General features: G+C 67.7%; 60 protein-coding genes (1 of these 60 cut by a window edge). 30 read left to right on the plus strand and 30 right to left on the minus strand.

The features are described 5' to 3' along the window. The first annotated feature begins 60 nt into the window (after positions 1-60). The 5 genes from NK1_RS05375 to NK1_RS05395 all read left to right on the plus strand — a co-directional run bounded on the left by NK1_RS05375 (position 61) and on the right by NK1_RS05395 (position 5303). Positions 61-1272, plus strand: coding sequence for an MFS transporter (locus NK1_RS05375; protein ID WP_063007444.1), 1212 nt, complete (start codon positions 61-63; stop codon positions 1270-1272). Between the two features lie 215 nt (positions 1273-1487). Further along, a complete protein-coding gene (locus NK1_RS05380; protein WP_063007546.1) occupies positions 1488-3932 on the plus strand; it encodes a sensor histidine kinase in 2445 nt (814 codons plus the stop codon). Further along, positions 3910-4335 (plus strand): roadblock/LC7 domain-containing protein, encoded by a 426-nt coding sequence (locus NK1_RS05385; protein ID WP_030514365.1) that lies wholly within the window; start codon positions 3910-3912, stop codon positions 4333-4335. The genes NK1_RS05380 and NK1_RS05385 overlap by 23 nt, the downstream gene beginning before the upstream one ends. Next, positions 4332-4715 carry a DUF742 domain-containing protein gene (locus tag NK1_RS05390; protein ID WP_030514366.1) on the plus strand — a complete coding sequence of 128 codons (384 nt, stop codon included), beginning with the start codon at positions 4332-4334 and terminating at the stop codon, positions 4713-4715. Before NK1_RS05385 ends, NK1_RS05390 begins: the two co-directional genes overlap by 4 nt. 6 nt (positions 4716-4721) lie before the next feature. Further along, positions 4722-5303 (plus strand): GTP-binding protein, encoded by a 582-nt coding sequence (locus tag NK1_RS05395; RefSeq protein ID WP_036501302.1) that lies wholly within the window; start codon positions 4722-4724, stop codon positions 5301-5303. Positions 5304-5339: 36 nt separating this feature from the next. Here NK1_RS05395 and mtnC read toward each other — a convergent pair whose 3' ends face one another. From mtnC to NK1_RS05415, 4 genes are all read right to left on the minus strand, one after another. After that, entirely contained in the window at positions 5340-6068 is a 729-nt protein-coding gene (gene mtnC, locus NK1_RS05400) for an acireductone synthase (RefSeq protein WP_084460605.1), read from the minus strand. Then, positions 6065-6637: a 1,2-dihydroxy-3-keto-5-methylthiopentene dioxygenase gene (locus tag NK1_RS05405; RefSeq protein WP_063007445.1), complete on the minus strand. Its 573-nt coding sequence runs from the start codon at positions 6635-6637 to the stop codon at positions 6065-6067. Before NK1_RS05405 ends, mtnC begins: the two co-directional genes overlap by 4 nt. After that, a complete protein-coding gene (locus NK1_RS05410; protein WP_063007446.1) occupies positions 6634-8355 on the minus strand; it encodes a bifunctional S-methyl-5-thioribose-1-phosphate isomerase/methylthioribulose 1-phosphate dehydratase in 1722 nt (573 codons plus the stop codon). Before NK1_RS05410 ends, NK1_RS05405 begins: the two co-directional genes overlap by 4 nt. Positions 8356-8742: 387 nt before the next feature. Beyond that, positions 8743-9987 (minus strand): KasA/KasB family beta-ketoacyl-ACP synthase, encoded by a 1245-nt coding sequence (locus NK1_RS05415; RefSeq protein ID WP_063007447.1) that lies wholly within the window; start codon positions 9985-9987, stop codon positions 8743-8745. 39 nt (positions 9988-10026) lie between these two features. Between NK1_RS05415 and NK1_RS05420 the strand changes: the two genes are divergently transcribed. Next, positions 10027-10611 carry a TetR/AcrR family transcriptional regulator gene (locus tag NK1_RS05420; RefSeq protein WP_063007548.1) on the plus strand — a complete coding sequence of 195 codons (585 nt, stop codon included), beginning with the start codon at positions 10027-10029 and terminating at the stop codon, positions 10609-10611. Between the two features lie 50 nt (positions 10612-10661). Next, positions 10662-11102, plus strand: a complete 441-nt coding sequence (locus NK1_RS05425) for an SRPBCC domain-containing protein (protein ID WP_062996509.1) — start codon at positions 10662-10664, stop codon at positions 11100-11102. Between the two features lie 34 nt (positions 11103-11136). Here the strand turns inward: NK1_RS05425 and NK1_RS05430 are convergent, their stop codons facing one another. From NK1_RS05430 to NK1_RS05445, 4 genes are all read right to left on the minus strand, one after another. Next, entirely contained in the window at positions 11137-11361 is a 225-nt protein-coding gene (locus NK1_RS05430; RefSeq protein WP_083903777.1) for a hypothetical protein, read from the minus strand. 35 nt (positions 11362-11396) lie between these two features. After that, a complete protein-coding gene (locus NK1_RS05435; protein ID WP_063007448.1) occupies positions 11397-12152 on the minus strand; it encodes an HNH endonuclease family protein in 756 nt (251 codons plus the stop codon). A gap of 304 nt (positions 12153-12456) precedes the next feature. Continuing rightward, positions 12457-13575, minus strand: a complete 1119-nt coding sequence (locus NK1_RS05440) for an NAD(P)H-dependent flavin oxidoreductase (RefSeq protein ID WP_063007449.1) — start codon at positions 13573-13575, stop codon at positions 12457-12459. 238 nt (positions 13576-13813) lie between these two features. Then, positions 13814-14197 carry a thioesterase family protein gene (locus NK1_RS05445; protein ID WP_063007450.1) on the minus strand — a complete coding sequence of 128 codons (384 nt, stop codon included), beginning with the start codon at positions 14195-14197 and terminating at the stop codon, positions 13814-13816. A 222-nt stretch (positions 14198-14419) separates the two neighbouring features. Here NK1_RS05445 and NK1_RS05450 point away from each other — a divergent pair, with 222 nt between their 5' ends. Then, positions 14420-14869, plus strand: coding sequence for an SRPBCC family protein (locus NK1_RS05450; RefSeq protein ID WP_063007549.1), 450 nt, complete (start codon positions 14420-14422; stop codon positions 14867-14869). A 22-nt stretch (positions 14870-14891) separates the two neighbouring features. Here NK1_RS05450 and NK1_RS05455 read toward each other — a convergent pair whose 3' ends face one another. The 4 genes from NK1_RS05455 to NK1_RS05470 form a co-directional block, all read right to left on the minus strand. Then, positions 14892-16235 (minus strand): aldehyde dehydrogenase family protein, encoded by a 1344-nt coding sequence (locus NK1_RS05455; RefSeq protein WP_063007451.1) that lies wholly within the window; start codon positions 16233-16235, stop codon positions 14892-14894. 83 nt (positions 16236-16318) lie between these two features. Continuing rightward, entirely contained in the window at positions 16319-16807 is a 489-nt protein-coding gene (locus NK1_RS05460; RefSeq protein WP_084460608.1) for a DNA topoisomerase IB-related protein, read from the minus strand. Between the two features lie 51 nt (positions 16808-16858). Then, positions 16859-17890 (minus strand): MerR family transcriptional regulator, encoded by a 1032-nt coding sequence (locus NK1_RS05465; protein ID WP_063007453.1) that lies wholly within the window; start codon positions 17888-17890, stop codon positions 16859-16861. Further along, entirely contained in the window at positions 17884-18561 is a 678-nt protein-coding gene (locus NK1_RS05470; RefSeq protein WP_174552693.1) for a HEAT repeat domain-containing protein, read from the minus strand. The genes NK1_RS05465 and NK1_RS05470 overlap by 7 nt, the downstream gene beginning before the upstream one ends. Positions 18562-18647: 86 nt before the next feature. Here NK1_RS05470 and NK1_RS05475 point away from each other — a divergent pair, with 86 nt between their 5' ends. Both NK1_RS05475 and NK1_RS05480 read left to right on the plus strand, forming a co-directional pair. Further along, on the plus strand, positions 18648-19262 hold the full coding sequence (locus NK1_RS05475) for a class I SAM-dependent methyltransferase (RefSeq protein WP_063007455.1): 615 nt from the start codon (positions 18648-18650) through the stop codon (positions 19260-19262). A 70-nt stretch (positions 19263-19332) separates the two neighbouring features. Next, the gene (locus NK1_RS05480; RefSeq protein ID WP_063007456.1) at positions 19333-19794 is read left to right on the plus strand and encodes a DUF8821 family protein; all 462 of its coding nucleotides are present in this window, start codon (positions 19333-19335) and stop codon (positions 19792-19794) included. 24 nt (positions 19795-19818) lie between these two features. Here the strand turns inward: NK1_RS05480 and NK1_RS05485 are convergent, their stop codons facing one another. The 6 genes from NK1_RS05485 to NK1_RS05510 form a co-directional block, all read right to left on the minus strand. Then, positions 19819-20859: a fused (3R)-hydroxyacyl-ACP dehydratase subunits HadA/HadB gene (locus tag NK1_RS05485; RefSeq protein WP_063007457.1), complete on the minus strand. Its 1041-nt coding sequence runs from the start codon at positions 20857-20859 to the stop codon at positions 19819-19821. Positions 20860-20935: 76 nt separating this feature from the next. Further along, a complete protein-coding gene (locus NK1_RS05490; RefSeq protein ID WP_063007458.1) occupies positions 20936-22111 on the minus strand; it encodes an RNA polymerase sigma factor in 1176 nt (391 codons plus the stop codon). Continuing rightward, a complete protein-coding gene (locus tag NK1_RS05495) occupies positions 22108-22515 on the minus strand; it encodes a YciI family protein (protein ID WP_063007550.1) in 408 nt (135 codons plus the stop codon). Before NK1_RS05495 ends, NK1_RS05490 begins: the two co-directional genes overlap by 4 nt. 43 nt (positions 22516-22558) lie before the next feature. Continuing rightward, positions 22559-23056: a pyridoxamine 5'-phosphate oxidase family protein gene (locus tag NK1_RS05500; RefSeq protein WP_063007459.1), complete on the minus strand. Its 498-nt coding sequence runs from the start codon at positions 23054-23056 to the stop codon at positions 22559-22561. A gap of 244 nt (positions 23057-23300) precedes the next feature. After that, positions 23301-23813: a nitroreductase/quinone reductase family protein gene (locus tag NK1_RS05505; protein ID WP_063007460.1), complete on the minus strand. Its 513-nt coding sequence runs from the start codon at positions 23811-23813 to the stop codon at positions 23301-23303. A 100-nt stretch (positions 23814-23913) separates the two neighbouring features. Further along, positions 23914-24585: a TetR/AcrR family transcriptional regulator gene (locus NK1_RS05510; protein WP_063007461.1), complete on the minus strand. Its 672-nt coding sequence runs from the start codon at positions 24583-24585 to the stop codon at positions 23914-23916. A gap of 132 nt (positions 24586-24717) precedes the next feature. On the opposite strand from NK1_RS05510, the gene NK1_RS05515 reads away from it, so the two are divergent. The 5 genes from NK1_RS05515 to dinB all read left to right on the plus strand — a co-directional run bounded on the left by NK1_RS05515 (position 24718) and on the right by dinB (position 30475). Next, complete coding sequence (locus NK1_RS05515; protein WP_063007462.1) at positions 24718-25845, plus strand: VOC family protein; 1128 nt, start codon at positions 24718-24720, stop codon at positions 25843-25845. Further along, positions 25842-26780 (plus strand): fumarylacetoacetate hydrolase family protein, encoded by a 939-nt coding sequence (locus NK1_RS05520; protein ID WP_063007463.1) that lies wholly within the window; start codon positions 25842-25844, stop codon positions 26778-26780. Before NK1_RS05515 ends, NK1_RS05520 begins: the two co-directional genes overlap by 4 nt. After that, positions 26777-28294, plus strand: a complete 1518-nt coding sequence (gene mhpA / locus NK1_RS05525; protein WP_063007464.1) for a bifunctional 3-(3-hydroxy-phenyl)propionate/3-hydroxycinnamic acid hydroxylase MhpA — start codon at positions 26777-26779, stop codon at positions 28292-28294. Before NK1_RS05520 ends, mhpA begins: the two co-directional genes overlap by 4 nt. A gap of 8 nt (positions 28295-28302) precedes the next feature. Further along, on the plus strand, positions 28303-29112 hold the full coding sequence (locus NK1_RS05530; RefSeq protein WP_063007465.1) for an SDR family oxidoreductase: 810 nt from the start codon (positions 28303-28305) through the stop codon (positions 29110-29112). Positions 29113-29251: 139 nt separating this feature from the next. After that, the gene (dinB, locus tag NK1_RS05535; protein ID WP_063007466.1) at positions 29252-30475 is read left to right on the plus strand and encodes a DNA polymerase IV; all 1224 of its coding nucleotides are present in this window, start codon (positions 29252-29254) and stop codon (positions 30473-30475) included. An 18-nt stretch (positions 30476-30493) separates the two neighbouring features. On the opposite strand, the gene NK1_RS05540 is transcribed toward dinB, so the two are convergent. Next, the gene (locus NK1_RS05540; protein WP_036501273.1) at positions 30494-30913 is read right to left on the minus strand and encodes an NUDIX hydrolase; all 420 of its coding nucleotides are present in this window, start codon (positions 30911-30913) and stop codon (positions 30494-30496) included. 105 nt (positions 30914-31018) lie between these two features. Between NK1_RS05540 and NK1_RS05545 the strand changes: the two genes are divergently transcribed. Beyond that, positions 31019-31978, plus strand: a complete 960-nt coding sequence (locus tag NK1_RS05545; protein ID WP_218023058.1) for a patatin-like phospholipase family protein — start codon at positions 31019-31021, stop codon at positions 31976-31978. A 59-nt stretch (positions 31979-32037) separates the two neighbouring features. Here the strand turns inward: NK1_RS05545 and NK1_RS05550 are convergent, their stop codons facing one another. Next, positions 32038-33141 carry a winged helix DNA-binding domain-containing protein gene (locus NK1_RS05550; protein ID WP_063007468.1) on the minus strand — a complete coding sequence of 368 codons (1104 nt, stop codon included), beginning with the start codon at positions 33139-33141 and terminating at the stop codon, positions 32038-32040. Between the two features lie 143 nt (positions 33142-33284). Between NK1_RS05550 and NK1_RS05555 the strand changes: the two genes are divergently transcribed. After that, positions 33285-33995 carry a YoaK family protein gene (locus NK1_RS05555; protein ID WP_084460609.1) on the plus strand — a complete coding sequence of 237 codons (711 nt, stop codon included), beginning with the start codon at positions 33285-33287 and terminating at the stop codon, positions 33993-33995. A gap of 9 nt (positions 33996-34004) precedes the next feature. On the opposite strand, the gene NK1_RS05560 is transcribed toward NK1_RS05555, so the two are convergent. Beyond that, the gene (locus tag NK1_RS05560) at positions 34005-35384 is read right to left on the minus strand and encodes an MFS transporter (RefSeq protein ID WP_063007469.1); all 1380 of its coding nucleotides are present in this window, start codon (positions 35382-35384) and stop codon (positions 34005-34007) included. Next, positions 35381-37222: a glycoside hydrolase family 15 protein gene (locus NK1_RS05565; protein WP_063007552.1), complete on the minus strand. Its 1842-nt coding sequence runs from the start codon at positions 37220-37222 to the stop codon at positions 35381-35383. Before NK1_RS05565 ends, NK1_RS05560 begins: the two co-directional genes overlap by 4 nt. A gap of 318 nt (positions 37223-37540) precedes the next feature. On the opposite strand from NK1_RS05565, the gene NK1_RS05570 reads away from it, so the two are divergent. Genes NK1_RS05570 through NK1_RS05580 form a run of 3 tightly spaced genes read left to right on the plus strand, consistent with a single transcriptional unit; the run spans position 37541 to position 38819 of the window. Beyond that, positions 37541-37966: a DUF6325 family protein gene (locus tag NK1_RS05570; protein WP_063007553.1), complete on the plus strand. Its 426-nt coding sequence runs from the start codon at positions 37541-37543 to the stop codon at positions 37964-37966. Positions 37967-37977: 11 nt separating this feature from the next. Further along, positions 37978-38244 (plus strand): SHOCT domain-containing protein, encoded by a 267-nt coding sequence (locus tag NK1_RS05575; protein ID WP_063007470.1) that lies wholly within the window; start codon positions 37978-37980, stop codon positions 38242-38244. 38 nt (positions 38245-38282) lie between these two features. Further along, positions 38283-38819 carry an OmpA family protein gene (locus NK1_RS05580; protein ID WP_063905912.1) on the plus strand — a complete coding sequence of 179 codons (537 nt, stop codon included), beginning with the start codon at positions 38283-38285 and terminating at the stop codon, positions 38817-38819. A 25-nt stretch (positions 38820-38844) separates the two neighbouring features. On the opposite strand, the gene NK1_RS05585 is transcribed toward NK1_RS05580, so the two are convergent. From NK1_RS05585 to NK1_RS05610, 6 genes are all read right to left on the minus strand, one after another. Next, the gene (locus NK1_RS05585) at positions 38845-39675 is read right to left on the minus strand and encodes a hypothetical protein (protein WP_063007554.1); all 831 of its coding nucleotides are present in this window, start codon (positions 39673-39675) and stop codon (positions 38845-38847) included. A gap of 79 nt (positions 39676-39754) precedes the next feature. Next, complete coding sequence (locus NK1_RS05590; protein ID WP_063007472.1) at positions 39755-40633, minus strand: phosphoribulokinase; 879 nt, start codon at positions 40631-40633, stop codon at positions 39755-39757. A gap of 26 nt (positions 40634-40659) precedes the next feature. Next, positions 40660-41736 carry a class 1 fructose-bisphosphatase gene (locus NK1_RS05595; protein WP_063007473.1) on the minus strand — a complete coding sequence of 359 codons (1077 nt, stop codon included), beginning with the start codon at positions 41734-41736 and terminating at the stop codon, positions 40660-40662. Then, positions 41721-42761, minus strand: a complete 1041-nt coding sequence (locus NK1_RS05600) for an AAA family ATPase (protein ID WP_063007555.1) — start codon at positions 42759-42761, stop codon at positions 41721-41723. Before NK1_RS05600 ends, NK1_RS05595 begins: the two co-directional genes overlap by 16 nt. Positions 42762-42786: 25 nt before the next feature. Further along, positions 42787-43209, minus strand: a complete 423-nt coding sequence (locus NK1_RS05605) for a ribulose bisphosphate carboxylase small subunit (protein WP_039782033.1) — start codon at positions 43207-43209, stop codon at positions 42787-42789. A 32-nt stretch (positions 43210-43241) separates the two neighbouring features. After that, entirely contained in the window at positions 43242-44684 is a 1443-nt protein-coding gene (locus tag NK1_RS05610) for a form I ribulose bisphosphate carboxylase large subunit (protein ID WP_063007474.1), read from the minus strand. 192 nt (positions 44685-44876) lie between these two features. Here NK1_RS05610 and NK1_RS05615 point away from each other — a divergent pair, with 192 nt between their 5' ends. The 3 genes from NK1_RS05615 to NK1_RS05625 all read left to right on the plus strand — a co-directional run bounded on the left by NK1_RS05615 (position 44877) and on the right by NK1_RS05625 (position 47577). After that, positions 44877-45833: a LysR family transcriptional regulator gene (locus NK1_RS05615; RefSeq protein ID WP_245660358.1), complete on the plus strand. Its 957-nt coding sequence runs from the start codon at positions 44877-44879 to the stop codon at positions 45831-45833. 203 nt (positions 45834-46036) lie between these two features. Further along, entirely contained in the window at positions 46037-46495 is a 459-nt protein-coding gene (locus NK1_RS05620) for a MarR family winged helix-turn-helix transcriptional regulator (protein WP_063007475.1), read from the plus strand. 98 nt (positions 46496-46593) lie between these two features. Continuing rightward, the gene (locus NK1_RS05625; RefSeq protein ID WP_063007476.1) at positions 46594-47577 is read left to right on the plus strand and encodes an aldo/keto reductase; all 984 of its coding nucleotides are present in this window, start codon (positions 46594-46596) and stop codon (positions 47575-47577) included. 3 nt (positions 47578-47580) lie between these two features. Here the strand turns inward: NK1_RS05625 and NK1_RS05630 are convergent, their stop codons facing one another. Continuing rightward, the gene (locus NK1_RS05630; RefSeq protein WP_063007477.1) at positions 47581-47973 is read right to left on the minus strand and encodes a PASTA domain-containing protein; all 393 of its coding nucleotides are present in this window, start codon (positions 47971-47973) and stop codon (positions 47581-47583) included. 443 nt (positions 47974-48416) lie between these two features. Then, positions 48417-48845 (minus strand): CBS domain-containing protein, encoded by a 429-nt coding sequence (locus NK1_RS05635; RefSeq protein WP_063007478.1) that lies wholly within the window; start codon positions 48843-48845, stop codon positions 48417-48419. A gap of 231 nt (positions 48846-49076) precedes the next feature. Between NK1_RS05635 and NK1_RS05640 the strand changes: the two genes are divergently transcribed. The 7 genes from NK1_RS05640 to nuoF form a co-directional block, all read left to right on the plus strand. Then, positions 49077-49484, plus strand: coding sequence for an Rv3143 family two-component system response regulator (locus tag NK1_RS05640; RefSeq protein WP_157104089.1), 408 nt, complete (start codon positions 49077-49079; stop codon positions 49482-49484). A gap of 344 nt (positions 49485-49828) precedes the next feature. Beyond that, positions 49829-50209, plus strand: a complete 381-nt coding sequence (locus tag NK1_RS05645; protein ID WP_036501258.1) for an NADH-quinone oxidoreductase subunit A — start codon at positions 49829-49831, stop codon at positions 50207-50209. A 103-nt stretch (positions 50210-50312) separates the two neighbouring features. Further along, the gene (locus NK1_RS05650) at positions 50313-50867 is read left to right on the plus strand and encodes a NuoB/complex I 20 kDa subunit family protein (protein WP_036501257.1); all 555 of its coding nucleotides are present in this window, start codon (positions 50313-50315) and stop codon (positions 50865-50867) included. Between the two features lie 170 nt (positions 50868-51037). Then, positions 51038-51664, plus strand: coding sequence for an NADH-quinone oxidoreductase subunit C (locus NK1_RS05655; RefSeq protein WP_063007557.1), 627 nt, complete (start codon positions 51038-51040; stop codon positions 51662-51664). Continuing rightward, complete coding sequence (gene nuoD, locus NK1_RS05660) at positions 51664-52995, plus strand: NADH dehydrogenase (quinone) subunit D (protein WP_063007479.1); 1332 nt, start codon at positions 51664-51666, stop codon at positions 52993-52995. Before NK1_RS05655 ends, nuoD begins: the two co-directional genes overlap by 1 nt. After that, complete coding sequence (gene nuoE / locus NK1_RS05665; protein ID WP_063007480.1) at positions 52992-53753, plus strand: NADH-quinone oxidoreductase subunit NuoE; 762 nt, start codon at positions 52992-52994, stop codon at positions 53751-53753. The genes nuoD and nuoE overlap by 4 nt, the downstream gene beginning before the upstream one ends. Then, positions 53753-55070: the 5' portion of an NADH-quinone oxidoreductase subunit NuoF gene (nuoF, locus tag NK1_RS05670; protein WP_063007481.1), read on the plus strand. The gene runs 29 nt beyond the window's last position; the window shows 1318 of its 1347 coding nt (coding positions 1-1318); its start codon is at positions 53753-53755; its stop codon lies beyond the right edge, outside the window. Before nuoE ends, nuoF begins: the two co-directional genes overlap by 1 nt.

Here is a 55070-nt window from a genome sequence, read left to right on the forward strand (position 1 = left end):
CCGATGCGATCATGGACCCGATCGGGGCGGCGGCAGATCGGTGACGACCGGAGGCGGTTCATGGCGGCTCGGCGGGCGGCACGCGACGCGCCTGCGCCGCTGAGCGCCTGGGGTTTCGTCGTCCGGTTCGGCATCGTCAGCTTGCTGGCGGATTTCGTGTACGAAGGGGCGCGGTCGATCACCGGGCCGCTCCTCGGGTCGCTGGGGGCGTCCGGATTCGTCGTGGGCGTGGTGACCGGGGTGGGTGAGGCGGCCGCGCTGGTGCTGCGTCTGGTGTCCGGCCCGCTCACCGACCGGACCCGGCGGTTCTGGGCGTGGACCATCTCGGGGTATGTGCTCACCGTGGTCAGCGTCCCGCTGCTGGGTGTGGCAGGGGTGTTGTGGGTGGCGGCCGCCTTGGTGATCGCCGAACGGGTCGGCAAGGCGGTACGCAGCCCCGCCAAGGACACGTTGCTCTCGCATGCCACCGCGGTCACCGGCCGTGGTCGCGGCTTCGCCGTCCACGAGGCGCTCGATCAGGTCGGTGCGGTCGCCGGGCCGCTCACCGTCGCGGCGGTTCTCGCCGCGACCGGCGACGATTTCACTCCCGCCCTCACCATGCTCGCGATACCGGGTGCGGCGACGCTGCTGTTGTTGGTGCGCATCCGCATTCGCGTCCCCGATCCGGCGCGATACGAACCGGCCGCTACGCCCCGCCCCAGCATCGCGAGAGTGCCACTGCCCCGGCGGTTCTGGCTGTATTGCCTGTTCACCGCCGTCTCGATGGTCGGCGCGACCACCTACGGCGTGCTGTCGCTGCACATGGTGGCGGCCGGGGTGTTCACGACGGCGGCGGTGCCGGTGGTCTATGCCGCGGCCATGGCCGCCGACGCCCTGGCCGCGCTCGCGTCTGGTTGGCTGTACGACCGCGTGGGCGCGAAAACGCTCCTCGTTCTGCCGGTTTCGACGGCACTGGTGCCGGTCTTCGGTTTCGCCGACGGCATGCGCGCGGTACTGGCGGGGGCGCTGCTGTGGGGTGCGACGGTCGGTGTGCAGGAGTCGACGCTGCGCGCCGTGGTGGCCGATCTGGTGCCGGGCGATCGCCGCGCCACCGCCTACGGCATCTACGCCGCCGTTCTCGGCGCCGCGACGGCCGCCGGGGGCGCGATCACCGGATTCCTGTCCGACACATCGTATTCGGCGCTGGTCGCCACGGTGGTCGCGGCCGAATGTGCGGCCGTGGTCGTCCTGTTCATCCTCGCCGCACGTGGGCGTCCATCGGGCGGCCAGTGACCGAACTCGCTGCCTCGCACCAGTATTCGAACCCGGCTATACCTAACAGTGTTCAAACGTGTGACTTGCCACAATCGTTGGACGGCCGTCACCTTCACCACATCCACCGATCGCGCCCTGACCTGCAAACTCATATCGGACAACGAAAGTCAATATGAGTCTCGCTCAGTGGTATCAGACCTGAAGTTTGAAACATAGCCCGTTATGTTGTGCCGATGTTGAGAGCGAGGCTCGGTATCCGGACCCGCATCCTGGCCATCGCAGTGATTCCAAGTTTGACGTTGCTCGGAATCGGTGTGGGCACAGCGGGTTATCTGGTACGGGAGGGGCAACACGCCAAGGACTGGGCATCGATCCTGGGCAATGCCAATGTGCACACTCGCGAGATGATCGCCGCGGTGGAACAGGAGCGGATGCTGTCGCTGTGGCATCTGGCCGGTGAGCACGGCGACCCGGCCGCTCTCGGCGCGGCCCGCACGCGAGTGGACAATGCCCTGCAGGCCCTGGCCGCCACCGAGAACAAACTGATGACCAGCGGTTCGAATCCGATGGGTGACGACACCGGCGGATTCGAAACCCTCAAGAAGCAACTTCCGGCCATTCGCGGCGGCATCGATGCGGGCGCGCTGCCGATTCCCGAAACCTACGCCATCTACAACCGCATTCTGGATGCGGTCGTCGTCGGCACCAATCTCACCATTCCGACCGCGCCCGACGCGGCGGTCGCCCAGCAGCTGGCCGGTGGTCTGCGCACACTGCACGCGATGGAGGGCATGTCGCGCAGCGCCGCCCTGACCGCCGCCGAACTCAACGGCCAGATCCTGGCCGGGCAGATGCGTGACGACTACCGCAACCTGGTCGGCTACTACCGCACCGAACTCCCCCAGCTCGCCGCCGATCTCACCGGTCCCCCGGCGGACAAGATCAAGACCGTTCTCGCCTCCCCCGCCTGGCAGCAGCTGGCCGCGATGGAGGACTACCTCATCCATCCGCCCGCGCCGGGCAAGAACGGCGAATTGCCGCCGCCCCCGATGAGTTTCGCCGACTGGCGCACCTCGGCCGAACAGCTCGGCGATCAGCTCCTCGCCGCCTGGCAGTACCAGAACGACCACGCCAACCAGACCGCCGTCGACGACGGCGACCGCACCGCGACCAATTCGCTGTGGGCCGGCGCCGGCGTGCTGGCGATCGCGATCATCGCCTTCCTGCTCTCGCTGTGGCTGGCCAACCGGTTGATCGGGCGGCTCAAGCGGCTGCGCACCGAAACCCTCGCACTGGCCGAGGTCCGCCTGCCCGAGACGATGCGCCGCCTGAGCGAGGGCGAGAACATCGATGCCGAGACCGAGGCGGCCCGGCTGGACTTCGGTCACGACGAGATCGGTTCGGTGGCGAACGCCTTCAACCGCGCCCATACCGCGGCCGTCTCCGCCGCGGTCACCGAGGCACGCACCCGCGAGGGTGTGCGCGCGGTATTCCTCAACATCGCGCACCGCAGCCAGATCGTGGTGCACCGCCAGCTCGAGATTCTCGACGAAGCCGAACAGCGCCAAGAGGATCCGGCCCTGCTCGAGACCTTCTTCCGGCTCGACCACCTGGCCACCCGCGAACGCCGCAACGCCGAGAACCTGATCATCCTCGGCGGCGGCGAACCGGGCCGGCAGTGGCGGCGCCCGGTGCCGCTGGTCGAACTGGTGCGCAGCGCGATCGGTGAAACCCTCGACTACGCGCGGGTTCGCGCGCATCGCATGCCGCAGGTGTTCATCGTCGGTAACGTCGTCGCCGACCTCATCCACCTGCTCGCCGAACTGGTCGACAACGCCACCTCCTTCTCTCCGCCGCAGTCGCGGGTCGAGGTGACCAGCAACGTGGTCGGCAAGGGTGTGGCGATCGAGATCAGCGATCAGGGCATGGGCATGCCCGCCGACGAACTCGAACGCGCCAACGAGATGCTGCGCAACCCACCGGATTTCGGTGTCGCCACCCTGTCGGCCAATTCGCGTCTGGGCCTGTTCGTGGTCGCCCAGCTGGGCGCCCGCCACGGCATCTCGGTGCGCCTGTCGGAATCCGACTACGGCGGCATCCGCGCCATCGTGCTGGTGCCGACCGCCGTCGTCGCCGCCGATGCGCCACTGGCCGACCACCTGCCCGAACGGTTCGGCGGGCGCCGCCCCGAGCCCGCGATGACCGGTGAGATGCCGGCCATCCCGGCGGCCGAGACGACCTCGGCGGCAACGTCGCTGGCGACCCTGACCTCGCCGCAACCGCAGGCCTGGTCCGACTACCCGCGCACCGACAGCGCGCCGCGCACCGACGAGCGAAGCTGGGCCGACGCCCCGGCCCGGGGCGAAGCGCCGCCGCGCCACGAGCTGCCCGTGACACCCACCGACCAACCGGCGCGTCGAAGCCCGCAGCGTCCGTCCTACACTGGCAGCGATGCTCGCCCACCGTTGCCCCGCCGTCGCCGACAGGCCAGTCTGGCACCGGAATTGGCGCACGACCCCCAACCCGACGCTGCGTCCCCGCAGCGGCCGCGCTCGGCGGAACAGGCACGAGACCTGATGTCCGCCATCGAGAACGGAACCAGGCAGGGGCGGCGATCGCAGCCCGGCCACACCCCGGACGAACAGGAAGGCGAAGGTGACTTCTTCCAACGCAGGTGATCTGAACTGGCTGCTCGACGATCTGGTCGATCGCCTGGCCGGGGTGCGCTACGCGGTGGTGCATTCCACCGACGGGCTGCTGCTGGGCCGCTCCACATCGATGAGCCGCGAGGACGCCGAACACTTCGGCGCCATGTCGGCCACCCTCTACGGGCTGGCGCGCAGCGCCGGGAACCGATTCGACGGTGGTGGCGTGCGCCAGGCGGTCATCGAACTCGACCGTGCGGTATTGTTCGTCACCGCGGCCGGTGACAACGCATGTATCGCATTGCAGGCCAACGAGAACGCGAATCTGGGTATGGTGGCCTACGAAATGAACCTGACCGTGCAGCGAGTCGGCGGTTACCTGTCCACCGATCCGCGTAACGGTCTGGCCGAGCACGTGGAGCACAGATTGTCATGACGCGCTTCGGTCAACCGTGGTTCGACGATGCGGCCGGTCCCCTGGTCCGTCCGTACGCCGTAACTCGGGGCCGCACGATGGGGGCGGGACACGATCTGGACATGCTCACCCTGGTGGTGACCGTGTCACCGGGTCCGCCGCTGCGGCGTGTCGAACCCGAATACGCGGAAATCGTTCGGCTGTGCCGGACCCCGCAATCGGTGGCCGAGGTCTCGGCGAGACTCAAGCTACCGTTGGCGGTGACCAAGATCCTCGTCGGTGATCTGATCGGCGAGGGTCTGCTGAACTTCCGGGCCCCCGCCCGGACCGACACCGATACCGGCGGGACCGGCGAACTGAACATTTTGCGAGCAGTACTCGATGGAATCCGAAAGCTGTAGAACACCGTGCCTGATATTTCGTCCTCGGCCGACCTGGCTGCCTCGGTCAAAATCCTCGTAGCCGGCGGTTTCGGCGTGGGGAAGACCACGATGGTGTCCTCGATCAGCGAGATCACGCCGCTGCGCACCGAGGAACTGATCACCGAATTGTCCACCGGCATCGACGATCTGTCGGGCGTGGAGGGCAAGACCACCACCACCGTGGCGCTGGACTTCGGTCGCATCACCATCGACCAGAACCTGGTGCTGTACCTGTTCGGTACGCCCGGCCAGGACAGATTCTGGTTCCTGTGGGACGAATTGGCGCGCGGCGCCCTCGGAGCGGTGGTCATCGCCGACACCCGCCGGCTGGAGAACTCCTTCGCCGCCATCGACTTCTTCGAACGGCGCGGACTCTCGTTCGCGGTCGCGGTGAACTGCTTCGACAACGCCCCGGTCTACACCACCGAGGAAGTGCGCGAGGCGCTCGACCTCGACGCCCACATCCCGGTGGTCCTCTGCGATGCGCGCGACCGCAGCTCCTGCAAGACGGTGCTGATGACCCTGGTCGAACATCTCATCGCCCGCGCCACCAGCTCGGTGGCCTGACCGCCGATGTCCTGAGCAGGGATCCGGCGCGGCCGCTCAGCGGGCGGCCGCGACCGGATCCAGCTCGGCGAAGCTGCCGATCCATCGGTGCGGTGGGCGCGGCGAATTCGGCTCACCGGCGCGAGTGACGCCGACGGCCTGCCAGCCCGCGGCCACCGCGGCGTCCAGTTCGTCGGGATGGTCGGACAGGAACAGGATCTCTCCCGCCGGCACGCCGATCTCCGCCGCGATGCGGCGATACGACTGCTCCTCGCGCTTGGGTCCGGCATTGACCAGGTCGAACCAGCCCCCGATCAGCGATGCCAGCTCGCCCCCACGCGCGTGGGCGAACCAATCCTGTTGATTGCGAACCGAACCCGACGAATACACCCACAGGGTGAGTCCGGCGGCGTGCCAGGCACGCAGAGCCGCGGGCGCGTCGGGGAAGAATTCGCCGAACAGGGCGCCCTCACGGAACCCCTCAGCGCAGATCACGCCCTGCGCGGTCTTCAGCGGTGCCGCCTTGACGTCGGAATCCAGCCAGCCACGCAGGATCTCGGCGATCTCGTCGACGTCGGCGTCGGGCCGCCCGGCCAGTTCGCGCGTCTGCTCGATCACGGTCTTCGCCGCGCCGTCGGGCTCGGCGGCCAGCCATTGCGGCAGCCGTCGGCGGGTGTAGCCGTAGAGATCTTCGCGAACCGAGCTGGTGGGGCTGGTGGTGCCCTCGATATCCACGACCACCGCGCGGACCGTCAGGGCTTCGCTCTCTCGCTGCCGGTCGCTCATGCGGCGACGAGTTCGTCCAGCGTCGGGAAACCCTGCGCGATGGGGTCGCCGGTGAAATCGCCGATCCAGCCGTCGGCCTCTTCGAAGAACCGGATCGCCACGAAGTCCGGGCGGGTGCCCATATCGAACCAGTGCCGCGTCCCCGCGGGCACCGACACCAGATCGCCGCCCTCGCAGACCACCGCGACGACCTCCGGTTCCAGGTGCAGGTAGAAGCAGCCGCGGCCGGAGACGAAGAAACGCACCTCGTCCTCGGCGTGGCGGTGTTCGGACAGGAACTTCTGCCGCGCCGCGCTCGCCTGCTCGGGCCAGTTGGGATCGTTGTCGTCGGGATGCAGCCGGGCCAGATCGATATGGCGGTAGCGGCCGTCGGCGTTCAGGTCGCCGATCCGGTCCCGGTATCGGCCGAGGATGTCCTCGGACGCGACGTCCGCGGTCACCGCCTCGGCGGGCCAGCGGTCGAATACGATGCCGCGCGTGGCCAGTTCGGCCGCGATGCGCTGCGGATCGGTGGTGTGCAGACGCACGTCGGCCGGATCGGTATCGGCCGCGATATGCAACAGGGTCACTGCGGTTGCTCCTCGAGAATGTGGTCGGTGGAGATGTCGCGGCGTCCGGTGAGCGACACCAGTTCACACAGGGCCTCCAGGCATTCCGCGCGGTCGCGGGCCTGCGCCAGGTCGGCGCCCCAGGCGGTGATGCCGTGGCCGGCGATGAACAGCGCCGGCGGGGCCGCCGGATGCGCGCGCAGATACTGTTCGATCTCCGCGCCGATCAGCGACACATCGGCGTGATTGGGAAAGACCGGAATGTCGATGGTATCGCCGGAGCGCAGACCTTTGATCAGTTCGAAACCGGTGAACCGCAGCGGATTCGGGGCGCCGACGGAGGCCGCGGTGGCCCGCGGCGAATGCACGTGCACCACCGCCGCCGCCTCGGTGGTGCGGTAGATCGCGGTATGGATCGCGGTCTCCGCGGAGGGCCGCCGGTCTCCGGCAACGGGTTCGGAGTTCTCGATCCGCACCCGGACCATATCGGCGGCGGTCAGCTCACCCTTGGACAGTCCGCTGCCGGTGACCACGGCGGTGGGCCCCTCGGCGCCCGAGCCGTTGTCCGATGCCGCCCGGAAGGCGCCGTCACGCACGGAGATGTTGCCGGCGGTCCCCGGCATCCAGCCGCGACCGTAGAGGTCTCGGGCCAGGAACGCGATCGCGGCGGCGTTCGGGGAGTCGGTGGGGTCTTGTGCGCCGGAACCGGTGGCGCGCGGATCGGCGACGGCGATCGGCTGCGCCGCAAGCGGATTCGCCTCGTCGACCAATCCGTTCTCGGTCACCACGGCCGTCACCAGTTCCGGCGGCGTGACATCGAAGGCCGGGTTGAAGACCGCCGTGCCCTCGGGGGCGGCCGCATAGTCACCGAAGTGAGTGATCTCGGCCGACCCGCGCTGTTCGACGACGATATCGGCACCGGTCGCGGTCGCCGCATCGCGCGTGGATTCGGGCGCCACCACGATGAACGGGATGCCGTGGTGGCGGGCGGCCAGTGCCAGACCGTACGTGCCGATCTTGTTGGCCACCGAACCGTCGGCGGTGATGCGGTCCGCGCCGACGATCACGCAGTCCACCTGCCCGGTCGCCATAGCCCAGGCGGCGGCGGAGTCGACGGTGAGCCGGTGCGGAATGCCGGCCTCGGCCAGTTCCCACGTCGTCAGGCGCGCGCCCTGCAGCAGCGGGCGGGTTTCGTCGACCAGGACGCTGTCGATGACCCCGCGCGCGTGCAGGACTCGCAGCGCCCCGATCGCCGTGCCGAAGGCGGTGGTGGCCAAGCGGCCGGTATTGCAGTGGGTGAGCATCCGCAACGGACGCCCCGGACACAGCCGCTGAACCAGGTCGGCCGCGTGTTCGGCGGCGGCCCGGTTGACCCGGCCGTCGTCGGCGAGCAGTGCCTGGGCCTCGGCCAGCACCCCCGGCGCACCGCCGTCGGCGAATTTCGCCAGGGCTCGCCGCACGCCCCAGGACAGATTCACCGCCGTGGGCCGGGCGGCCTCGATGCGGGCGGCCTCGGCCTCGACCCGCGCGGGTTCGCCGGGATGGGCGAGCGCGGCCAGCGCGACCCCGAAGGCCCCGGTCACCCCGATCGCGGGGGCGCCGCGCACGGCCAGGGTCGCGATCGCGTCGATCACCTGATCGACCGTCGTCAGCCGCAGCGTGCGCACCTCGTGCGGCAGCGCGCGCTGATCGATCGTCACCACGGCGCCGTCGACCCACGTGATCGAACTTTCACCCATTGCGCGCACAACCCTCACCACTCGACCCTGCTGACCCCTCATCTCAAACGGTAGCGAATCAGAGGTCACCGGCTCGCACCAGGTTTACCTTCGCCGGGATCCGATCCCGCACCCGCGGGCACCGGTCGCCGACGCCTCCCGAAACGGCAGTGTCTGCATTCGTGCACCGCGTGCAGCCCTGCGTGGACCTGGCCCGGCGCTGCGCGGTGAGGTACCCGCTCGAAGTCACTGCCGGTCAGAGTTTTCCGTCGCCGTATGGGTGAAATGTCCTGTCATTACCGCAGTTCCACGATGTTTTCCACAGTCGGCGTGTCATCCACAGCGACCGGTGGACAAGCGTGAACAGCGATTGTTCCACATCCCCGGAGACAGCTGAGGAAGGCGACCTCAGGCCCGCCCGAATGCGAGTGTGACGTTGTGTCCTCCGAAGCCGAAGGAATTGCTCAGCGCCTGTGAGATTCGCTGTGGACGTGCGATCCCGTGCACGATGTCGAGCTCGACACCCGGGTCCGGATTGTCGAAATTCAGTGTGGGAGGCACGGTCTGGTCGCGCAGTGTGCACAGGGTGAGGATGGCCTCGAGCGCACCCACCGCACCGATGGAATGGCCGAGCGCGGATTTCGGCGCGTACACCGAAGCGTGCTTCGCCACGGCCGCAATGGCATTGGCCTCCGAGGCGTCACCGATCGGGGTCGAGGTGGCATGCGCGTCGATGTGGTCGATGTCGGCGGCGGTCAGATCGGCGGCGTCGATGGCCTTGCGCATCGCCCGGGCGGCGCCCGCGCCGTCGGGATCGGTACCGGTGATGTGGTAGCCGTCGGAAGTGATTCCCGCGCCGAGGATCCGGCCGTGCACGGCGGCCCCGCGGGCGCGGGCGAAGTCCTCCGATTCCAGCACCAGCAGCGCACCCGCCTCGCCGAAGACGAACCCGTCGCGGTCGCGGTCGAAAGGCCGTGAGGCCAGCCCGGGTTCGTCGTTGCGGGTGCTCATCGCCCGCATCATGGCGAAGCTGGCGATCGGGATGGCTTCGATATATCCCTCCACGCCACCGGCGATCACGACATCGGCCTCCCCCGTGCGAATCAGCCGCCACGCGTGCGCGATCGCTTCGGCGCCCGAGGAACACGCCGAGGTCGGCGCGTAAACGCCTGCCTTCGCGCCGAATTCGAGTCCGACCCGTGCGGCCGGTCCGTTCGGCATCACCATCGGCACCGTCAGCGGCGGCACCTTGCGATACCCGCCCTCGCGCATCGCGTCGACCGCGGTGAGGAAGGCGTCGCCGCCGCCGAGTCCGGTGCCGATCGCTACGGCGAGCCGTTCGGGGTCGATCTCCGGCGTTCCCGCCTGCGACCACACCCGGCGGCCCAGCACCAGCGCCAATTGCTGCACATAGGAGTGCCGGCGCTGTTCGATGCGGGTCAGCCGAGCACCCGGATGTTCGGTCAGCCGCCCGCCGATCCGCACGGGCAGGTCGTAGCGAGTCACGAACTCGTCGGTGAGCGGCCCGATCCCGCTCTTGCCCGCCAGCAGCGCCGACCAGGTGCTGTCGAGGTCGGGGCCGAGGCAGGTGGTGGCTGCCATGGCGGTGACGACGACGTTCCGCGACGTTTGTGTAGCAGTCGTTACACTCATGCGGATATGGATACCCGTAGCGACCGCTACAGTCAACACGTGCCTCGACCACTCGACCAGGCCCGGCGCGCGGAACTACTCGCCGGGGTGATCGCCTACATCGGCGAATACGGATTGACCGAACTGTCGCTGCGTCCGCTGGCGGAGTATCTCGGAACCAGCTCGCGCATGTTGATCCACTATTTCGGAACCAAGGAGCAGATGCTGATCGCGGCGCTCGAGACCCAGCGCCCCGACATCCCGGGCATGTTCGCCGACGTTCCCGACCTTCCGGCCCTGCGCCGCCGTCTCATCGAGTCCTTCAGCGTCAACATCACCACGGAGTGGGTGTCGAGCACGCGCGTGCTGTTGCAGGTGATGGGGGTGGCCGCGGTGCCCGAAAGTCCGTTCCGTTCCTACGGCGAGGACGCCGTGCACGTCCTGGTCACCGCCCTCACCGATGTGCTGGAGAGCTTCGATCCCACCGTCGCCGATCCGGAATCGACCGCCACCCTGCTCGTTTCGGGTGTGCGCGGTTTGCTGCAGGATCGGTTCGTCACCGGCGACACCGCCCGCGTCTCGCGCGCGGCGCGGTTGCTGATCACGCAATCGCTCACGCTGCCCGAGCCCGGCGCCGGCCGATGAGCAGGGCCCGCGGTATCGCTGATGGAACAAGTTTCAGTATTGTTGCCGCCATGGCTTTCGTGATCGATGACACGGTAGAGATCGACGCACCCGCCGAGGTGGTGTGGAAGGTACTGACCGACCTGGGCAGCTACGGTGAGTGGAATCCGTTCGTCGCCGAATGCCGCAGCACGCTCGAGCCCGGCGATCCGATCGAGATGCAGGTGCGGCTGGGTTCGCCGAAACCGCGCAAGCAGGTCGAATACATCCGGACCCACACGCCCGGAACCGAATTCAGCTACAGCATGAAGCCGGTGCCACTGGGGATCCTGCACAGCCTGCGCTCGCACACCGTGACGCCCCTCGACAACGGGCGCACCCGGTACCGGTCGCATTTCGAACTGGGCGGACTGCTCCGGCCGGTCGTGACGCTGGCGCTCGGCAAAGCACTGCATTCCGGCTTCGGCGGTATGACCGCGGCGGTCAAGGAGCGCGCGGAATCGCTGCGCTGAGCACCGCGGCGTCCGCATGCCCGCGCCGGGGCGCTCAGGCCTCGAACGGGATCACGTTCCCCGCGGCGTCGCGGTTGCCGCGACCGGCGTCGATCGCGCTGACGAGTTCGGCGACGTCGGTCCAGGTGCGGGCGGGTTCGCCATCGAGATTGCCGATGTGATACCAGGTTTCGGTATCCCGATAGCGAACCAGTCCCCTGCCCTGCTCGTCGACGGTGACATCGAGTTCGCCGGACACCGTCCCTTCCTCGTCGGTCATGACGGCGGCCTTACCGGTGATTTCGATGATGTCGCCTATGTGAACTCTCCTCTGTGGAGGCAGTCGTCGACCGCGGTGCGCAATGCGGTCTGTTCCGCCGTGTCGATGGTCAAAGCGTATTTTACCTTGATGCGAATGTAGCGCTGAACGTACTCGCAGCGGAACACGCCGGGCGGCAGATAATTCGCCGCATCCTGGTCACCCTTGGACCGATTGGCCGACGGATCGGAGGCGACCAGATTGATCGCGTCGTTGGCGATATTGCGGCGCGTATCGGTGTCGGCGGATTGCGCGCCGGAACGCCAGGCCTCGGCCAGCGGGACGATATGTTCGGCGTCGACCCCGGCGGGATCGGTGATCCATTTGTAGGGCTTGAGTTTTCCGGTCTTGGCGTCGAGGACGCCGTAGCGGTCGCGCCAGCCGCCGTCCTTACCGAGATTCAGTTTGCAGGTCGCGGCATCGAGGGTCACCGAGCCGGTGGCGTCGCGCAGCATCATCACATCGCGGGTGGTGCATTTCGCGTACTGGGCGTATTTGTCGCCGAATCCGTGGTCGGGAGTGTTCTGATCCCAGTGCGGGAATTGTTCGCGGCTGTACCCGGTCATCGGCGCTTCCGGTGCGACCACGAGTTTCCCCAGCAGCGCGTTGACTTCTTTACCGGAAAAGGTCGCGGCGGCAGCGGAATCGGGTTTCGGATCGTTCTTCTTGCCCCCCTCGTCGATGAAGCTGTACACCACCGCGAGCACGACGGCGAGCAGGACGGGCGCCGCGATCGCGACCAACCGGCGCATGCCGGGAGAGGATATCTTCACCGCCGCGCCCCGATCGTGTCGTAGGGTGCGCACCGGGGACCGCGGAATGCCCGAGACCGGAATCCGGTGCCTTCGAGCGCAATCCGAGCAAACAGCCGGACGGTGGGGTACTGATCAACTTGCCGGCCGCATTCGGGCCGTTCACCATATGTACTTCTCATCGCGAATACAGAGTGTCAACCGGCACCGGCAAACCGCAAGTGCATCAGCCGCTTCCGTATCCGCTTCGATACCCGGACAGAACTGTCCGGCAGGGCGCGGCGGCCCTGCCGGACAGGCGTTCTCAGCTGTTGAGCTTGTTCAGCCGCTCGCAGGCCTCGAGGTACTCCTCCATCAGGCGCTGCATGACGTCGGAGGTCCGCTCGACCTTGTTCATCATGCCGACGACCTGGCCGACCGGGTTGAAGTTGACATCCTTGGCCGCCTCCGGATAGCGGTGGCCGCGCTTGACGCCGTCGAGGGCGACCATCATCTGCAGCGGCATCCCCAGCGGATCCGGGGTGTCCGGACGCTCCCACGCCTCGGTCCAGTCGTTGCGCAGCATGCGGGCGGGCTTACCCGTCCACGCCCGCGAGCGCACGGTGTCGTGGCTGGTGGCATCGATGTAGGTCTGCATCTGCGCGGGCGGCACATTGGCCTCCTCGACGGTCAGCCAGATCGAGCCGGTCCACGCGCCCGCGGCGCCCATCGACATGGCGGCGGCGATCTGGCGGCCGTTGCCGATACCACCGGCGGCGAGCACCGGCAGATCGCCCACCGCGTCGATCACCTGCGGCCACAGCACCAGCGAGGAGATCTCACCGCAGTGGCCGCCACCCTCGGTGCCCTGGCAGACCACGAAGTCCAGGCCGGCCCGCTTGTGGTTGAGCGCATGCTTCACCGAACCGCACAGTGCGCCGATCAGACGACCGGAATCCTGGACCTTCTTGATGATGTCGTCGGGCGGGGTGCCGAGCGCATTGGCGACCAGCTTCGCCTTGGGGTGCTTCAGGATGACGTCGACCTGCGGACCGGCCGTGGTGGCGGTCCAGCCCAGCAGCTGCTCGTGATGTTCGTCCTCGGGCAGTTTCGGCACGCCGTGGTCGGCGAGGATCTTCTCGGCGAAATCGCGGTGACCCTGCGGAACCAGTTTGGCCAGTTCGGCTTCCAGTTGCGCGGGGCTCAGGCCGTCGATGCCCTTGCCCTCGTACTTGGACGGGATGACGAGGTCGACACCGTACACGCCGTGCACATGGTCATCGAGCCAGGCCAGTTCGACCTCCAGCTCCTCGGCGGTGAAACCGACCGCACCCAGGACGCCGAGCCCGCCGGCGTTGCTCACCGCGGCGGCCACGTCGCGGCAATGGGTGAAAGCGAAGATGGGGACATCGATGCCCAGTCGTTCGCAGATCTCGGTATGCATGGCGGGGTGACTCCTCTGGTCTTCCGGCGCTGGAACTTCGCCACAACACTAGAACACGTTTCATATTCAGACTAGTGACTGATCGGTCAGGAAGCGAGAGAAGCATCGAATTTGCCGGTCGATGCGGGTAACACGCCATCACCGCCTACGGCGGCGTCGACCCATTTTCGCCATTCAGTGTGGGCAACATGTTCTAGTTGGCATGGGCGATCCGGTGGCAGATCGTGCCCGCGACGAGTCAGCGTGCACCGGCGCGGTCGAGAAACGACGCGCGGTCGACGATCGTGCGCCGGATGGTGCCGTCGGCCACGAGCACATCGCCGTCGTGCACGACGACACGGAACGCCAGCCGCGGACCGTCGACCTCGGCCAGCCGCGCCGCGACGGTCAGCACCGTTCCCGGCGGGCTCGGCCGTCGGTGCCGCACCGATACCTCGATCCCCACCGATGTCTGCCCCGACGACAGCTTGCCCCGCAACGCCAGCACGGTCGCCTGTTCGGTCAGTGCCACCACCCGCGGCGTGGCGAGCACCTCCACGTCACCACTACCGACGGCGACCGCGGTATCGGCGGCACCGACCTCGACGCTGAATTCCGCCGACAGACCCGGCTGTACCTTCACGATCGCTACGGTAACGCCGCACGCGTCACCGCGCCGCGAAAGCCGATGCGCGACGCTCGTGTCGTCGATGGCCGCCCCGGACTCCAGCGGCCGGAATGGCGCGCGGCCCCGACGCCCACCGTGCGGCCTCCGGGCTGAACGCTGGGAGGCCGGTTCTGCCTCCGCCGCCCGGTGACGTGGAATGCTCGTCGGCATGGACGTGTTCGGGCCGGGGGTGTGCCGGTGACCTACGAATCGGAATTGGATCCGGCCGCGGTGGAGATCGGCGAATTCTTCCCGCACCCGCCGGCGCTGCTGTGGCGGGCGCTGACCGAACCGGATCTGGTCGAACGCTGGCTGATGCGGTCGATCGGGCTCGAGCCCGTGGTGGGCACGCATTTCATCTTCGCCGTCCCGACCGAGCCGAGCGCGGAGATCGCATGTGAGGTGCTGGCGGCCCGCACAGGCGAACAACTGACGTATACGTGGATCGACCTGCGGGCGAAGTTCCCGGCTCGGTGGGTGGTCGACTGGGTGCTCGAGGCGCAGGGACGCGGGACGCGGGTGTTGTTGACCCAGACCGGCTTCGACATCGGCGATCGGCGGCAGAAGATGGCCCGCAATGCGATGGAGCGGGGATGGCGGGGCACCTTGAACCGCTTGCGCGAGGTGCTCGACGAGGCGGGATCCTGACCCCGCGGGTGCTGGTAAACGATCAGCGCCGCGGCGGCGCGGGCTCCATATGCACCACCTTGGTGGTGGTCATCTCGTCGAGAAGTTCGGGGCCGTAACCGAATCCGGTGCCCGATGTGCCGCGCGGCTGGGCCGCACCGCCGGGCGCGCCGCCGAAGACCGAGTTGATCTTCACCGTGCCCACCGGAAGTGTGCGCCACGCCTGCTGCATATGGTCCATCGAGCCGGTGAGTACCGTCGCCGCCAAGCCGTACTCGTCACGGCACGCGGCATCGAGACCCGTCGCGAAATCCGAGACCACCTGAACGGGGGCGATCGGCCCGAAGGTCTCCTCGCGGACGACGCGCATTCCCGGCCGGCAGTCGGTGAGCACCGTGGCCGGATACATCGTGCCGGGGCCCTCCGGAATCCGCCCGCCCACCAGTGCTTTCGCGCCGGACGAGATCGCCTCCCGTACCTGGGCGTGCACCTGCGTGCGCAGCCGCTCGTCCACCAGCGGTTGCGGATCGAGATTCCACCGCTGCGCCTGGTCGCACAGCGCCGACACGAACGTGTCCGCGACCTCGCGGTGCACGTAGATCCGTTCCACGGACACGCAGATCTGCCCGGCATTGGCGAAGGCGCCCAGCGCGGCCTGCTCGGCGGCCCATACCGGGTCCACGTCGGCGTCGACGATCAGCGGATCGTTCCCGCCGTTCTCCAACAGCACCTTGGCGCCGGTGCGCGCGCCGGCCGCGGCGATGGTGCGCCCGGTGGCAGTGCCGCCGACGTGCGCCACCACGTCCACGCCGGGCAGTCCGGCCAGTGCCGCGCCCACCCGGCCGTCGCCGCGCACGGTCTGCAGCACACCCTCGGGGCAGTGCTGTTCGAGGAGCTGCCCGAACAGCGCACCGGTGCGCGGGCAACGCTCACTGGGCTTGTGCACCACCGCATTTCCGGTCGCCAGTGCGGCGCCGACCAGTCCCGCCGCGATGGCGACCGGATCGTTCCACGGCGTCAGCGCGACCACTACGCCGCGTGGCTGGGCGATCATGAAATCCGTTGCGTCCCAACTACCCTGCAGGGTGTGGCCGCGATGGACCGGCCCCAGCTCGGCGTACTGGTCGAGGGTGCCGGCGCCGGCGAGCACCCCTTCTCGCCCGGAGTCGGCGGGGCGGCCGGTCTCCGCTTCGAGTGTGGCGGCGAGTTCGTCGGCGTGCTCCCGCAATGCTGCCGCACCGGCACGCAACGCGGCGGCTCGGCTCGCCGCGGGCGTGCGCGCCCAGCTCGACTGCGCGGTGTGCGCCGCGCCCACGATGGTCATGAGGTCCAGATTTCCCGTCACCGAGTCGGCCTCGATGCGGGTCGCGTTGTCGATCTCGGTCATGGGCTCCGAGTACCCCGGCGATCTCGGGCAAACTTCTCCGGCCGACATTGTTCTCGGTCCGGGATTACGGTGCGACGCGCGGATCACTTCCCGTTCGCGGTCGAGCGCAGCAGGCGCAGCACGGCTCGCTCGACGACGGCTCGGCGCTCGTCCTCGCTGGGCGCGCGCCGCGCCCGCCGCGAGGCCGCCGCGATGGTCCGGCCCCGCTCCCACGCCTCGATCACGCGCGGGTCGACGTAGGAGTTGCGGGCCACGGTCGGGGTGTTGCCGAGCGCCTCGGCCACCTCGGTCATGCGGTCGGACTTCTCTTCGTCGCGTTCTCGCCGCCACTGTTCGTGATACAGATACTGCCGCCGCCCGGCCGCATCCACCCCCACCGCTTGAATGTGCCCCTGGGCATGCGGGCAGATCCACACCTTCCGCCAGGCCGGCGGGATCACCAATGCGTCGATGCGTTGTGTCACTTCGGGATCCGTGACCGGGACGCCGTTCTCGTCGGCATAGGAAAAGCCTCTGCCTCGTCTCACCCGGCGTATTCCGGCACCGTAGGGCGTGCTGCGCCGCAACCGCATCACGTCACTCCTCTCGCCCCGCGCATCGGGTGATACCCGCGCGGGACGCGATCATGCGGATTCGGTGGATCCCGGAACCGCCGGTGGCCCGTGTTCGAGCGTGCGGACGAGCGCCGCGGCGAGCAGCGCGACGGCCCGATCGTCGTCATGTATCAAGGGCCGCAACGTATTCAGCGCGAGGGAGCCGGGCAGCTCCGCCAACGCCTGGGTCAGCCGGAGCCGCACCGGTGACCCCGGCGGATGGGCGCCCAGCTCACCGGCCAGTGCGCCCAGAATGCGATCCGCCCACTGCGTGTCCCGGGCCAGCGCCCCCAAGAGTTCGGCCGCCTCGACATCGTTCGGGCCCTCGATCACGGTGGCGACGAGTTCCGGAACCGCGCGGGTCTCTCCGCGGGCGCCGAGGGCGAGCGCGGAGATTCTGCGGACGGTCGCGTCCGCGTCGGTGAGGGCGTCCAGCAGCACCGCATTCGACTCCGTCCCGGCTATGTCGGCGAGCGCCGACGCCGCCCGCCGCCGGACCTCGACATCGGCGGAGTCCAGGCCGGAGGCCACGTTCAGCACGCCGTCCGCACCGGCCCGGGCCAGCGCCCAGCGCAGCGCCCCCGCCACATACGGATCGGATTCGGCGAGCACCGCCTCGGCGAGCAGTTCGACCGGCATCTCCTCCGCCGGAGCGAGGACGGCCTGCTGCCGCCGGGCGGCATCGGACGAACCGAGTCCGCGCAAGAGTTCCACGATCCGCAGCGCGTCCTGCCAACCGGAGGGTTCGGCCGCCTCGACCGCACGCAGCCGTTCGAGCAGCTCACGGTCCCGGCTCAGCCGTTCCTCGGTCGCTCGCACGAGGTCACCCACCAGCGCGGACGGCGTGAAGCCCGGATCGTCGAGAGCGCGCCCGATCTGGGTCAGCGACAGGCCCAGCGATCGCAGACCCTCGACGTGGAAGATCCGCCGGATGTCCTGGACGGAATACTCCCGATAGCCGCCGTTGGTGCGGCCGGTCGGCCGCACCAACCCCAGGGAGTCGTAGTGCCGGAGCATCCGGGCGCTCACTCCCGAGTAGCGGGCCACCTCGCCGATCAGCACGCGGTCGACTCCTCTCGATCCGGTCCGAGAGCGCGAACCCGTCTGGCTTCGCCGATCGCGAGATCGAAACCGGCATCGGGGTCGCGCAGCAGCACGTCCGTGGCGCGCGCGTGGGCGCGCACCACCGGGTCCGGGTTCGTCATCGCCGTCCGCAGGACCGGCTCGACGATCTCACCCAGGGCGACCAGAGCGCGGCTCAAACTCAACCGCACCTCGCGGTCGCCGCGGCCGAATTGGGTGGCCAGCGCGTCGGCGAGGGCCTCCTTCTCGCCCTCGGGCACCAGGACGACGGCGGCACGCCACGCACTGCGCGCGACGTCGTCGTCGGCATCGTGCAACAACGACCGGGTGATCGCGGGCCACGCGCTGCGATCTCCGATCTTGGACAGGGTGTGCAGCGCCTGGCTGCGCGCCTGCGGACGGTCCGAACCCAGTTGCGCACGCAGTTTCGGCACCGTGACCTGCGCCGGAAGCCGGGTGAGCGCCCAGGTCAGCATGTCGCGCACGAAGAAATCGGGCTCGATCCCGCACCGCTCGATCAGCGCCTCGGCGAAGTCGGGCTCGGGACGGGTGCCGAGCGCCAACGCCGCCTCGAGCCGTGTCGACGAGTTGTTCGCCGCCAGCGCGTCGAGCAGTCGCATGTTCTGTGGGTTCCTGTGTGTCGAGTTCATCGGGACCACCTCCGGCAGTCAGTGAAGACCTTGTCACGATGGCAAGGTCAAGTACACGCACCGGACCGAGAGAAGAGGAACAGGCCATGAGCGGACGCACGCCCAGCCAGTGGGAAGAGATCACCGCCGCCGATCCCGCCCATTCGACGTGGTACGTCGAGCGCTTCCGGACGATGGCGGCCGAAGGGGCGGACATCGTCGGCGAGGCGCGACTGATCGATGCGATGGTCGGGCGCGGCAGCCGAATCCTGGACGCCGGATGCGGTCCGGGGCGGCTGGGTGGCTACCTGTACCGGGCCGGTCATGTCGTCGTCGGCGTCGATGTCGATCCGGTGTTGATCGCCGCGGCGGAGCAGGACCATCCCGGCCCGACCTGGCTGGTCGGCGACCTGGCCGAACTGGATCTGCCGAGCCGCGGGATCGCCGGTGACTTCGATGTGATCGTGTGCGCGGGCAATGTGATGACATTCCTGGCGCCCGCCACCCGCGGCGCGGTGCTGGCCGGTTTCGCCCGCCATCTGGCTCCGGCCGGCCGGGTGGTGGTCGGGTTCGGCGCCGACCGGGGTTACGAGTTCCCGCAGTTCCTGGCCGACGCCGAACACGCCGGTCTCAGGGTGGATCTGCGGCTTTCGACGTGGGATCTGCGCCCGTTCACCGACGAGTCGGACTTTCTGGTGGCGGTGTTCTCGCGCGCGGAGTGAGACCGAGCCTGCCCGATTCGCGACGCACGACGTTGTACAGTTCGACCACCCAGTCGCAGAGGAGTTCGCCATGACCTACGCCGTGGACTTCACTACGGTTTCGACCGAAGGCCTCGAATCGTCGCCTGTCGCGGAGGCTTTGGCCGGGCTGCGGGCGAACGAGGCCCGGTACTTCAAGAACAAGTACGACCACGTCTTCACCGTGGAGCCCGCGAAGGAGGCCCAGTCGACGGTCGACTGGGTCAGCCGGATCCTCGAGGACGAGCGTGGCATCGTCATCTCCTCCCGCCCACTCGAGGCCACGGCCTTCGAAGCGGACGGGATTCGCTTCGCCTACGTCTTCTACGAGAGTGGCCTGTCGATCAACGTGATGTATGCGATCGACGATTCCGGTAAGCGCGCCGTGGGGTTCAAACTGTCCGACGGGATGGAAATCCCCACCGAACTCTCGTCGTTCAAGTTCGCGCGGCAGAAGTCGAAGCTGGCGGGAACGATTCGCGGCTCCTACTTCGTCATCAAGAACCGGTACTGATTCGCCCGGTCGTCCTGGCGGAGGTCAAGCCAGCCGGACATCCGCCGTGGCGAGGCCGAAAACCTTGCGGCCGGCCGACTTCGCGACGATGACGACGACGGCGGTCCTGGTATCGGGGTCGACCGACTTGATGCGCCCGGTGAACTCCACCGTTCCCGCCGAGGCGGCTTCGATGACCGTGTAGTTCGACAGCCGCACGCTGTATCTGATCATCGCGCCCGGGTCCCCGAGCCATCCGGTGACGAAGCCGGCTCCCAAACCCATCGTGAGCATGCCGTGAGCGATCACATCGGGAAGTCCTGCGAGTGTGGCGATCTCGGCGTGCCAGTGGATGGGATTCACGTCCCCGGACACCCCGGCATAGTTGACCAGATCGCCGCGCGTCAGGTTCACCGACCGGGCGGGAAGTTCGGCACCGACGGTCACGTCGTCGAATCGGAGCGCGGTCTGCGGGGAGCGCGTGCGTGAGATCGGCGAAAGACGCGCAGTGGCAACGGATTCCGCATCTGTTGACGGCCCGTTCACCTCGGCGGCAGATGCCGTGGTCCGGGGAGAGGTATCGAGGCCGCTCATGACGACGCGCTCGATCGTGTCGCTGATCTCGGCGTCGACGTCCGCGCCGGTGAGGCCGAGGACGGTGGTGTGCATGATCTGCACGACGTCACCGGTCCGGTCGGTGAACGTGTTGGTGATGGTGAGCAGGTCCCTGCCGCCGATACTACGCACCGACGACAGCTCCACATCGCTGACCAACCGGTCGCCGGTGAGCACCGGCTTGTACATCTCGAAGACCTGATCGGTCTGCACGACGACGTCGTAACCGGTCATGACGGTTTCCAACAGCTTGCGGTTGGCCAGCATCGCGACGGTGGAGATGAAGGTCGTCGGCGCGACCAGACCGGCGTACCCGAGCTCACCGGCAGCGTCCTCACTCCAGTGCGCCGGGTGGAAGTCCTGTACCGCGCGTGCGTACTCGCGGATCTTCTCCCGCCCCACCTCGTAGAAGTCGTCCGTGCGATAGCGATGTCCCACCAGCCCGGTCACATCGAACGTCGCCTCCACCAAGGCCTCTCCTTTGTCCTATTCCACGAGTGAGACTTCACCTTCTCACAAGACGCCGGTTTCGGCGCCGATCGAAAATTCACTCGGTGTATGTCGTCGGCTGCTCGGTGCGCCGGCGCAGCAACTCCCGCACCCGTGCGGCCTCGCGGGTGAGGTGATCGCGCTCCGGCACGCTGGTGGCGGTGCGGGATGCCGCGGTGTATCGGTCGGCGGCCTGTTCGAGGTCGCCGGCGCGTTCGAGGAGGTAGGCGTGGACCGCGGCGTACCGGGGCAGATCGGGGTCCACCGCGTTCAATTCCGCCAGGCCGGCCCGGGGACCGTCGGCTTCGCCGACCGCGACCGCGCGATTGAGCCGCACCACCGGGCTGCCCGTGAGACGCAGCAGTTCGTCGTACCACTCCACGATCTGTACCCAGTCCGTTTCGGCGGCGGTCCGGGCGTCGGCGTGCAGCGCGGCGATCGCCGCCTGCGCCTGGTATTCGCCCAGGCGGTCACGAGCCAATGCCGCTTGCAGGATCGTGACACCTTCGGAGATAAGTGTTGTGTCCCAACGGGTTCGGTCCTGTTCGGCCAGTGGCACGAGGCGCCGGTCCGGGCCCGTGCGGGAGCTGCGGCGGGCATGGTGCAGCAGCATGAGGGCCAACAGTCCCGCGACCTCCGGCTCGTCGCTCGCCGCGGCCAGCTGGCGGGTGAGGCGGATCGCCTCGGCCGCCAGATCGATATCGCCGCTGTAGCCCTCGTTGAATACCAGGTAGAGAACTCGCAACACGGTCGCCGGATCGCCGGGCCGGTCCAACGGCAGCCCGGCCAGACGCCGCTTGGCCCGGCTGATCCGTTGCGCCATGGTCGCTTCCGGGACGAGATAGGCGGTCGCGATCTGCCGCGTCGTCAGGCCGCCGACCGCGCGCAGCGTCAACGCGACGGCGGAACCGGGCGACAGCGACGGATGCGCGCACAGGAAATACAGCCACAACGAGTCGTCGGCTCCCGGGACCGGGCCGGTCGCACGCTCGTGCTCGATCGCGAGTTCTCGCTCCCGCCTCGATGTTTCGGCTCGTGTGGCATCGAGGAACTTTCGCCACGCGGCCGCGACGAGCCAGCCTTTCGGATCGCGCGGTGGGTCGTCCGGCCAGGTTTGCAGCGCCCGGATCACAGCCTCCTGCACCGCATCCTCGGCCGACGCGAAGTCCGCACCGCGCCGGACGAGAACACCGATCACCGCGGGCACCAACTCCCGCAGCAGCGATTCGTTCACTCGGTCACCGTGGGCATCGCGGTGAGCAGCGGGCGCAGCTCGAGCCACTCCCGGATCGGTTTCCCGCCCGCACCGGGCGCCTCGGACAGCTCACCGGCCAATTCGAGCGCCCGCTCGTAGGTCTCGACATCGATGAGCATCCAGCCCGCGATCAGATCCTTGGTCTCCGCGAACGGACCGTCGGTGATCGGCGGGCGGCCCTCCCCGTCGGACCGGACGAACGTGCCCTGCGGCGAGAGCGCCCGATGGTCGACGTATTCGCCGCTGGTCTGCAGCCGCGCGGCGAAGTCCTCCATGTACCGCACATGGGCGGTGATCTCCTCCGGTGTCCACTGATCCATCGGCACGTCGTTGACCGACGCGGGCGCGCCCCGATAGTGCTTGAGCAACAGGTATTTCGGCATCATCGTCTCCTCGATGTCGGCGGCACGGAACCGGCCGTGGTGATCAGGCCTGCTGACGTTCGGCCCGCTGCCGGACCAGCTCCTCGACCGCGGTGGGCAGGGTGGTGTCGAAGTCGATGAGCTTCGCCCAGGTCGGGGTGATGACGATCCGGACCATGCCGTCGTAGAGCGAGCGGACTTCCGCCTCCCACTCCACGCGCTGTTCGGGCGTCATCTCGTAGCTACCGTTCATCTGCAGGTATTCCTCCGGGATGCCGTCGACGACGTCCAGCTCGGCACGCCCGCGCAGGAGCAGGATCTTCGGCGGATGGACCTCGGTGTCGATTGTCAGCGCGACCTGAGGATTGTGCCGCAGGGAGTGCAGTTTCGGGGCGTTCTTCGTGGTGCAGAGCACGATCTGCGAGCCGTTCCAGGTGAACGCGATCGGGATGTTGCGCGGCGTGCCGTCCTTGGCGACGTAGGCCAGCCGCAGCAGGTCGCGCGCCAGCAGTTCCCGGCTGATGGAACGGTTGAGGATTTCGGTGATCGTGTGCTGTTCCATTGCTGTCGCTCCTGTGTCGATGTCCGTGAGCGGACCGTTCTCGGTTGCTCGTACCCCTGGGACGGAGCCGGTTCGCCGTTCTCGACATCGGTGGAGATTTTTTTTCGAACCTTTCCACCGCAGCCGCTCAACCCGCCGGACCTTCCTTGAATTTTGCTTCCATTCCCGCCACCAGCTGCGGCTGCTCGGCCTGCACCTTCTGGGGCCGACTCCACCGATCTCGGCGACTGATCAGCGGGAACGCTCAGCTCTCGTCGTCGAGGGTCAGCACGACCAGGGGAATCGGCCGGTCGACCTTGGACTGGAAATCCGCCAGCAGCGGGTTGTTCGCCAGCACCCAGGCCGCGAACTCGGCGTAGGGCTCGGCTTCGAGCGCCTTGCCGGTCGCCTGGTGGGTCTTGTCTCGGAACTCGATGGTGACCTGCGGGTTTGCCTTGATGTTGTACCACCAGGCCGGGTACTTGTCCTCGATGAACGAACTCACGTACATGATGTCGTCCCGGTAGAGGGGTCCCAGCGGAGTCGTATGCCGCTTGCCGCTCTTGGCTCCGGTGGTGGTGAGCAGGATGAGGTCCCCGCCCGCGTAAGCGCCGCCCACCTTGCCCGAGTTCTCCCGGAACTCCTTGATCACACCGTCGTTCCAATCGGCGATGCCGCCCTGGTGGTCCCCCGCCTGGTTCCACGGCGCGTTCGGATCGTTGTAGTCGGTGATGTCGGCCTGAACCCGCTGTCCCGCAGTCGATTCGATATCGCTCATGATTCGAGTATGTCGGCGAAGTAGGACAATCTCCGTCCCAGTTCAGCACGCCACGGATGACAAGGTCGACCGAGAAGCCGTGCTGCTGCAGCGGGCTGGTTCAGCCGATGCCGTGGTCGGGTAGCAATGTGTCGATGTCGGGCAGCGGGCGACGGCAGATGGCCGCGGCTTCGTCGTCGGGCACGCCGAACATCCGCAGCAGATCCTCGGCGATGCGGTCGCTGGCGTCGGCGTCGTCGCGGTCGAGCTGGTCGTGGAGCAGCCGGCCCAGACATAGGGTCGCGCCCGCCGCGGTCGTCAGAGCCAGTTGCGGGTCGCGGACCGCGCCGAACCTGCCGCTCCGGGCGCCGGCCTCGATGTCGCGTAGCGCACGTGGCGCCAGTCCTTTGGCCGAGCTCATGAGTTCCAATCCGTTGTGCAGCAGGACCTTGGACAACTCGGGGAGGCGTCGGTGCAGGCGGCCGGTGATGCGGAAGCTTCGGGCGAAGACTTCGGCGGGGTCTTCGAGGTCTGCGGTCAGCCGGTCGAGGACCGCGCCGTGCAGGTCGAGCGCGTCCTCGAGGGCGGCCTGGAACAGTTCGTCACGGCTGCGGAAGTGGTTGTAGAACGAGCCCATGCCGACGTCGGCGGCTTGCGTGATCTCCACAATCGGCGCGTTCGTTCGCCCGTCCGCGAGGAATGATTGCGCCGCACCGACCAACGCGGCGCGGGTCCGCGCCTTGCGCCGCTCCAACCGGTTGGACCGCGGTGTAGCGGAGGTGCTGTCGGCCATGTCGTTGTCACCTTTCCGGGAGATCGACCCACCCTAACGACTTCTGTCAATTCTGACGATATCTTCACTAGTCCTTGACTGACGATATCGTCTTGAGTGACGATATCGTCAGTCAAGTGGAGGGACTTCGCCATGACCGACCATTCCCACGCTGGTTTGCACAGCGATGCGGGCGCGCGACCGGGCGAGCATCCGGGCCGGGCGTGCAACCCGATCGTGAAGGTGCTCGATCTTGCGTGGCTGCGGTTCGAGAAGCCGGATCTCGAGCGCGCCGAAACCTTCGCGCACGCTTTCGGTTTCAGCACCGCGGCCCGTACCGCCGAGGAACTGTGGCTGCGGGGGGTCGACGCGGGGCCGCCGTGTGTGCTCATCCGGCGCGGGTGCCGGTCGCGATTCGTCGGCCCGGCCTTCCGGGCGGACGGTGCGGCCGATCTGCTGCGCCTGGCCGAGGCAGTGGGAAGCCGGGTCGAGCCATTGCCCGACAGGCTGGGCGGGCAGCGGGTCGGCTTGACCGACCCCAGCGGTCTGCAGGTGGACGTAGTGGCGGATACGACCGTGTCGACCGCCCTGACCGGACAGCCGGGCCGAGCCTTCAACTTCGGCCACCCGGTGCAGCGAATCAATCGCGCGCAGCGCCCGATCCGGGAGCCGGCGCGAGTGCAACGGCTCGGGCACGTGGTGGTGCAGACCACCCGGTACCGCAGGACACTGGACTGGTATCTGCGGCACCTGGGCATGATCGTCAGCGATTTCCTCTATTACCCGGGGCAGCGCGACCGCGGCCCGGTATTGAGTTTCCTGCGCTGTGATCGCGGCTCGGAACCGGCGGATCATCACACGCTGGCGCTGACCCTGGGCCCCTCGAACCGATACGTGCATTCGGCCTACCAGGTGACCGATCTCGACGCGCTGGCCGCCGGGGGCGAGTATCTGCGCGACCACGGGTATCGGCGGTCGTGGGGCATCGGCCGGCATATCCAGGGCAGCCAGATCTTCGACTACTGGCGCGACCCCGACGGGTTCCTGGTCGAGCACTTCAGCGACGGCGACATGTTCGACAACACCCTGGAACCGGGCTGGGCGCCGATGACCGCATCCGGGCTGGCCCAGTGGGGACCACCGGCGAGCCGGGACTTCCTCGGCACAGCACCCGGCCGCGACGCGGTGCGCGAACTGCGCGCGATCGCCGCGGCGCTGCGTGCCGACAACGAATTCGATCTCCACCGCCTGCGCGGTCTGCTGAAAGTAGCGAACTCATGACCCTGTCCGTACTGCGCACCGACGACGCCTGGTGGCTGTGGACTCCCGGCGGTGCGGCCCGCATCGACACCGCCGCCACGACCACCGCCGAACTGCTCGCCGACCGGCGAGCCGTCACGGCCGCGGCCGCGAGCACCGGCCTGGTCGCCGTGGACAGCCTGAGACTGGTCTCACCGGTGACCGCGCCGTGCCGGGTGGTCGCGCAGATGACGAATTTCGCCTCCCACGTGCGGGATTCGGGCGGTGACCCGGCGACCGTGCCGTTGACGTTCTTCCGCAAATCGTCCGGATCGCTCAGCGGCCCCTACGACGACATCGTCCGCCCCGACCATGTGCGGCTGCTGGACTACGAGGTGGAGATCGGACTGGTCTTCGGCCGCACGATGCCGGTCGGATCGGAGATCACCGCCGAGACCCTCGCCGACTACATCGCCGGGCTGGTCGTCACCAACGACATCTCCGCCCGCGACGTCCAACTGCCGAAAACACAGTTCTACGAAGGAAAGTCGTATCCGACCTTCACACCGGCAGGCCCCGCGCTGGTACTGCTCGACCCAGAGGAGCTGGACCGTTTCACCGAATTGCGGCTGCGATTGTGGGTCGACGGCGCGTTGCGCCAGGACATGACCGTATCCGACATGATCTACCCGCCGCAGCAGGCCCTGCGCGCACTGACCCGATTCCAGCGCATGGACGCCGGAGATCTGCTGCTCACCGGCACACCAGTGGGCACCGCGCTCAGCGCTCCATCGAAACCGGTCCAACTGTTGTGGTCACTGCTACCCGAGCACACGAAATGGCGCGTGTTCTCCCGCGCCCAGTCCCGGAACCCGAAGTATCTGCATGATGGTGCTGTCGTGGAAGCGGCGATCGGTACCGAAGACGGCCGCATCGATCTGGGGCGCCAGCGCACCGTCGTCAGGCACACGCGGTGACCGCACACATCATTCCCGTCGTGATCGTGGGCGCGGGGCCGGCCGGGCTCACGGCGGCCACACTGCTGGCACAGTACGGCGTCGAGTCCGTGGTGCTGGAGCGGTGGGATGGGGTATATCCACGGCCGCGCGCGGTCCACCTCGACGGCGAGGTCCGCCGAGTGCTGGCCCGGCTCGGCGTCGACACAGAATTCGCCGCACACAGCCGACCCGCACTCGGATTGCGCCTGCTCGACCGAGACATGCGTCTACTCGCTCAGTTCGATCGCGACCCCACCGGCGGACGCAACGGTTACCCCGAAGCCAACCTGTTCGACCAACCCCGACTCGAAACGATACTGCGTGACAATCTCGACCGATATCCCGCGATCACCCTGCGCGAGAACGCCGACGTTTCCGCGGTCGTCGTCGAGAACGACTGTGTGCGCGTCGATTTCGCCGATCGGTTGACCGGATCGGCAGGCTCGTTACGTGCCCGGTACGTGCTGGGGTGCGACGGCGCCAACAGCACCGTCCGGGCCGCGATCGGCTCCTCGATGCGCGATCTCGGATACTCACAACGCTGGCTGGTGCTCGATATCGCCACCACCGCGGATCTCGGGCAGTGGGACGGTGTGCATCAGGTGTGCGATCCGGTGCGGGCGGCCACCTACATGCGCATCGGCGCGACTCGCTACCGCTGGGAATTCCGGCTGCTGCCCGGCGAGTCCTCCGCCGACTTCACCGATACGCACCGCCTGGGCCCGCTGCTGCGGCCCTGGACCGGAAACCTCGCGCCCGAGGAGCTGACACTGCTGCGGGTCGCCGAATACACCTTTCGTGCCCGGCTGGCCGAACGATGGCGCCGCGGCCCTGTGTTCATTCTCGGCGACGCCGCGCACCTCACCCCGCCGTTCATCGGCCAAGGCCTCGGCGCGGGACTGCGCGACGCGGCCAACCTCACCTGGAAACTGGCAGGCGTGCTGCACGGCGAACTACCCGAAAGCGCGCTCGACACCTACGAGAAAGAGCGTAAACCCCACGCGCACACCATGATCCGGCTCGCCAAACTGACCGGCGCAACCATGACCGAGGGCGGTCGCCTGGGCGCTCGGCTGCGCCGCCTGCTGGCACCGCACCTGCACCGCGCACCCGGTTTCACACACCTGGTCACCAGTGGTGAGACGCCTCGCCTGCGCCGCTCGGCACTCATCGCGCCGCGACGATCGCCGCGCGACCCGGCGGGGCGTTTGGTCCCGAACCCGGTCCTCGACGACGGCCGGCGCCTCGACGACGCCACCGCCGGACAGTACGCGATCATCACCGCCACCCCACCGCAACCACACGATGTCCGGACCGTCGAGCAGCAGGGCGCCGTGCTGCTCGATGCCCGCCCCTGCAGCGACCTGCACCGCTGGCTCGGCCGGACCCGCGCTGTGCTCGTCCGCCCCGACGGAACCGTGCAACGCAGCGGACGAGACCTGCCGACCCTGTGCGCCGCCCTGCCGCATCACCGGCCGAACATCAAGACATAAGGAGACAAATGCCGACCACACGCACCGCGGTCGTCACCGGCGCCTCGTCCGGGATCGGCCGAGCGACCGCAGCAGCACTGTCGGACAACGGTTTCCGGGTAATCGGGACCAGCCGCGACCCGGACACGATCCCCGCCACGCACCGCGTAGCCGGCGTCGACTACCGGCCACTGGATCTGACCGACCACGACTCCATCCAGCGATTCGCCGACACGCTGGACACCGTCGACGTGCTGGTCAACAACGCCGGAGAAAGCCAAGCCGGGCCGCTGGCCGAACTCCCCGAAAACGCCGTGGCCCGGCTGTTCCAGCTCAACGTGCTGGGCCCCATCGCACTCACCCGAGCGGTATTGCCCGGTATGCGCGCACGCGGCACCGGCCGAGTGGTGATGGTCGGATCGATGCTGGCCAGTTTCCCGTTGCCCTACCGCTCCTCCTATGTCGCCACCAAAGCCGCACTGCGCGGATTCGCTACCGCGGCGCGCTTCGAAGAATCGCCCTACGGCGTCTGGCTCACCACCGTCGAGCCCGGCCAGGTCGATTCCGGACTACGTGAACGACGCACGAAATACCTCACCGCCGGCTCACCCCACACCGCGGAATTCGACCGGCTCATGGCGGAACTCGACCGCAAACAAGCCAACGGCATCGCACCGCACCGGGTCGCACGCACCATCCTCACCGCTGCCTCCGCGCGCCGCCCCCGCCCGCTGTACGCCGTCGGCAGCCACGCACCCGCCGTCTTCGCGCTACGCCGCACACTGCCCCGCGGCCTGATGGAACGCGTCACCGCACTCGCTCACGGACTGCGCCGCTGACGCCCGCAACACAATCGCCGGCTGCTTGCGAGCACCACGATCGTCGGCCAGAGCCGGCTTCCGCTGCTCGTTTCCATCCGCAGCCGCCGCTGTTCGGGCGTGCGCTGCGCTCCGGCCGGGCTGGTCTATTATCGAACATATGTTCGCATCGGATGAGTCGGCGGCGGGGGGAAGGTCGGGGCGGGCCGCGATTCTGCATGCGGATCTGGATTCGTTCTATGCGTCGGTCGAGCAGCGGGACGCGCCGGAGTTGCGGGGGAAACCGGTGATCGTCGGGGGTGGGGTGGTGCTGGCGGCGAGTTACGAGGCCAAGGCGTACGGGGTGCGGACGCCGATGAACGCGCGGCAAGCGTTGCGGTTGTGCCCGCACGCGGTCGTGGTGCCGCCGCGAATGTCGGCTTATGCGCAGGCGAGCCGGGACGTGTTCGCGATCTTCCGCGACACCACTCCGGAGGTGGAGGGAATCTCCATCGACGAGGCCTTTCTCGATGTCGGTGGGCTGCACCGCATTTCGGGCGCGCCGCTCGACATCGCGGCCGGATTGCGGGCGCGGGTGCGCGCCGAGGTCGGACTGCCCATCTCGGTCGGCGTGGCGCGGAGCAAATTTCTCGCCAAGGTGGCCAGTGCGGTCTGCAAACCCGACGGCCTGCTGCTGGTGCAGCCCGACGCCGAACTCGACTTCCTGCATCCGCTGCCGGTCGAACGGCTCTGGGGCGTGGGCGAGGTGACGGCGCGGACATTGCACGAACACGGCATCACCCGGATCGGGCAATTGGCCGACACCGATCCGATGGAGTTGTGCGGTCTGCTCGGTCGCGCCGCCGGACGGCACCTGCACGCCCTGGCCTGGGCGCGCGATCCGCGCCGGGTCGACACCGGCCGGCGACGGCGCTCGATCGGTGCGCAACGCGCGTTGGGCAACCGGCCCCGCACCGATGCCGAGATCGAGGCCTACCTGCACGGCCTGGCGGATCGGCTCGGGCACCGCTTACGGGCCGCGCGGCGGATCTGCCGAACGGTGGTGCTGCGCTTGCGCTTCGCCGATTTCGGGCGCGCGACCCGGTCGCACACTCTGCCGACCGCCACCGACGACGGTGCGACGATCCTGCAGGCCGCCCGCACCCTGCTCGCGGCCGCCCGCCCCCTGATCGAAGAGCGCGGCATCACCCTCATCGGCCTCGCCCTGACGAACTTGCAGAATACGGACCCGAGGCAGCTGATGCTGCCGTTGGATGCCGGCCCGGACACCACGCTGGACGCGGCGCTGGATGCGGTGCGCGATCGCTTCGGCGCCGGAACCGTCACCAGGGCCGCATTGCTCGGGCGCGGTGAAGGTCTGTCGGTGCCGCTGCTCCCCGACTGATCAGCCCCAGCACGGAAGTCAGTGCGCCGGTAGCAGTCCGCGCGCCACCAGATCATCGAAGAGCACCTGGTCGACAGGCGGCACCGCGGCCCGGTCGGCATAGCTGAACCAGGCGATCTCGGCGATTTCGCTACTGGGTTCGATCGTTCCGGCGTAGTCGGCGGTGTAGCAGCTCATGCGCACCGAAACCTCGGTGGCGCCGGGCAATTCGGCCTCATACGTGCCGACGTGGGCGATCGATTCCGGAATCAGCACCACGGTGAGCTCTTCGGAGATCTCCCGAATCAGCGTCTGCCGATCGGTCTCCTCGCCCTCGCGCTTGCCGCCGGGAATATAGAACTCGTCCTTGCCGTCCGGTCGGGCACACAGGATCCGTCCGTCCTCGATCAGCACCCAGGCCACGGTGTCGATGAGGCGCCGCGACGATTCGATCCGCATCCGCGCAGCCTACCCGGGCGCTCCACGACCGCCCGAGCCTCGGGCGAGGCGTCCGGCGAGGCGTGATAGACAGAGCTGAACGCAGTGATCGGAAGGTGTGGTGCGATGCCGGACAGTACGAGGCCGATGAGCCCGGTGGAGCTGATCGCGCAACGCTTCCACGGCGGCAGCATTGCCGGTGAGCATGGCGACGGTTTCCGGTTGGCGCTGGTCATCGAGGGCGGCTCGGCGCGCGGGGTCTATTCGCACGGCATGGTCACCGGCCTGGAAGAACTCGGCGTGCTGCGCTGTTTCGACGCCGTCTACGGCGCCTCGGCCGGCGCGCTGAACGGCGCGTGGCTGCTGTGCGGGCGCGCGGCGCGGGCGCGGCGGGCCTGGCATTCGGATGTGGTGCGGCGGGTGATCTCACCGGCCCGGGCGCTGCGCGGCGGGCTGGTCGTGGACACCCGATATCTGGTGCACACCGTCTACGAGCGGATCGTGCCGATGGATTTCGCCGCGATCCTCGGCAACTCGGTCACCTTCCACCCGATCGGCACCGATATCGCCGACGGCAGCGCTGTCGATCTGAGCCCGCACATCAGCGATATTCCATCCTTGCAGCGTGCGCTGCGTGCCAGCACGTGCATGCCGGTGCTGGCCGGGCGTCCGGTGGCGGTGGGCGGCGGGCGCTACGTCGATGCCGGACTGTCGGAATCGGTACCGGTCACCACCGCCCGCGGCCAGGGCGCCACCCACATCGTGGTGTTGCGCACCCGGCGCGTCGATGAAAGGCCCAGCATCCCTTCAGATTTCGAACGGCGCGTGGTGTCGCGGGTGCTCGGCGCCTCCGGCCCGGCGGTGGCCGAGAGCTGGTTCACCCGTGCGGCGCAGTTCGCCGCCGACGAACACCGCATGGCGAGCGATCCGTCGATTCTGCAGATCCGTCCACCGCTGGGTGCGCCCACGATCGGCCGGGTCGCCCGGGATTCCACGGTGCTGTTGCGCGCCCTGGACCTGGGCCGCGCCGCAACCCTGGCGGCGCTGGGCGAAGCCGTTCGATCGGCGGGAGACGTCGCAATCTGAACCGGCTGTGATGCAAGGGAATCCGATCGGACCCTGTCGGTGGGCAACTGTCGGTGGTCTCAGCCGAGGTTCAGATGGTCTCGGCCGGTGGCACGGGCGAGGTGGACGGCTTCGGCTCCGAGCAGCTCCGGATCGACGCGCTGGTCGTCGAACATGCTGACCGTGAGGGTGTCGTCGATGGCTTCCCACGTCCCGGCGATCCGGCCGCCGACGAGGACCAAGGGCGAGATCCAGCCGGCGGTCCGGCTGACCTTCGTGCGATGAGCCGGGGGCAGCAGGACCGGATCGGTGGTGCCGGGGCCGAGAACGTATTGATCGAAGGGGCCGAGCAGGCGGACGGTGCCGGTGGGATCGGTGGCGGCCAGTTCGTCGGCGTCCTCGGTGCGGATCCAGGTCCGGCGGCCCTCGACGTCGACTTCGGTGAGTTCGGCACCCAGCTCGGAGAACCATTGGCGGACAGTGGTTTTGCGCAATACGCCGCGCAGGAGCCAGGCATTGAACGCCTCCGGTGTGCCCGGACCGTAGACGCCGAGGTAGGCGCGGATCAGGTGTGCGGCCGCCACATCGGTCGGCGGCAGGCCGGTCCATCCGGTGACCGCACGCGCGGGAGCGGTGAAGGTCACCGAGGATCCGCGGGCGGGTCCGTGGCACAGCACTCCCTGCCAGGCCAGCGGTTTCAACAGCGCACCCCACCCGGAGCGCAATTGCTCGCCCATGGCCACGAAGCGGCGGTCGCGCAGTAGTTCGTCCACCAGTTCCGCCCGACTCAGCACGGCGCCACCGTCGAGCAGTTCGGCCACCGCGTCGGTCAGCGCCTTCACTTCGCCGGGATCAGCGCCGAAATTGCGTTGCCATGCCGGCTTCTCCCACGTCCGGGCCGACGCGATCAGGGCCAGTGCGGCGGCGGCGGTATCGGGCGTCATCGCATGCAACGTGCCGCGCATCGCCCACGTCTTCATCAGTTCGCCGGCGTCGAGCGCGCGGACCAGCTCACCCGGCGCTCCCCCGCGCCGCACCGCCACCGCGGTCTCCGCCGCGGATGTCACCTGTGCCTGCACCCCGGCCAGTCGCCGCGCCACCGCCACCGCGCTGCCGCCGTCCCGCGCTTCGACGAAGCCCCTGCGCAGGCGCCACGCGAACACCTGGTCCCATGTGACCTCCACCGCACCTCCCGTATCCGGACACCCGCCGATCCGCGCGCTCACCTTACGGCTCGTCACCGACAACCCCCATCTCCCGCGGTGACCGCTCGCACACCTCTAGGCCAATACATGCATAATCATGCATGTATTGCTAGTCTGTTGCGGTGACTCCGAAATCCGAAGACTCCCTCGAGCCGTTCTGGACGCTGGAGACCCGGCTGGCCTCGGCCCTGCTCATCCTCGCCGGATTCGTGGGCGCCGCCGCCTACACCCACTCCGAGGGCTACTTCGTCACCTTCATGACCGGCAATACCGAGCGCGCCGTCATCGGCGGATTCCTCGGCGACTACACCCTCGCGGCCGGCGCCTTCGCCCTGATCGTGTTCTTTCTCGCCGGCGTGCTGGTGGCCTCGCTCTGTCGCCGGCACTGGTGGCGCAATCACCCGCACGGCGCGACCATGCTCGCCACCGCCGCTCTCACCGTGGCCGCCGTCCTCGACACGATTCTGTACCGGCACGATACCGATCTCGGCTTGGTGCCGATCCTGCTCGTCTCGTTCGCGATGGGTTCGCTCAACACCTCCTTCGTCAAGAAGGGCGAGGTATCCATCCCGGTCACCTACGTCACCGGAACCCTGGTGAAATTCGCCCAGGGCGTGGAACGGCATATGGCCGGCGGCACCCATCGAGAATGGCTCGGCTACGCGGTGCAATGGCTCTCGTTCGCCGCCGGCGCTCTGATCGGCGGTCTGGTCTCCTTGGTCGTCGAGGGCGGCGACATGCTCTACACCGCGGTCATCGCCTCCGCCATCGTGGCCGCCTACACCTGGCGCGCCGACCTCAGCTGGGTGCAGCGCCACACCTCCTCGGAGTAGCGGGCGCGGTCAAGGCTGCGCGATCGGCGTTCGATGCGGCAGCCCGGCGGCCGCGAACAGCCCGAGCACACCAGCCACACCGAGTGCGAGCATCGCGACGGCGTAGGCATGGCTGCTGAGTCCGGCGACGAGAATGGTGCCGGCGATCGCGGTGCCCAGCGACGATCCCAGATTGGACACACACCGCGACAGCCCGGAGATCTCGCCTTGGTGCTCCTCGCTGAACGCCGACTGCACGACGTTCACCGACGGAGTCAGCATGGAGCCGAGCCCCAGCCCGATCAGCAGCAGTCCGGGCGCGAACGCCCATGGATTCAGCGTGCGCCCGGCCAGCGCGATGAGTACCACGATCCCGACGATCACGACGACGAAGCCGTTCATGATGAGGGTTCGCTGGGTGAACAGCCGGGCCAGCCGTGCGGCCGTCAGCGACGACACCAGCAGGCCGACGGTGGCGGCCGTGAAGATGACGCCGGTGCCGATCGGATCGTAGCCGCGCACCACCTGCAGATACGCCGAGACCACGAACGAGGTCCCCATCAGAATCAGCCACTGCAACAGTTGGGTGACCAAGCCGAAATTCGAAATGCGGCTGCGGAACAGACTCAGTGATACCAAAGGTTCGCCACCGCGTCGTTCGGTGGCGCGCACGTGTAGGAAGAACCCGGCGAGCACCACCACCGCGAGCACGATCAACACCGCACACCACCGTAAATCGTTGTCGGTGGCCAGAATTCCCAACACGAGCAGCACGAGACCGGCTGCCGACAGCACGCTGCCGGTCAGATCCAGGGTCCGGTTCGGATCGGGCGGAAGCGGATCGCGGACCCGGCGCGTGGATATCAGGATCGCCGCCACGACCAGCGCCTGAAAGGCGAACGCCGCCCGCCAGCCCAGCCCGGAGGCGATCAGTCCGCCCAGTAGCGGTCCGGCCGCCGCGCCGATCCCGCCCATCGCCATCACCACCCCGAAAGCCCGTGCGCGGGAGGTGGTATCGGTGAACAGCAGCGTGGTGAGGATGTAGACCGGCGGGATCAGCAGTGCGGTGCCCACCCCTTCCAGCACGGAGTTACCCAGAGCCAGCACGCCCAGCCCCGGTGCGAGCGCGCTGAGTATCGCGCCGACGCAATAGATCGAAAGTCCCACGACGAAGCAGGATTTGCGGCCGTAGCGGTCGGTGAGTTTGCCGCCCAAAATCATCAACGCCGCCATGATCAGCAGGAACAGGGTGATGACCAGTTGCACTCCCGCCACGTCGGCATCGAGATCGGTGCTGATGTCGGTGATCATCACCGCCATATTCGTGCCGGCGAAACTGCAGATGAACTGCGCCAGTGCGAGCGGGACCAGCACGCCGCGCGGGCGGGCCGCCGTGCCGTGCTCGCTCATCGCGAGGGCTTTCCGGCCCCGGACTCGAGGTGGTCGAGCGCGTCGTCGAGTGCGATCGCCGCCGCCACCAGCGCCAAATGGGTGAAAGCCTGCGGGAAGTTGCCCAGCTGCTCGCCCGAAGGCCCGATCTCCTCGGCGAAAAGTCCCACGTGGTTGGCGTAGGTCAGCATCTTGTCGAATGCGTAGCGGGCGTGGTGAACTCGCCCCGCCCGTGCCAACGCCTCGACGTAGAGGAAGCTGCACAGATTGAAGGTGCCCTCGGAACCACGCAAGCCGTCCGGCGACGCGGCGGGATCGTATCGATAGACCAGGCTGTCACTGACCAGTTCCTCGTCCATCGCGTCGAGTGTGCTCAGCCAGTCCGGGTCGCGCGGGGACAGAAAGCCCATGCGCGGCATCAGCAGCAGCGCGGCGTCCAACACGTCGGTGCGGAAGTGCTGGACGAACGCGCGGCGGTCCTCGTTCCAGCCGCGCTCCAGGATCTGGGCGAACACCGCGTCGCGCGCATCGGTCCACCGCTGCAGGTCCGCCGGCCGGGCATGGTCGGTCGCGAGACGAATGCCACGATCGAAAGCGACCCACGTCATCAACCTGCTGTAGGTGAAGTCCTGTTGGCCACCCCGGGTTTCCCACACACCCTCGTCGGGCCGATCCCAGTTGTCTACCAACCAGTCCAGCAACTCGGCGAACACCCGCCATCCCGAGATACCACCGATGTCGGAGGTCTGTGCCAGCGCATCGGCGACCTCGCCGTAGATGTCGAGCTGCAACTGGTCTGCCGCCGCGTTGCCGACCCGCACCGGCGCCGACCCGCGATAGCCCTCCCAATGGTCGAGGATCTCCTCGTCCAGCCGCGGGTCACCGTCGATGCGGTACATGATCTGCAGCGGCTCACCCGAGGAAGTCCTGCCGGCCAGCCGTTCGCGCAGCCAGCGGCGAAACGCGTAGGCCTCGGTGGTGAACCCCAGATCCAGCAGCGCCCGGACCGACAGGGACCCGTCGCGCAGCCACGTGTAGCGATAATCCCAATTGCGTTCCCCGCCGACTTGTTCGGGAAGGCCCATGGTGGCCGCCGCGATAGGGGCGCCCGTCGGTAGGTAGGTGAGCAGTTTCAACGTGATCGCGGAGCGATTGACCATATCGCGCCAGCGGCCGCGATAGGTCGAGTTCCGCAGCCACCCCTGCCACCATTCCCGGCAGTCCGCGAATTCGGCCGCGACCTCGCCGCGCTGCGGCGGCGCCGGGAATTCCCCGCCCGCCGCGGTCGTGGTCAGCACGATGACGGCCGTCTCCCCCTCGTCCAGAGTGAAGTGACCGATCGCGTCGCCGTCGTCGACGCTCAATACGACCGGGTCGGACGCCTGCAGGTGCAGGGTGGTTTCCGGACCCTCGAACATGATCCATTCCTTGTCGTGCGCTACCGTCGTGTGCTCGGCGCGGCCGTAGTCGAAACGCGGCCGGCAGGCGAGCGCGAACGGCAGACTGCCGCGCACCACACGCACGATGCGAACCAGCCGATGCCGGTCGGTGGGCGCGTCGTCCTCGAGCGGCGGCATGAAGTCGGCGACCTCCCCGACTCCGTCCGGTGCCATGAATCGAGTGACCAGCACCGCGGTATCCGGCAGATACAACTGGCGGATGGTCACCGAACCCTCCGGCAAATCGGCCGCGACACGGCAGTGCCCGCCCCGTTCGTGGTCCAGCAGCGACCCGAAAACGCTCGGGGAATCGAACCGCGGTGTACACCACCAATCCACGGTTCCGGCCGAAGAGACCAACGCCGCAGTTTGCAGGTCGCCGACAATGCCATGCTCGGCGATGGGGGGATAGGAATTCATCAGCACTCCCGGAGGTGGTGGAACCCATCTGGCAGTGATTTCGGCCGGATCCCGGAGGCCGGTGGACATGAGCGCGGTTGTTTCTCATTGTGCGCTGCGCCGACAGCCGCCGGAGCGCTCTGGCGAAATTTCGGCAACCAACGTGCGGCGGCGCCGACTCCGAGGCCGGTTCGCCCGATCGGATCGGCGGCCGATTCACTCCGCTACCGCAGTCGTGATATCTGCGGGACCGGCGGCACCGAATCATAAGGTGTCGGGTCGTCTCGTCTGTCGGAGAGAAGAGGTTGTCCGGTGAACAGTGCTGCCGATATCGACGAGATGGGGCCGATCGACTATCTCGTCATCGAGTTTCCGGCCGACCGCCAACCGGACGGTTCGGCCTTGCCGATGCTCCGCGATCTGGTGGACCGCGGCATCATCCGCGTCCTGGATCTGGCCTTCGTGCACAAGGATGCGGACGGATCACTGACCGGGATCGACATCGCCGATGTCGGGTTGACCGGCGACCTGGATGTGACACTGTTCGCCGAGGCGGCGACCGGGCTGCTCGACGAGGGGGATCTGCGCGAGGCCGGGGGCGCCTTGGAGCCCGGCCATTCCGCCGCAGTCCTCCTCTACGAGAACACGTGGGCGGCACCGCTCGCGGTCGCGTTGCGGCGCAACGGCGCCGAACTCGTCGCCTCCGGTCGCATTCCCGTTCAAGCCATCCTCTCGACCCTCGACAGGCTCGAGGCCGATACCTAAGGAGAAGCCGCATGCCCGGGTTACTACGAGGTGTTGCCCGCACCGCGGTCGTCGCCGGAACGGCCACAGCCGTATCCAATCGCGTCTCGCGACGCCAGGGCCAGCGCTGGGTCGCGCAGGAGGAATCCCGGTACCAGCAACAACCGCCGCCGTCCGCACCGGCCGGCGGGGGAACCGACCGCATCGCGGCACTGAAACAGCTGGGCGAGTTGAAGGCTCAGGGGGTGCTCACCGAGCAGGAGTTCGAATCCGAGAAGGCGCGCATTCTCGCGTCGTGACCACCGGACACATCCGCACGGAGATCAGGAGAAGCAGCATGAAACTCGTCAAGGCGGTAGCGGTGCTGGCGACCGGTGCGGCAGCGCTGATTCCGATCGCCGCATGTTCCTCGGACGACAACAGTGGCCCGGTCGCGGTTACCACGACCACGGCGAACGGTGGCGAGCACACCGATATGCGAAGCAGTCTCGCCAGCACGGCGTCGTCGGTGGTGGGTTCGGCCCTCAACTCCGCGCAGCAGGCGGTGCAGAACGCGATCAACAGTGTGCTGTCGGCGGCGCCGATCACCTTCGACAAGAACAGCTCCGATCTGAGCCCGGCCGATGTCGCCACGATCAAGGCGGTGGCGCTCCCGCTCAAGGGCAACGACACCGCGGTCAAGATCGAAACCTACGCCGTCGACTCGAATTCCGGGGCGGCCGACTCGCTCGCCGAGGCACGGGGCAACAACGTCGCCACGGCCCTGCAGGACGAGGGGATCGACAAGGCGCGCATCACCGTCCACGCGGAGGGCAATCCGATCGAGTCCAACGTGCAGATCGACCAGGCCACGATCTCGGTCACCATGAAATAGCGCAGTGGCGGGCGGGGGTTACCCGTCACGGTTCAGCGCACGGCTCGGCATCCTCCGCCTCGGTGGGCGCCGGGCCGGGGGCCAGCACCTTGGCGATCGTCGCCGCCCCGACCACCACGATCGACAGCACGAAAAGCCAACTGATCGCGGTGAACACCGGGCCGAGCAGCCCGAACTTCGCCTGGGCGGAGGCGGTGACCTTCGGCAGCACCAGGCGTCCTCCGGCCCGGACCGAGGTCAATCCGATGGCCGTCAGCGCCCCGGTCGCCCATAGTGCCCGCCCGCGCAGCTTCCCCAGGGTGAGCAGGTACGCGCAGAGGGTCCATACGATCATCCACACCAGCAACTCGCCGGCCAGGGTGAGCGGCGGTCCGAAATAGCGGAGCCCGGCGAGTTGGCGCACGGCCCCGATCGTCGCGGCCGAGAATGCGACGACGAGCAGAACCACCGGCCAGCGCCATGCGTCGCGCAGGCCGATCGCCGGCACGTCCCAGAGCTTGCCGTAGATGCGCGCGAGAGTCTTGGCGAACGACGCGCCACTGATCACGACCATCAGCAGCCCGACCACCCCGAACGCCGCGAATGTCGGATCGGTCGACGCGACGACTCCGAAGGCGGACCGGAACGTCGTCCGGTCCAGTCCCAGCTGATCGTCGATGGCGCGGGTCGCCAGATCGAGCTGGGAGAACACGGACCCGGCGATGATCACGGGCAGCACACACGTGAAGATCTTGGCCGCCAGCGTCATCGATCGGTCCACGATTTCGATCTCGGCGAATTCCTCGACCAGCTGCCGGAGCGGCCCGGATCCGGCATCCGATGCATCCCGGCGCGCCGCGGCCCACGTGGCGCTCATATTCATCGACCACATAGCGTCGATTCAACTCCGCGAGGTCGTCGTGCGCGAGCGTCGAAACACCCGTTCTCACGACGGGTTATGCGCGCGGGCCGGGTCGTTTGTCCATCAACCGCAGAATGAGCGGTGTGAAGATCAGCTGCATCGCCAGATCCATCTTGCCGCCCGGCACCACGATGCAGTTCGGCCGCGACATGAACGAATCGTGCAGCATCGACAGCAGATACGGGAAATCGATCACCTTCGGATCGGCGAAGCGGATCACGACGAAACTTTCGTCGGCGGTGGGAATGCTGCGGGCGGTGAACGGGTTCGAGGTATCCACCGTCGGCACCCGCTGGAAATTGACGTAGGTGCGCGAGAACTGCGGGCAGATGTACTTCACATAGTCGGGCATGCGACGCAGAATCGTGTCGATCACCGCTTCGCTGGAATAGCCGCGCTCGGTCTTGTCGCGGATGACCTTCTGAATCCATTCCAGATTCACGATCGGCACCACGCCCACCAGCAGATCCGCATAGCGCGCCACATCGACCGTGCCGGTGACCGCGGCGCCGTGCAGCCCCTCGTAGAACAGCAGGTCGCTGCCGGGGGCGAGTTCTTCCCACGGCGTGAAGGTGCCCGGTTCCAGTCCGTAGGGTTTGGCCTCGGACTCGTCGTGCAGATATTTGCGCACCAGCCCGACCCCGGATTGCCCGTAATCGCGGAACAGGCTCTCCAGTTCGGTGAGCAGATTGGCCTCCGGGCCGAAATGGGAGAAATGCAGATTCAGATCGGCTTCGGCTTCGGCCATTGCCACCTGCATGCCGGCGCGATCGTAGCGGTGGAACGAATCTCCCTCCACGATCGCGGCACTGATGCCCTCCCGCCGGAAGATTTCCTGGAAGGTCCGGGTGACGCTGGTCGTTCCGGCGCCGGAGGAACCGGTGATGGCGACCACGGGATGTTTGCGCGACATGACATCTCGATTCGATCAGCCGGCGTTCAATGGCGCGCCGGTCGGAACAGGGTGCGGGTACCGAACAACGACGCGTCGAACGGCGGCCCGGCATCGGGTTCACGGTGATAGCGCTCGATCCGGCGCACCTCGTTGCGCGATCCGAAAACCAGCGGGATCTGCTGATGCGGATGCTCGGGAACCACCTCGAGCACCCGTTCGTGGCCGGTGGTCGCGGCACCGCCGGCCTGTTCGATCACGAAGGCGATGGGATTGGCGCCGTACAGCAGCGACACCCGGCCCGGCCGGCCGGGATCACGGGTGTCGTACGGATACAGATAGACCCCGCCGCGGGTGAGGATGTGAAAGGCGTCGGCGACCAGTGATGCCACCCAGCGCATATTGAAATCGCGCGATCGCGGCCCGTCGACCCCGTCGAGACATTCGTGCACATAACGCCGCACCGGACGCTGCCAGAACCGCTCGTTGGCGGCATTGATCGCGAATCCCGAGGTGTCCTCGGGAATGCGCATGCGGCGGTGGGTGAGCACGAACGCGCCGATCTCCCGATCGAGGGTGAACCCGTCGACTCCGCTGCCGGTGGTGAGGACCAGCATCGTCGCCGGGCCGTAGAGGGTGAATCCCGCGCAGACCTGCCGCACTCCCGGCTGCAGGAAATCCGCCGCCTGCGGCGCCCGCCCGTCCTCCGGTGCGCGCAACACACTGAATATCGTGCCGACGGGCAGATTCACATCGATATTCGAGGAGCCGTCCAGCGGATCGAAGGCCAGCATGTATTTGCCGCGCCGCACCTCCCCCGCCACCGGACGAAATCCGTTCATCTGCTCCGACAGCAGTGCCGACAGCGGCCCGCTGGATTCGGATTGCTCCACCATGATGTCGTTGGCGATGGCGTCCATGCGCCGATGCAGGCTCAGTGGTGGATCCGCGCCGTCCGATTCATCCAGCGCCCCCACGATGCGGCCGCGGGTCACCTGATTGGCGATGATCTTCGCCGCGGTGGACACCACATTGAGCAGTGCGGAGAACTCTCCCGAGGAACCGGGATGCCGATGTTCCTGTTCGATCGTGTAGCGGGTGAGGGTTTTCATTCCGTCGGGCATGCCGGCGCCTCCTCCGCGGCGCCGACGCGGTCGCCGAAAACGCTGCTGCCGTAGATGTCTTCGGTCGTCAGCGTCATCAGATCGGCCTTGCCGAGCGGGCGATGCTCCTGCACCAGACGATTCGCCTGGCGCAGCCGGCACCGGTCCACGGCATTGCGGACACTGCGCGCATTCGCGAAACGCGGCCGCGCCATCCGCACCGCCAGATATTCGTCGAAGGCCGCCGCCGCCGAATCACCGAAACGGAAATTCTGCTGTGCCACCATGACCTCTGCGATGGCCAGCAGTTCCCCGCGCGTGTAGTCGGGGAATTCGATGTGGTGGGCCACTCGCGAGGACAACCCGGGATTGGCGGAGAAGAACGTCTCCATCCGGTCCGGATATCCGGCGAAGATCACCACCAGACTGGAACGTTCGGTCTCCATCTCCTGCAGCAGGATCTCGATCACCTCCTGTCCGTAGTCCCGCTCGTTCTCCGGCCGGAACAGGTAGTACGCCTCGTCGATGAACAACACTCCGCCCGCGGCCTTGGCCAGCGCCTCCTTGGTCTTGGGCGCGGTGTGGCCGATGAACTGGCCGACCAGGTCGTCGCGAGTCACCGTGTGCACCTTCGGTTTCCGGATGTAGCCGAGGGCGTGCAACATCTCCGCCATCCGCAGCGCGACCGTCGTCTTCCCGGTGCCGGGCCCGCCGGTGAAACTCATATGCATGGTGGGACGGTCGGCCTGCAATCCGAACCGCTGCCGGGCGCGGTCGATCAGCAGCAGCGCCGCGATCTCGCGCACCCGTTTCTTGACCGTGGCCAGTCCGATCAGCTCCGCATCGAGCCGGGCGAGGGTGTCCTCGACGTTCTTGCCGGCCAGATCCGTCGACAGATCGACCGTCGCGTCGTCCGGCAGCGCGATCTCCGACGGATCGGGATCCGCGTGCGCCTCGGTCTGATTCGCACCCGAACCCGCGGAACTGCCCGCTCCCGGCCGGTACATCCGGAATCCCGATCCGCTGCCCTGTGTGCCGCCGGACATCGCCTGCCTCCCGTCCACCATCGCGTCAGTCCCGGTAGCGCGCGCCCGCGGGCACATCGGTGGCGTAGGACCGCAGGCCGTAGTGCTGCCGTCGATCCTCGGTCTCGGTGCGCACCACCAGGAAGCCCGGTTCGTCGGCCGGGCGCTGGACCAGGAAACTCAGCGCGGTCGTCTGCCGGCCGTAGCTCGCGTCGTAGGCGTTGACGCGGATGTAGTGGTGCGGGAACGTCGAACGGCAGGCATTCACCTCGGCGAGCACGCCGTCGGGTTCGTCGAGGTCGAACAGCGGCAGCCCCCACATCTCCCAGTAGACGTTGCGTGGGTGTGGATCGTCGGTGTATTCGATCGAGACCGGCCAGTTGTTGAGCAGCGCGTAGCGGATCTGAGCGCCGATTTCGGTGTCGGACAGGTCGGGCAGATGGGAGAACGTCCCTTGCCGCAGATGCATTGCGTCTCCTTGTATGTCGTCGGGGCGGCCGGTCAGGCGGTGACCGTCGGTACGGCGTCGGGGGCGTCGGTGGAGGTGTAGTCGAAGGTGACATCACCCCAGGTCGCGAGCGCCACATCGAGTGCCGGGCAGATCCGCGCCGCGGCACGTAGCGCGTCGGGCCCCTCCTTCAGCAGATCGCGACCTTCATTGCGCGCCTTGACCATCGCCTCCAGCGCGACTCGATTGGCCTCGGCGCCCGCGGCGATACCCATCGGATGTCCGATGGTGCCGCCGCCGAACTGCAGGATCGCGTCGTCACCGAAGAGATCCAGCAGTTGATGCATCTGGCCCGCGTGGATTCCGCCGGATGCCACCGGCATCACTCCGGGCAGGCTCGCCCAGTCCTGGTCGAAGAAGATGCCGTTGCGCGGATTGGCGGGAATATGGTTGTCGCGCAACGTATCGTAGAAACCCTTGACGGTGTGCGGGTCGCCTTCGAGCTTGCCGATGACGGTGCCCGCGTGCAGGTGGTCGACACCGATGAGCCGGCACCACTTGGCCAGCACCCGGAAGCTGACGCCGTGGGTCTTCTGGCGGGTGAAGGTCGAATGCCCGGCCCGGTGCAGATGCAACAGCATGCCGTTGCGCCGCGCCCACTTCGACATCGACTGCATCGCCGTGTAGCCGACGGTGAGGTCCATCATCACGATCACGCTGCCGAGCGATTTCGCGAACTCCGCGCGCTCGTACATATCCTCCATCGTGGCGGCCGTGATATTGAGATAATGACCCTTCAATTCTCCCGTTTCGGCGGTCGCGCGATTCACGCCCTCCATGGCGAACAGATAGCGATCGCGCCATCGCATGAACGGTTGCGAGTTGATGTTCTCGTCGTCCTTGGTGAAATCCAGGCCGCCTTTACACGCCTCGTACACCACCCGCCCGTAGTTGCGCGCCGAGAGACCGAGTTTCGGCTTCACGGTCGCCCCCAGCAACGGCCGGCCGTACTTGTTCAGATACTCCCGTTCCATAACGATTCCGTGCGGTGGGCCCTGAAAGGTCTTGACATAGGCCACCGGAATACGCATGTCCTCGAGCCGCAACGCCTGCAGCGGTTTGAAACCGAAGACATTGCCGATCACCGAGGAGGTGAGATTGGTGATCGAACCCTCTTCGAAAAGGTCCAGGTCGTAGGCGATATAAGCGAAATACTCCCCAGGCCGCCCCGGCACCTCCTCGACCCGGTAGCACTTGGCACGGTAGCGGTCGTGCGCGGTCAGCCGGTCGGTCCACACGACAGTCCATGTGGCAGTGGAGGATTCGCCCGCCACCGCGGCGGCCGCCTCGATCGGGTCCACCCCCGGTTGCGGCGTCACCCGGAACACCGCCAGCACATCGGTATCGCAGGGTTGGTAATCCGCGTCGTAATAACCCATGGACGCATACGAGTGCACGCCCGGATCCCAGCGGTCACGAGTGGATTCGTCGGTCATCGGTCCTCCTGTATCTTGCGGGACACCCGCAACCGGTCGGCGTCGCGAGCCGCTGCGCGATTCTCGTCCGCCACACCTCCCGGGACGGTGCGGCGAGTGCGCAGATTCAGGATGCGGGCACCGCCCGGCGGGGACAATTCGATTGTTTCCGGTCTCGCTCAACCGAATCGTTGAGTTTGCTACCGTCTGTAGATGGGAACGGTGAGTGCGGTCCGAATGGAAACGTTTCTGGTTGTGGCCCGGCACAACAGCATTCGGCGCGCGGCTGCGCAACTGCACATCACCGAAGCGGCCGCGTCGGCGGCGGTGGCGCATATCGAAAAGCAGCTCGGCGCGAAATTGATCGCGAAATCCGGACGCGGTATCGCACTCACCGAGGCGGGCCGGGTCTATGCCGAATACTGCCGCAGCATCCTGGGTTTGATGAAAGAGGCGCACGCCGCGGTCCGCCGCGCCGAAACGGGCCGGTTGCGGATCGGAGTGGTGGCCACCGCCGGGGAATACGTCCTGCTGCGCCTGCTGGTGTCGTTCCGCGACCGCTATCCCGAGATCGAGCTGGGGCTCTCGATCCATCCGCGCGATCTGCTGTTCATCGAATTACAGCACCACGAAACCGATCTCGTGATCGCGGGCCGCCCCCCGCGCGACACCGGGCTGGTGGTGCGGGCGCGCCGGCCCAGCCGCCTGGTCGTCGTGGGAGCGCCGGGACGGTCCCACGATCCACGCACCACCACCTGGTTGTTGCGCGGCCCCGGTTCGGGCACCCGCGACACCACGCTGGCACTGCTGGACCGGCTGCAGATCCGCCCGCCCGCGCTCACCCTCGGCACCCACGGCGCCGTCCTCGCCGCCGCCCGAGAGGGGCTGGGCATCACGCTGATCCACAGCGACGCGGTGGAAGCCGATGTGGCACAGGGCAATCTGGTCGTCGTCCCGGTCGAGGGCACGCCGCTGGACCGGCCGTGGCATGCGGTGACGACCGGCACACCGACGCCGGCCGCGCGCCTGTTCGTCGCGCATATGGTCGACCCGGCGCGGGTGGGCGATCGAGCCTTCCGTCCGGTGACCGACCATCCCACCGGACCGGTACCGACGATCTCCGCGGCGTCGAAGCCCGATTCGCCCACACGGCGCACCGGCACGGCCTAGGTGTGTTTCGGCGGTATGCCCATCCCCGCCACACCGGCCAGGTTCCCGACCGTGGTCGAGGGCGCTGCTGTCGATCTCCACGCGGCGCCGATGAGCAGGCCGAACGCTTCCTCATCGGACGGGAGGGCATACTTACTGAATCGGATATCGCCGACGGTGCGGCTGCCGACGGTCCCAGCACACGCGTAGGAGCGACAACCCCCATGATCCAGCAGGAGCGCGCACGCAGCGCGGAGGAGCTTGCCGAGGCGGCGGATCTGTACTTCGCGCTCGGCCGGATCACTCGCCTGCTGCGGCGCTCCGGTGACCTGGGTTCATTGAGTCCCGGTTCGGCGGCCGCGCTGGGCACCCTGGTCCGCAGCGGCCCGATGCGCCTGGGTGATCTGGCCGCCGCCGAACACGTCACCGCCCCCACGATGTCGCGCATCGTATCGGGCCTGGAGAAGTACGGATATCTCGAACGCACCGCCGACCCGGCCGACGGCAGGGCTCAGTTGCTGACCGCCACCGAACAGGCGAAATCTCTGGTCAACGGCCTCACGTCCGCCCGTATCCAGCGCTTCGCCGCCGCCCTCGACGATATCGATGCGCAGCAGCGGCGCACCCTGGGCGACGCACTGGCCGTGCTGGTCGCCCGGCTCGACGACGACGGTTCCCGCTGACGGGTTGACTTGGAGCGCACTCCAAGTCGTAGCGTCGGCGCCGTGAGTCGGTAGCGACTCACCATTCGAACCGATGGCACCTCAGGAGGACCGCTCGCATGATCGCGACCAGGAAACTCGGCGAATTGACCGTCGGCGCACAGGGACTCGGCTGCATGGGAATGAGCCAGGCCTACGGTGTGCGCGACAACGACGCGGAGTCGATCGCCACCATCCACCGCGCCCTCGAGCTCGGGGTGACCCTGCTCGACACCGCGAACGTCTACGGCGCCGGCGACAACGAGGAGCTGGTGGGCCGGGCCATCGCCGATCGGCGCGACCAGGTGATCCTCGCGACCAAATTCGGCATCGTGTGGGGCGAGGACGGCAGTATGGGCGCCCGGGGCGACGCGGCCTACGTCGCGCAGTCCTGCGACGAATCGCTGAAGCGGCTCGGCGTCGACCATATCGACTTCTACTACCAGCACCGCGTCGACCCGAACGTTCCGGTCGAGGAGACCTGGGGCGCGCTGTCGGAGCTGGTCACCGCGGGTAAGGTCCGCTACCTCGGCATCTCCGAGGCCTCGGCCGAGACCATCCGGCGCGCGCATGCCGTGCATCCGGTGACCGCGCTGCAGAGCGAATGGTCGCTGTGGACGCGCGGTATCGAAGAGGAAGTCCTGCCCACCTGCCGCGAACTCGGCATCGGTATCGTGCCGTTCTCCCCGCTGGGCCGCGGCTTCCTCACCGGCTCGATCACCTCGACCGCCGATCTGCCCGCCGACGACCTGCGCCGCGCGCTGCCCCGTTTCGCCGACGACAACATCGACCGCAATCTCGCCGTCGTCGCCGAGTTGCGCGCGATGGCGGAGGAAAAGGGCGTGACCGCAGGGCAATTGGCGCTGGCCTGGGTCCAGTCGCGCGGTGACGACGTGGTCCCGATCCCGGGCACCAAGCGCCGCGCGTACCTCGAGCAGAATGTGGCGGCCACCGAGATCGAGCTCAGCGCCGAGGATCTTGCCCGGATCGAGGCCGCCGCCCCGGCCGAGGCCTTCGCGGGGGCGCGCTACCCGGAGCACCTGGGCCGCGCCGCCGGCAAGTAGCGATCAGTGCGGGACGTCGACCGTCAGCGTGACCGCAGTGTCCGCGGCGACCGGCGTCCCCGCCGCCGGCTGCTGAGCGGTGACCGTCCAGGGTGTCGTCGCGGCGCCCGGATCGTGCATCACGTCGCGACCGTCCGCGGTGGCGATACCGGTGATGTCGAAGCACAGCGCCGCACCGACCACGGTCTGTCCCAGTGGTTTCCCGCGGAAGTCGGGTAGCGGGCGGGGCCAGGGCTGCGCGCCACAGTCCTGCCCGCCCGCCGGGGCGATCGAACTCGATTGCGCCGCAGCCGATGTCGTGGTCGTGGTCGCCGCGTGGTCGTCGGAGGATCCGCCGCAGGCTCCGAGGGTGCAGGCGAGGGCGAGCAGGGATGCGGCGAATGCGATGCGGCGCATTGTTTTCCTTCGGATCGAGCGGCGTTTCCGGCGCCGCCGACCAGCGATCCGGCGCGCGTGCCACGCACCCTAATACGCGATCGGTCGCCGATCGAATCGGCTGGATTCACGACTCGGAATGCGACGTGGTCGGCGGCCGTTCGGAACGCTCCACAGCGCGGACGCCGGGCAGTGAGTTCCGAGGGACAGCGCACGTCTCGAACCCCACCCGATACACCCGATTCCGGCATCGGCGACCTCGTGGTTCCGAACGAACCGCCCGAGGGAATTCTGCTCCGAAAATGCCTCGTACCCACCACTTTCGCGGTTACGAACCGGTGAATATCCAATCACCGTGCGGCAATGGTGGATTCGGCACTGTTCCGCCGTCTTGAATTCGGCACCGCTCGTGCCCGGGTCCCCCCGGACCCGGGCACGGTCATGTCACGGCTCGTCCCGCAGGCTCAGCCCTGCAGATAGTGCTCGAGGTGTTCGCGCTCGTCCTGCAATTCCGAGATCGCGCTCTTGACCACATCGCCGATACTCACGATGCCGACCATTCGCCCGCGATCGACGACCGGCAGATGCCGGATCCGGTGTTCGGTCATCGTCGCGCGCAAACTCTCCACCCGATCCTCCGGGGAGCAGGTGTGCACGATTGCGGTCATGATGTCGGACACCGGCCGGGTCAGCAGCTGTGCGCCCTGCCTGTGCAGGCAGCGGACCACATCCCGCTCCGACACGATCCCGTCCAGTGCGCCGCCCGCACCGCACACCACCACCGCGCCGACGTTGTGTTCGGCCAGCACCGCCAGCAATCGGCCGACCGTCGCCTCCGGCGCGATCGTCACCACATCGGCCCCTTTGTTGCGCAAAACCTCCGAAATTCGCATCGTCCACCGCCCTGTCGAGCCTGTCGTCGTTTCGCCCTGCCGGGACAGTTCTGCCGCCGAACTGCCGCCGCTTATAAGGATCGCGCGTTTTCTCCGCGGTGACCAGCAACGATTCCGATCGGCACGATCAACCTCGCGGTGAAGTCGCCGGGCGGGCGCCACGCCCGGCGCGGGGACCGCTGCCGCCGAAGCTGCCACCGCACCCGGCCGGATGGACGTAGCATCCGAAAGGTGGCCGATGCGAACCGTCCCGCGCTGCGGGTTCTCGTATACAGCAGCGATGCCGACACCCGCCGCCAGGTGATGCTGGCGCTGGGTAAGCATCCGCATCCCGACCTGCCGCCGTTCGACTACCGCGAGACCGCCACCGCGCCGGTGGTGATCGAGCAGCTCGACGCCGGTGGGATCGACCTGGCCATTCTCGACGGTGAGGCCACGCCGACCGGTGGGATGGGGCTGGCCAAGCAGCTCAAGGACGAGATCGCCGACTGCCCACCCATCGTGGTGCTGACCGGCCGGGCCGACGATGCCTGGCTCGCCGCCTGGTCCCGGGCCGAGGCCGCGGCCGCCCATCCCCTGGATCCGTTTCAGCTCACCTCGGCGGTCACCACTGCCCTGAACGCTCGCCCCGCCGCCTGATCAGTGCTTTTCCCGGTCGGCCGCCATCTCGTCGGCCGGCCGTTTCCGCGTGCTCGGGCAGGCGCGGCGCGCCCGGCCACGGGGAGGCCATTGCGTTGTTTCGGTCATAAGTGACAGTTCCGAATTCGATCAAACACCGGGGCGGAACCGCGAGTATTCAGAAAGAGCGGTTGTAGGCTGTGCTGTAGCTCACACGAGCGTGGCTGTTGATATGAATGGCGCCCTGCCTGCCCTGTCGTTCCGCGCTCGCGCTCGAGCTGCGCTTCGGGGTGAGACTGGCCCGGCAGACGACGACGTCAGCCCCGCCTCGGCAGTTGCCGGCGAGGGAGAGGGGTTGTGTCGTTGTGAATACCCAGGTGCCGACTCTCGTACTCGGTGCGATCGCTGCCGCGTTCGCGCTGGGATCGGTGTTGCTGGCGGCCGTGATCGGGCCCAAACGCTACAACCGCGCCAAACTCGAAGCCTACGAATGCGGTATCGAACCCACCCCGCACGCCATTGCCGGCGGGCCGGGAAATGCTGCGGGACAACGTTTTCCGGTGAAGTACTACCTCACCGCGATGCTGTTCATCATCTTCGACATCGAGATCGTATTCCTCTATCCGTGGGCGGTGCACTTCGATGCCCTCGGCGTCTTCGGGTTGGCGGCCATGGCGCTGTTCATCTTCAACGTCTCGGTTGCCTACGCCTACGAGTGGAGGCGCGGCGGCCTGAGCTGGGACTGAACGCGGGCGGGCCGATCGGCCCGTCGGCACCGCATACCCAACCCGTCGTCCCGGCGTCCGCCGGGACCGAGGATTCGCACACGGAAGTGAGAGTTGATCCGAGATGGGGCTCGAGGAGAAATTGCCCAGCGGCTTCCTGCTGAGCACGGTCGAACAGTTCGCCGGATACATGCGTAAGGGCTCGCTGTGGCCCGCGACGTTCGGGCTGGCCTGCTGCGCGATCGAGATGATGGCCACGGGGGCCGGTCGCTTCGACAGCGCCCGCTTCGGGATGGAGGTCTTCCGCGCCTCCCCCCGGCAGGCGGATCTGATGATCGTCGCCGGCCGCGTCAGCCAGAAGATGGCGCCCGTGCTGCGGCAGGTCTACGACCAGATGACCGAACCCAAATGGGTGCTGGCGATGGGGGTGTGCGCCTCCTCCGGCGGGATGTTCAACAACTACGCCATCGTGCAGGGCGTCGACCATGTCGTGCCAGTGGACATCTACCTGCCCGGCTGTCCGCCGCGCCCGGAGATGCTGTTGCACGCGATCTTGAAACTGCACGAGAAGATCCAGGAGATGCCGCTGGGTGTCGACCGCGCCGAGGCTGTGCGCGCGGCCGAGGCCGCCGCACTCGCCTCCACGCCCACGATCCGGATGGAGGGGCTGCTGCGATGAGCCTGGACGCACCGCGCAGCGCCGGCGATCCGCCCGACAGCCCCGCGGATATCGAATCCTCCTCCGGCACAGGCGCACCCGGCCCGGCCGGTGAACCGGCGATCGAACCCGAATCGCGTGGTCCCTCCCCCGACCGGCCCGACGACGAGGTCATCGGCGTGCGCCGCGGCATGTTCGGCGTCCGGGGCACCGGCGACACCTCCGGATACGGGCGGCTGGTGCGGACCGTCACGCTGCCCGGGAGCACCCCCGCGCCCTACGGCTCCTATTTCGACGAGGTGGTCGCCGCGCTGGCGGAGTCGGTGGGAGACGAGGTGTTTCGCACCGCGATCGAGAAGATCGTGGTCTTCGCCGGAGAACTGACCCTGCACGTGCGGCGCGAACGGGTCGTCGAGGTGGCGCGTGCGCTGCGCGACGACGCGGCGTTGCGCTTCGAACTGTGCCTCGGCGTGAACGGCGTGCACTACCCCGACGACACGGGCCGCGAACTGCACGCCGCCTATCACCTGCTGTCGATCACACACAACCGCCGGGTGCGGATCGAGGTGTCGGTACCGGATGCGGATCCGCATATGCCCTCGCTGTTCTCGGTGTATCCGACCACCGACTGGCACGAGCGCGAAACCTACGACTTCTTCGGCATCGTCTTCGACGGGCACCCGTCGCTGACCCGGATCATGATGCCCGACGACTGGCGTGGACATCCGCAACGCAAGGACTACCCGCTCGGCGGGATCCCGGTCGAATACAAGGGCGCGCGTATTCCGCCCCCGGACCAGCGGAGGACCTACAGCTGATGAATCACACCGACATCACCGGCGCCGCAACGGATCCGGTGGCCGAACGCCCGGCGGTCACGGTCGTCGGACAGGACTGGGACGATGTGCGCGAAGCGCTCGACGGTGCCGCGGAGGAGCGGATCGTCGTCAATATGGGACCGCAGCATCCCTCCACCCATGGCGTGCTGCGGCTGATCCTCGAGATCGAGGGCGAGACGGTCACCGAGGCGCGCTGCGGAATCGGCTACCTGCACACCGGCATCGAGAAGAATCTCGAATTCCGCAACTGGGTGCAGGGCGTCACGTTCGTGACCCGGATGGACTATCTGTCTCCGCTGTTCAACGAGACCGCCTACTGCCTGGCCGTGGAGAAGCTGCTCGGTATCACCGGCGATATTCCCGAACGAGTGAACATCGTTCGCGTCATGCTGATGGAGCTCAACCGCATCTCCTCCCATCTGGTCGCACTGGCCACCGGCGGTATGGAACTCGGCGCGCTGACACCGATGCTGTTCGGCTTCCGCGAACGCGAACTGATCCTCGACATCTTCGAAAACGTCACCGGACTGCGGATGAACCACGCCTACATCCGCCCCGGCGGCCTGGCGCAGGATCTGCCGTCCGACGCCGTGGGCAAGATCCGAGATCTGCTGGCGCTCATGCCGAAACGGCTGCGCGATATGGAGTTGCTGCTCAACGAGAACCCGATCTTCAAGGCCCGCACCCGCGGCATCGGCTATCTCGACCTGGCCGCGTGTATGGCATTGGGAGTGACCGGACCGGTCCTGCGCTCCACCGGTCTGCCGCACGATCTGCGCAAGTCGCAGCCGTACTGCGGCTACGAGGACTACGAGTTCGACGTCATGACCGATACCGGATGCGACTGTTACGGCCGCTACCTGATCCGCATCAAGGAGATGAAGGAGTCGCTGAAGATCGTCGAGCAGTGCCTCGACAAGCTTCGCCCCGGGCCGGTCATGGTGTCGGACAAGAAGATCGCGTGGCCGGCGGATCTGACCCTCGGGCCCGACGGACTCGGCAATTCCGCCGAACATATCGGCACCATCATGGGCACCTCGATGGAGGCGCTGATCCACCACTTCAAACTCGTCACCGAGGGCATGCGGGTGCCGCCCGGCCAGGTGTACGCCTCGGTGGAGTCTCCGCGCGGCGAACTGGGTGTCCATATGGTCTCCGACGGCGGAACCCGGCCCTACCGTGTGCATTTCCGCGATCCCTCGTTCACGAATCTGCAGGCCGTGGCGGCGATGTGCGAGGGCGGCATGGTCGCCGACGTGATCGCCTCCGTGGCCAGCATCGACCCGGTGATGGGTGGTGTCGACCGATGACAGCCGAACCGATTCCCGCGACCGCGACCGGTCGCGACCCGATCCTGCTGCAGTTGTCGCAGCGCCCTGTCCCCTACCCGCCGCAGGTGCAGGAGAATCTGCGAGCGGAGGCCCGCGAGATCATCGACCGCTATCCGCAGTCGCGCTCGGCGTTGCTGCCGTTGCTGCATCTGGTGCAGAGCGTCGAGGGCTATGTCAGCGGCACCGGGATCGCCTTCTGCGCCGAAGAACTCGGGCTCACCGACGCCGAGGTGACCGCGGTCGCCACCTTCTACTCGATGTATCGGCGCACGCCGACCGGCGACTATCACGTCGGAGTGTGCACCAATACGCTGTGCGCGGTCATGGGCGGCGACGAGATCCTGGCCGCACTCGCCCGGCATCTGGAGATCGCCCCCGGCGAAACGACTGCGGACGGATCGATCACGCTCGAGCATCTCGAGTGCAACGCCGCCTGCGATTATGCCCCGGTGGTGATGGTGAACTGGGAATTCTTCGACAACCAGACCCCGGAGTCGGCCCGCGCGCTCGCCGACGCGCTGCGGTCCGGACGCGAGGTCACCGGCACGCGCAGCGGCGCGCCCCTGTGCAGCTTCCGCGACACCGCCCGCATTCTCGCCGGATTCCCGGACCGGCGGCCCGACGCCAACGACGGCGCCCCCGGAGAACCCACACTCGCCGGACTGCGCGTGGCGACCCAGCCATCGACACCTGCTGCGCCGCAGCATGATTCGGAGACCGAACAGGGGGAACGGTGATGACGCTGGCGCCCGTACTCACCCGCTACTGGGATCAGCCGCGGTCGTGGACCCTCGACACCTACCGGGCACACGACGGTTATCGCGGCCTGTCCCGTGCGCTGGGCATGCATCCCGACGAGGTCATCGCCACGGTGAAGGACGCCGGACTGCGCGGCCGTGGCGGCGCCGGATTCCCCACCGGCATGAAATGGGGTTTCATCCCGCAGGATCCCGAAGGGTCGCCGGCAGCGGGTAAGCCGCACTACCTGGTCGTCAACGCCGACGAATCCGAACCCGGCACCTGCAAGGACATCCCGTTGATGCTGGCGACCCCGCATGTGCTGGTCGAGGGCGCCATCATCGCCGCCTATGCCATCCGCGCCGCCCATGCGTTCATCTATCTGCGCGGCGAAGTCGTGCCGGTGCTGCGCCGGCTCCAGAGCGCGGTCGAAGAGGCTTATGCCGCAGGCTATCTGGGCCGCGATATTCTCGGCTCCGGCTTCGATCTCGAGCTGATCGTGCACGCCGGGGCCGGCGCCTACATCTGCGGTGAGGAAACCGCCCTGCTGGATTCGCTCGAGGGCCGGCGCGGCCAGCCTCGCCTGCGCCCGCCCTTCCCCGCCGTCGCGGGCCTGTACGCGTGCCCGACCGTGGTCAACAACGTGGAATCGATCGCGAGCGTGCCAGCCATCATGACCAACGGCGTCGAATGGTTTCGTTCGATGGGTTCGGAGAAATCGCCCGGTTTCACGCTGTATTCGCTGTCCGGGCACGTCACGCGACCGGGTCAGTACGAGGCGCCCCTCGGTGTGACCCTGCGCGAACTTCTCGGGCACGCCGGCGGTGTGCGCGCCGGGCACAGCCTGAAGTTCTGGACCCCCGGCGGGTCCTCCACTCCGCTGTTCACCGCCGAACACCTCGATGTGCCCCTCGACTACGAGAACGTGGGCGCGGCCGGGTCCATGCTGGGCACCAAGGCATTACAGATCTTCGACGACACCACCTGCGTGGTGCGCGCGGTGCTGCGCTGGACCGAGTTCTACGCCCACGAATCCTGCGGAAAATGCACACCCTGCCGGGAAGGCACCTACTGGCTGGTGCAGCTGCTGCAGCGACTCGAGTCCGGCGGCGGAACCGAGGCCGATCTGGACACCCTGCTCGATATCGCCGACAACATCAACGGTAAATCGTTCTGTGCCCTCGGCGACGGTGCGGCGAGCCCGATCGTGTCCTCCCTCAAATATTTTCGCGACGAATACACCGAACACATCCGGCTGGGCCGGTGCCCGTTCGATCCCGCTCGCTCGACCGCCTGGGCCGCCACGGCCGGCACCG

The organism is Nocardia kruczakiae NBRC 101016, assembly GCF_001612965.1.
GTDB lineage: Bacteria > Actinomycetota > Actinomycetes > Mycobacteriales > Mycobacteriaceae > Nocardia > Nocardia kruczakiae.

What these genes read in the sequence shown, in the direction of transcription:
- NK1_RS05585 (WP_063007554.1), bottom strand. Translation starts at nt 39,675, where the DNA reads ATGAGCGCCACGTGGGCCGCGGCGCGCCGGGATGCATCGGATGCCGGA.
- NK1_RS05580 (WP_063905912.1), top strand. Translation starts at nt 38,283, where the DNA reads ATGAAACTCGTCAAGGCGGTAGCGGTGCTGGCGACCGGTGCGGCAGCG.
- NK1_RS05520 (WP_063007463.1), top strand. Translation starts at nt 25,842, where the DNA reads ATGACCCTGTCCGTACTGCGCACCGACGACGCCTGGTGGCTGTGGACT.
- NK1_RS05570 (WP_063007553.1), top strand. Translation starts at nt 37,541, where the DNA reads ATGGGGCCGATCGACTATCTCGTCATCGAGTTTCCGGCCGACCGCCAA.
- nuoE (WP_063007480.1), top strand. Translation starts at nt 52,992, where the DNA reads ATGACAGCCGAACCGATTCCCGCGACCGCGACCGGTCGCGACCCGATC.
- NK1_RS05560 (WP_063007469.1), bottom strand. Translation starts at nt 35,384, where the DNA reads ATGAGCGAGCACGGCACGGCGGCCCGCCCGCGCGGCGTGCTGGTCCCG.
- NK1_RS05425 (WP_062996509.1), top strand. Translation starts at nt 10,662, where the DNA reads ATGGCTTTCGTGATCGATGACACGGTAGAGATCGACGCACCCGCCGAG.
- NK1_RS05415 (WP_063007447.1), bottom strand. Translation starts at nt 9,987, where the DNA reads ATGAGTGTAACGACTGCTACACAAACGTCGCGGAACGTCGTCGTCACC.
- NK1_RS05475 (WP_063007455.1), top strand. Translation starts at nt 18,648, where the DNA reads ATGAGCGGACGCACGCCCAGCCAGTGGGAAGAGATCACCGCCGCCGAT.
- NK1_RS05515 (WP_063007462.1), top strand. Translation starts at nt 24,718, where the DNA reads ATGACCGACCATTCCCACGCTGGTTTGCACAGCGATGCGGGCGCGCGA.
- NK1_RS05410 (WP_063007446.1), bottom strand. Translation starts at nt 8,355, where the DNA reads ATGGGTGAAAGTTCGATCACGTGGGTCGACGGCGCCGTGGTGACGATC.
- dinB (WP_063007466.1), top strand. Translation starts at nt 29,252, where the DNA reads ATGTTCGCATCGGATGAGTCGGCGGCGGGGGGAAGGTCGGGGCGGGCC.
- NK1_RS05375 (WP_063007444.1), top strand. Translation starts at nt 61, where the DNA reads ATGGCGGCTCGGCGGGCGGCACGCGACGCGCCTGCGCCGCTGAGCGCC.
- NK1_RS05460 (WP_084460608.1), bottom strand. Translation starts at nt 16,807, where the DNA reads ATGCGGTTGCGGCGCAGCACGCCCTACGGTGCCGGAATACGCCGGGTG.
- NK1_RS05625 (WP_063007476.1), top strand. Translation starts at nt 46,594, where the DNA reads ATGATCGCGACCAGGAAACTCGGCGAATTGACCGTCGGCGCACAGGGA.
- NK1_RS05575 (WP_063007470.1), top strand. Translation starts at nt 37,978, where the DNA reads ATGCCCGGGTTACTACGAGGTGTTGCCCGCACCGCGGTCGTCGCCGGA.
- NK1_RS05600 (WP_063007555.1), bottom strand. Translation starts at nt 42,761, where the DNA reads ATGTCCGGCGGCACACAGGGCAGCGGATCGGGATTCCGGATGTACCGG.
- NK1_RS05495 (WP_063007550.1), bottom strand. Translation starts at nt 22,515, where the DNA reads ATGCCGAAATACCTGTTGCTCAAGCACTATCGGGGCGCGCCCGCGTCG.
- NK1_RS05630 (WP_063007477.1), bottom strand. Translation starts at nt 47,973, where the DNA reads ATGCGCCGCATCGCATTCGCCGCATCCCTGCTCGCCCTCGCCTGCACC.
- NK1_RS05540 (WP_036501273.1), bottom strand. Translation starts at nt 30,913, where the DNA reads ATGCGGATCGAATCGTCGCGGCGCCTCATCGACACCGTGGCCTGGGTG.
- NK1_RS05500 (WP_063007459.1), bottom strand. Translation starts at nt 23,056, where the DNA reads ATGGAACAGCACACGATCACCGAAATCCTCAACCGTTCCATCAGCCGG.
- NK1_RS05430 (WP_083903777.1), bottom strand. Translation starts at nt 11,361, where the DNA reads ATGACCGACGAGGAAGGGACGGTGTCCGGCGAACTCGATGTCACCGTC.
- NK1_RS05590 (WP_063007472.1), bottom strand. Translation starts at nt 40,633, where the DNA reads ATGTCGCGCAAACATCCCGTGGTCGCCATCACCGGTTCCTCCGGCGCC.
- NK1_RS05620 (WP_063007475.1), top strand. Translation starts at nt 46,037, where the DNA reads ATGATCCAGCAGGAGCGCGCACGCAGCGCGGAGGAGCTTGCCGAGGCG.
- NK1_RS05470 (WP_174552693.1), bottom strand. Translation starts at nt 18,561, where the DNA reads ATGAACTCGACACACAGGAACCCACAGAACATGCGACTGCTCGACGCG.
- NK1_RS05545 (WP_218023058.1), top strand. Translation starts at nt 31,019, where the DNA reads ATGCCGGACAGTACGAGGCCGATGAGCCCGGTGGAGCTGATCGCGCAA.
- NK1_RS05510 (WP_063007461.1), bottom strand. Translation starts at nt 24,585, where the DNA reads ATGGCCGACAGCACCTCCGCTACACCGCGGTCCAACCGGTTGGAGCGG.
- NK1_RS05440 (WP_063007449.1), bottom strand. Translation starts at nt 13,575, where the DNA reads ATGCATACCGAGATCTGCGAACGACTGGGCATCGATGTCCCCATCTTC.
- NK1_RS05605 (WP_039782033.1), bottom strand. Translation starts at nt 43,209, where the DNA reads ATGCATCTGCGGCAAGGGACGTTCTCCCATCTGCCCGACCTGTCCGAC.
- NK1_RS05565 (WP_063007552.1), bottom strand. Translation starts at nt 37,222, where the DNA reads ATGAATTCCTATCCCCCCATCGCCGAGCATGGCATTGTCGGCGACCTG.
- mtnC (WP_084460605.1), bottom strand. Translation starts at nt 6,068, where the DNA reads ATGAGCGACCGGCAGCGAGAGAGCGAAGCCCTGACGGTCCGCGCGGTG.
- nuoD (WP_063007479.1), top strand. Translation starts at nt 51,664, where the DNA reads ATGAATCACACCGACATCACCGGCGCCGCAACGGATCCGGTGGCCGAA.
- NK1_RS05650 (WP_036501257.1), top strand. Translation starts at nt 50,313, where the DNA reads ATGGGGCTCGAGGAGAAATTGCCCAGCGGCTTCCTGCTGAGCACGGTC.
- NK1_RS05635 (WP_063007478.1), bottom strand. Translation starts at nt 48,845, where the DNA reads ATGCGAATTTCGGAGGTTTTGCGCAACAAAGGGGCCGATGTGGTGACG.
- NK1_RS05595 (WP_063007473.1), bottom strand. Translation starts at nt 41,736, where the DNA reads ATGCCCGACGGAATGAAAACCCTCACCCGCTACACGATCGAACAGGAA.
- NK1_RS05530 (WP_063007465.1), top strand. Translation starts at nt 28,303, where the DNA reads ATGCCGACCACACGCACCGCGGTCGTCACCGGCGCCTCGTCCGGGATC.
- NK1_RS05380 (WP_063007546.1), top strand. Translation starts at nt 1,488, where the DNA reads ATGTTGAGAGCGAGGCTCGGTATCCGGACCCGCATCCTGGCCATCGCA.
- NK1_RS05480 (WP_063007456.1), top strand. Translation starts at nt 19,333, where the DNA reads ATGACCTACGCCGTGGACTTCACTACGGTTTCGACCGAAGGCCTCGAA.
- NK1_RS05505 (WP_063007460.1), bottom strand. Translation starts at nt 23,813, where the DNA reads ATGAGCGATATCGAATCGACTGCGGGACAGCGGGTTCAGGCCGACATC.
- NK1_RS05455 (WP_063007451.1), bottom strand. Translation starts at nt 16,235, where the DNA reads ATGACCGAGATCGACAACGCGACCCGCATCGAGGCCGACTCGGTGACG.
- NK1_RS05435 (WP_063007448.1), bottom strand. Translation starts at nt 12,152, where the DNA reads ATGCGCCGGTTGGTCGCGATCGCGGCGCCCGTCCTGCTCGCCGTCGTG.
- NK1_RS05655 (WP_063007557.1), top strand. Translation starts at nt 51,038, where the DNA reads ATGTTCGGCGTCCGGGGCACCGGCGACACCTCCGGATACGGGCGGCTG.
- NK1_RS05615 (WP_245660358.1), top strand. Translation starts at nt 44,877, where the DNA reads ATGGGAACGGTGAGTGCGGTCCGAATGGAAACGTTTCTGGTTGTGGCC.
- NK1_RS05610 (WP_063007474.1), bottom strand. Translation starts at nt 44,684, where the DNA reads ATGACCGACGAATCCACTCGTGACCGCTGGGATCCGGGCGTGCACTCG.
- NK1_RS05390 (WP_030514366.1), top strand. Translation starts at nt 4,332, where the DNA reads ATGACGCGCTTCGGTCAACCGTGGTTCGACGATGCGGCCGGTCCCCTG.